48 protein-coding genes and 3 pseudogenes (2 of these 51 only partly in view) are annotated in these 57,671 nt (G+C 71.1%); 23 read left to right on the top strand and 28 right to left on the bottom strand.

Annotated elements, in window-relative coordinates; translation table 11 throughout:
• Both QSK32_RS35210 and QSK32_RS35205 read right to left on the bottom strand, forming a co-directional pair.
• Positions 1 to 308, bottom strand: the beginning of a protein-coding gene (locus tag QSK32_RS35210) for a pentapeptide repeat-containing protein (RefSeq protein WP_285474339.1). 1,549 nt of this gene lie to the left of the window's left edge; the window shows 308 of its 1,857 coding nt (coding positions 1-308); it begins with the start codon at positions 306 to 308; its stop codon lies beyond the left edge, outside the window.
• Between the two features lie 225 nt (positions 309 to 533).
• Complete coding sequence (locus QSK32_RS35205; protein WP_285474338.1) at positions 534 to 1,091, bottom strand: GNAT family N-acetyltransferase; 558 nt, start codon at positions 1,089 to 1,091, stop codon at positions 534 to 536.
• Positions 1,092 to 1,190: 99 nt separating this feature from the next.
• Here QSK32_RS35205 and QSK32_RS35200 point away from each other — a divergent pair, with 99 nt between their 5' ends.
• Entirely contained in the window at positions 1,191 to 1,949 is a 759-nt protein-coding gene (locus tag QSK32_RS35200; RefSeq protein WP_285474337.1) for an intradiol ring-cleavage dioxygenase, read from the top strand.
• A gap of 7 nt (positions 1,950 to 1,956) precedes the next feature.
• Here QSK32_RS35200 and QSK32_RS35195 read toward each other — a convergent pair whose 3' ends face one another.
• The 7 genes from QSK32_RS35195 to QSK32_RS35165 form a co-directional block, all read right to left on the bottom strand.
• The gene (locus QSK32_RS35195; protein WP_045746141.1) at positions 1,957 to 3,264 is read right to left on the bottom strand and encodes a hypothetical protein; all 1,308 of its coding nucleotides are present in this window, start codon (positions 3,262 to 3,264) and stop codon (positions 1,957 to 1,959) included.
• A 12-nt stretch (positions 3,265 to 3,276) separates the two neighbouring features.
• On the bottom strand, positions 3,277 to 3,948 hold the full coding sequence (locus QSK32_RS35190; protein WP_045746170.1) for a LutC/YkgG family protein: 672 nt from the start codon (positions 3,946 to 3,948) through the stop codon (positions 3,277 to 3,279).
• Positions 3,945 to 5,369, bottom strand: coding sequence for a lactate utilization protein B (locus tag QSK32_RS35185; protein ID WP_285474336.1), 1,425 nt, complete (start codon positions 5,367 to 5,369; stop codon positions 3,945 to 3,947). Before QSK32_RS35185 ends, QSK32_RS35190 begins: the two co-directional genes overlap by 4 nt.
• The gene (locus QSK32_RS35180) at positions 5,366 to 6,100 is read right to left on the bottom strand and encodes a (Fe-S)-binding protein (RefSeq protein ID WP_285474335.1); all 735 of its coding nucleotides are present in this window, start codon (positions 6,098 to 6,100) and stop codon (positions 5,366 to 5,368) included. The genes QSK32_RS35185 and QSK32_RS35180 overlap by 4 nt, the downstream gene beginning before the upstream one ends.
• A gap of 3 nt (positions 6,101 to 6,103) precedes the next feature.
• Entirely contained in the window at positions 6,104 to 7,483 is a 1,380-nt protein-coding gene (locus tag QSK32_RS35175) for a rhamnulokinase (RefSeq protein WP_045746144.1), read from the bottom strand.
• Positions 7,480 to 9,510, bottom strand: coding sequence for a bifunctional rhamnulose-1-phosphate aldolase/short-chain dehydrogenase (locus QSK32_RS35170; protein WP_045746145.1), 2,031 nt, complete (start codon positions 9,508 to 9,510; stop codon positions 7,480 to 7,482). Before QSK32_RS35170 ends, QSK32_RS35175 begins: the two co-directional genes overlap by 4 nt.
• Positions 9,511 to 9,616: 106 nt before the next feature.
• Positions 9,617 to 10,651: a LacI family DNA-binding transcriptional regulator gene (locus QSK32_RS35165; protein ID WP_285474334.1), complete on the bottom strand. Its 1,035-nt coding sequence runs from the start codon at positions 10,649 to 10,651 to the stop codon at positions 9,617 to 9,619.
• Between the two features lie 174 nt (positions 10,652 to 10,825).
• On the opposite strand from QSK32_RS35165, the gene QSK32_RS35160 reads away from it, so the two are divergent.
• Genes QSK32_RS35160 through QSK32_RS35145 form a run of 4 tightly spaced genes read left to right on the top strand, consistent with a single transcriptional unit; the run spans position 10,826 to position 18,517 of the window.
• Positions 10,826 to 13,180 carry a beta-glucosidase family protein gene (locus QSK32_RS35160; protein ID WP_285474333.1) on the top strand — a complete coding sequence of 785 codons (2,355 nt, stop codon included), beginning with the start codon at positions 10,826 to 10,828 and terminating at the stop codon, positions 13,178 to 13,180.
• Positions 13,149 to 14,408, top strand: a complete 1,260-nt coding sequence (locus QSK32_RS35155) for an MFS transporter (protein WP_045746171.1) — start codon at positions 13,149 to 13,151, stop codon at positions 14,406 to 14,408. The genes QSK32_RS35160 and QSK32_RS35155 overlap by 32 nt, the downstream gene beginning before the upstream one ends.
• A 23-nt stretch (positions 14,409 to 14,431) precedes the next feature.
• Complete coding sequence (locus QSK32_RS35150) at positions 14,432 to 16,513, top strand: beta-galactosidase (RefSeq protein ID WP_285474332.1); 2,082 nt, start codon at positions 14,432 to 14,434, stop codon at positions 16,511 to 16,513.
• 54 nt (positions 16,514 to 16,567) lie between these two features.
• Positions 16,568 to 18,517: a metallophosphoesterase gene (locus QSK32_RS35145; RefSeq protein ID WP_285474331.1), complete on the top strand. Its 1,950-nt coding sequence runs from the start codon at positions 16,568 to 16,570 to the stop codon at positions 18,515 to 18,517.
• A 35-nt stretch (positions 18,518 to 18,552) separates the two neighbouring features.
• Here QSK32_RS35145 and QSK32_RS35140 read toward each other — a convergent pair.
• Positions 18,553 to 19,812 (bottom strand): annotated as a pseudogene (locus QSK32_RS35140) (alpha/beta fold hydrolase); the annotation flags it as partial.
• A 290-nt stretch (positions 19,813 to 20,102) separates the two neighbouring features.
• On the opposite strand from QSK32_RS35140, the gene QSK32_RS35135 reads away from it, so the two are divergent.
• The gene (locus QSK32_RS35135) at positions 20,103 to 21,326 is read left to right on the top strand and encodes a sensor histidine kinase (protein WP_285474330.1); all 1,224 of its coding nucleotides are present in this window, start codon (positions 20,103 to 20,105) and stop codon (positions 21,324 to 21,326) included.
• A complete protein-coding gene (locus QSK32_RS35130; protein WP_285474329.1) occupies positions 21,323 to 21,991 on the top strand; it encodes a response regulator in 669 nt (222 codons plus the stop codon). The genes QSK32_RS35135 and QSK32_RS35130 overlap by 4 nt, the downstream gene beginning before the upstream one ends.
• Positions 21,992 to 22,016: 25 nt before the next feature.
• Here QSK32_RS35130 and QSK32_RS35125 read toward each other — a convergent pair whose 3' ends face one another.
• The 4 genes from QSK32_RS35125 to QSK32_RS35110 form a co-directional block, all read right to left on the bottom strand.
• Complete coding sequence (locus tag QSK32_RS35125) at positions 22,017 to 22,523, bottom strand: RICIN domain-containing protein (RefSeq protein WP_157411382.1); 507 nt, start codon at positions 22,521 to 22,523, stop codon at positions 22,017 to 22,019.
• A gap of 210 nt (positions 22,524 to 22,733) precedes the next feature.
• A complete protein-coding gene (locus tag QSK32_RS35120) occupies positions 22,734 to 24,470 on the bottom strand; it encodes an ABC transporter ATP-binding protein (RefSeq protein WP_285474328.1) in 1,737 nt (578 codons plus the stop codon).
• Positions 24,467 to 26,116 carry an ABC transporter transmembrane domain-containing protein gene (locus tag QSK32_RS35115; protein WP_052720998.1) on the bottom strand — a complete coding sequence of 550 codons (1,650 nt, stop codon included), beginning with the start codon at positions 26,114 to 26,116 and terminating at the stop codon, positions 24,467 to 24,469. The genes QSK32_RS35120 and QSK32_RS35115 overlap by 4 nt, the downstream gene beginning before the upstream one ends.
• Before the next feature lie 63 nt (positions 26,117 to 26,179).
• A complete protein-coding gene (locus QSK32_RS35110) occupies positions 26,180 to 27,604 on the bottom strand; it encodes an MFS transporter (protein WP_285474327.1) in 1,425 nt (474 codons plus the stop codon).
• 86 nt (positions 27,605 to 27,690) lie between these two features.
• Here QSK32_RS35110 and QSK32_RS35105 point away from each other — a divergent pair, with 86 nt between their 5' ends.
• Positions 27,691 to 28,653, top strand: a complete 963-nt coding sequence (locus QSK32_RS35105; RefSeq protein ID WP_045746156.1) for an Lrp/AsnC family transcriptional regulator — start codon at positions 27,691 to 27,693, stop codon at positions 28,651 to 28,653.
• A 157-nt stretch (positions 28,654 to 28,810) separates the two neighbouring features.
• Here QSK32_RS35105 and QSK32_RS35100 read toward each other — a convergent pair whose 3' ends face one another.
• From QSK32_RS35100 to QSK32_RS35080, 5 genes are all read right to left on the bottom strand, one after another.
• Entirely contained in the window at positions 28,811 to 30,607 is a 1,797-nt protein-coding gene (locus QSK32_RS35100) for a sensor histidine kinase (RefSeq protein ID WP_285474326.1), read from the bottom strand.
• Positions 30,604 to 31,272, bottom strand: a complete 669-nt coding sequence (locus QSK32_RS35095) for a response regulator transcription factor (protein WP_045746158.1) — start codon at positions 31,270 to 31,272, stop codon at positions 30,604 to 30,606. Before QSK32_RS35095 ends, QSK32_RS35100 begins: the two co-directional genes overlap by 4 nt.
• A gap of 180 nt (positions 31,273 to 31,452) precedes the next feature.
• A complete protein-coding gene (locus QSK32_RS35090; RefSeq protein WP_285474325.1) occupies positions 31,453 to 32,028 on the bottom strand; it encodes a hypothetical protein in 576 nt (191 codons plus the stop codon).
• A gap of 83 nt (positions 32,029 to 32,111) precedes the next feature.
• Positions 32,112 to 32,783, bottom strand: coding sequence for an SDR family NAD(P)-dependent oxidoreductase (locus QSK32_RS35085; RefSeq protein ID WP_045746164.1), 672 nt, complete (start codon positions 32,781 to 32,783; stop codon positions 32,112 to 32,114).
• 1,132 nt (positions 32,784 to 33,915) lie between these two features.
• Complete coding sequence (locus QSK32_RS35080; protein WP_045746165.1) at positions 33,916 to 34,995, bottom strand: RNA ligase RtcB family protein; 1,080 nt, start codon at positions 34,993 to 34,995, stop codon at positions 33,916 to 33,918.
• A 200-nt stretch (positions 34,996 to 35,195) separates the two neighbouring features.
• Between QSK32_RS35080 and QSK32_RS35075 the strand changes: the two genes are divergently transcribed.
• A complete protein-coding gene (locus QSK32_RS35075; protein WP_045746166.1) occupies positions 35,196 to 36,062 on the top strand; it encodes a poly(ethylene terephthalate) hydrolase family protein in 867 nt (288 codons plus the stop codon).
• A 1,354-nt stretch (positions 36,063 to 37,416) separates the two neighbouring features.
• Here the strand turns inward: QSK32_RS35075 and QSK32_RS35070 are convergent.
• The 4 genes from QSK32_RS35070 to QSK32_RS35055 form a co-directional block, all read right to left on the bottom strand.
• The gene (locus QSK32_RS35070; RefSeq protein ID WP_285474324.1) at positions 37,417 to 37,608 is read right to left on the bottom strand and encodes a hypothetical protein; all 192 of its coding nucleotides are present in this window, start codon (positions 37,606 to 37,608) and stop codon (positions 37,417 to 37,419) included.
• A gap of 92 nt (positions 37,609 to 37,700) precedes the next feature.
• The gene (locus QSK32_RS35065) at positions 37,701 to 38,549 is read right to left on the bottom strand and encodes a DUF72 domain-containing protein (protein WP_502872579.1); all 849 of its coding nucleotides are present in this window, start codon (positions 38,547 to 38,549) and stop codon (positions 37,701 to 37,703) included.
• Positions 38,550 to 38,563: 14 nt separating this feature from the next.
• Entirely contained in the window at positions 38,564 to 39,601 is a 1,038-nt protein-coding gene (locus QSK32_RS35060; RefSeq protein WP_157411608.1) for a LacI family DNA-binding transcriptional regulator, read from the bottom strand.
• Between the two features lie 114 nt (positions 39,602 to 39,715).
• Positions 39,716 to 40,198 (bottom strand): DUF3592 domain-containing protein, encoded by a 483-nt coding sequence (locus QSK32_RS35055; RefSeq protein WP_285474323.1) that lies wholly within the window; start codon positions 40,196 to 40,198, stop codon positions 39,716 to 39,718.
• Positions 40,199 to 40,309: 111 nt separating this feature from the next.
• On the opposite strand from QSK32_RS35055, the gene QSK32_RS35050 reads away from it, so the two are divergent.
• The gene (locus QSK32_RS35050; protein ID WP_045748277.1) at positions 40,310 to 40,696 is read left to right on the top strand and encodes a RidA family protein; all 387 of its coding nucleotides are present in this window, start codon (positions 40,310 to 40,312) and stop codon (positions 40,694 to 40,696) included.
• 313 nt (positions 40,697 to 41,009) lie between these two features.
• Here QSK32_RS35050 and QSK32_RS35045 read toward each other — a convergent pair whose 3' ends face one another.
• Positions 41,010 to 42,290, bottom strand: coding sequence for a helix-turn-helix domain-containing protein (locus QSK32_RS35045; protein ID WP_285474322.1), 1,281 nt, complete (start codon positions 42,288 to 42,290; stop codon positions 41,010 to 41,012).
• Positions 42,291 to 42,383: 93 nt separating this feature from the next.
• Here QSK32_RS35045 and QSK32_RS35040 point away from each other — a divergent pair, with 93 nt between their 5' ends.
• Positions 42,384 to 43,334 carry a DUF5956 family protein gene (locus tag QSK32_RS35040; protein ID WP_285474321.1) on the top strand — a complete coding sequence of 317 codons (951 nt, stop codon included), beginning with the start codon at positions 42,384 to 42,386 and terminating at the stop codon, positions 43,332 to 43,334.
• A 27-nt stretch (positions 43,335 to 43,361) separates the two neighbouring features.
• On the opposite strand, the gene QSK32_RS35035 is transcribed toward QSK32_RS35040, so the two are convergent.
• The 3 genes and pseudogenes from QSK32_RS35035 to QSK32_RS35025 form a co-directional block, all read right to left on the bottom strand.
• A complete protein-coding gene (locus QSK32_RS35035) occupies positions 43,362 to 43,712 on the bottom strand; it encodes a DUF952 domain-containing protein (protein ID WP_285474320.1) in 351 nt (116 codons plus the stop codon).
• 235 nt (positions 43,713 to 43,947) lie between these two features.
• Positions 43,948 to 44,727: pseudogene (locus QSK32_RS35030) on the bottom strand (SAM-dependent methyltransferase); the annotation flags it as partial.
• 19 nt (positions 44,728 to 44,746) lie between these two features.
• Positions 44,747 to 45,708: pseudogene (locus QSK32_RS35025) on the bottom strand (DUF2332 domain-containing protein).
• A gap of 62 nt (positions 45,709 to 45,770) precedes the next feature.
• On the opposite strand from QSK32_RS35025, the gene QSK32_RS35020 reads away from it, so the two are divergent.
• From QSK32_RS35020 to QSK32_RS34965, 12 genes are all read left to right on the top strand, one after another.
• Positions 45,771 to 48,137: an ATP-binding cassette domain-containing protein gene (locus QSK32_RS35020; protein WP_502872578.1), complete on the top strand. Its 2,367-nt coding sequence runs from the start codon at positions 45,771 to 45,773 to the stop codon at positions 48,135 to 48,137.
• Between the two features lie 19 nt (positions 48,138 to 48,156).
• Positions 48,157 to 48,651, top strand: coding sequence for an SHOCT domain-containing protein (locus QSK32_RS35015; protein WP_285474317.1), 495 nt, complete (start codon positions 48,157 to 48,159; stop codon positions 48,649 to 48,651).
• A gap of 387 nt (positions 48,652 to 49,038) precedes the next feature.
• Positions 49,039 to 49,437 carry a hypothetical protein gene (locus tag QSK32_RS35010; protein WP_285474316.1) on the top strand — a complete coding sequence of 133 codons (399 nt, stop codon included), beginning with the start codon at positions 49,039 to 49,041 and terminating at the stop codon, positions 49,435 to 49,437.
• Between the two features lie 76 nt (positions 49,438 to 49,513).
• Complete coding sequence (locus QSK32_RS35005; RefSeq protein ID WP_285474315.1) at positions 49,514 to 50,008, top strand: hypothetical protein; 495 nt, start codon at positions 49,514 to 49,516, stop codon at positions 50,006 to 50,008.
• Positions 49,998 to 50,897: a permuted SH3 domain-containing protein gene (locus QSK32_RS35000; protein WP_285474314.1), complete on the top strand. Its 900-nt coding sequence runs from the start codon at positions 49,998 to 50,000 to the stop codon at positions 50,895 to 50,897. Before QSK32_RS35005 ends, QSK32_RS35000 begins: the two co-directional genes overlap by 11 nt.
• Positions 50,894 to 51,631 carry an ABC transporter ATP-binding protein gene (locus QSK32_RS34995; RefSeq protein ID WP_285474313.1) on the top strand — a complete coding sequence of 246 codons (738 nt, stop codon included), beginning with the start codon at positions 50,894 to 50,896 and terminating at the stop codon, positions 51,629 to 51,631. Before QSK32_RS35000 ends, QSK32_RS34995 begins: the two co-directional genes overlap by 4 nt.
• The gene (locus QSK32_RS34990; protein WP_285474312.1) at positions 51,573 to 52,724 is read left to right on the top strand and encodes an ABC transporter permease; all 1,152 of its coding nucleotides are present in this window, start codon (positions 51,573 to 51,575) and stop codon (positions 52,722 to 52,724) included. The genes QSK32_RS34995 and QSK32_RS34990 overlap by 59 nt, the downstream gene beginning before the upstream one ends.
• A 52-nt stretch (positions 52,725 to 52,776) precedes the next feature.
• Positions 52,777 to 53,088 carry a lactococcin 972 family bacteriocin gene (locus tag QSK32_RS34985; protein ID WP_285474311.1) on the top strand — a complete coding sequence of 104 codons (312 nt, stop codon included), beginning with the start codon at positions 52,777 to 52,779 and terminating at the stop codon, positions 53,086 to 53,088.
• A gap of 68 nt (positions 53,089 to 53,156) precedes the next feature.
• Positions 53,157 to 55,349, top strand: a complete 2,193-nt coding sequence (locus QSK32_RS34980) for a bacteriocin-associated integral membrane family protein (protein WP_285474310.1) — start codon at positions 53,157 to 53,159, stop codon at positions 55,347 to 55,349.
• A complete protein-coding gene (locus QSK32_RS34975) occupies positions 55,346 to 55,987 on the top strand; it encodes an ABC transporter ATP-binding protein (RefSeq protein ID WP_285474309.1) in 642 nt (213 codons plus the stop codon). Before QSK32_RS34980 ends, QSK32_RS34975 begins: the two co-directional genes overlap by 4 nt.
• 101 nt (positions 55,988 to 56,088) lie before the next feature.
• A complete protein-coding gene (locus QSK32_RS34970) occupies positions 56,089 to 56,961 on the top strand; it encodes an ATP-binding cassette domain-containing protein (RefSeq protein ID WP_285474308.1) in 873 nt (290 codons plus the stop codon).
• A complete protein-coding gene (locus QSK32_RS34965) occupies positions 56,958 to 57,560 on the top strand; it encodes a hypothetical protein (RefSeq protein ID WP_285474307.1) in 603 nt (200 codons plus the stop codon). The genes QSK32_RS34970 and QSK32_RS34965 overlap by 4 nt, the downstream gene beginning before the upstream one ends.
• 13 nt (positions 57,561 to 57,573) lie before the next feature.
• Here QSK32_RS34965 and QSK32_RS34960 read toward each other — a convergent pair whose 3' ends face one another.
• Positions 57,574 to 57,671 carry the 3' portion of a peroxiredoxin gene (locus QSK32_RS34960; RefSeq protein ID WP_285474306.1) on the bottom strand. Its footprint extends 361 nt past the window's final position, so the window shows 98 of its 459 coding nt (coding positions 362-459); its start codon lies beyond the right edge, outside the window; it ends in the stop codon at positions 57,574 to 57,576.

Here is a 57,671-nt window from a genome sequence, read left to right as displayed (position 1 = left end):
CGGCCCTCGTCGACGAACCTGGTCTTGGTAAACATCGCCCGCCGGGTGAACCGGACTCGCTGGAAACGCGCGGGCGTCTCGAACATCGCCCCATCGAAACGGACACCGCCCCGGAATGTCGTCTCATCGAAGGTAACCTCGCCGTCGAAACGGCACCCGGAGAAGTCCACGTCATTCAGAAAGATCGCTCCGTCGGCGGCGAACCGATGGAAGACGGCAGGCTCGTCGCCTGTCAACCGGCTCAGGAGCGACCGCGTCACGCGTGTGCCCCGCAGATCGACCGCACCGTCGCGCCGCGCCTTCGCCACGAACTCCGCCACTGCGGAGGGGCCGGCATGAACTGCACACTTGTCCGAGTCCGTCAGCCGCACACCCCGGCATTGCGGGCTACTGCATCCGGGCCACGGCAGTCGCCTCTCCGTCCGCGCACGCGGCATGCCCCTGCCCCTCGCCGCCCCACGGCACCGTTGACCGGAGGCTAGGTGGCACGAGCATAGACACGCTGTTCACAACGGACAACCCAGAGCCTTTCATCAATGCAATGCGGCGGCCCACTCCGCCCGGGTGATCGCGTACTCGACCTCGCCCTCCTCGGTGCCCGGCAGTGGGTCCTCGAAGTGTTCGTGGAAGGTGCGGATGTGGCGCAGGCCGACCTTCGCCATGACGCCCCGCGAGCCCACGTTGACCGCCATCGTCTGGGCGACCACCCGCTCCTGGCCTGCTTCCTCGAACGCGTACCGCAGCAGTTCCCGCGACGCCTCGCTGGCCAGGCCCTGACGCCAGGCCCGCCGCATCAGCCGGTAACCCAGCTCGGCGGTGCGCGGGCCGTCCGCCGGTGGCAGCATCATCAGCCCGACGAACTCGCCGTCCTCGTCGTCCCGGAACGCCATCCAGAAGCCGAGCCCGTCGACCCGCCCGGCGGCCGCCACCCGCCGCGCGTGCGCCACGGTGACCTCGTCCCGCGTCCGGGCCCGCCCGAACAGGTAGCGCAGCACCTCGGCGTCACCGTCGAGTTCCACCTCCAGCTCGAAGTGCCGGTCGGCGAGCGGAACCATGAGGAGCCGCTCGGTGCGCAGTACAGGCTGAGGCATCCCGTCACCTTCACACACCGTTTTCACCGACCGCGACGCATTTCCCCCGCGGGTGCGACAGGATCTTCTGCGACACCTTATTTGACCAGGAGAAACGCCGTGGACCACGAACCGCACGGGCATGATCTGGGACTGGCGCACGACCTTCCGCTGCTGCGGCGGCGCGGGCTGCTCGGGCTCGCCGGCGGGACGATCGCCGCCCTGGGGCTGGCGGGGCCGGCCGCGGCGTCGATCAAGGCGATCCCGGAGGAGACGTCCGGCCCGTACCCGGCGGACGGCTCCAACAGCAACAGCCTCAACGTTCTCGACGACACCGGGATCGTGCGCAGCGACATCCGGACGAACTTCGGGTCGGTGACGGGGAGCGCTGCCGGCGTACCGCTGACGATCAAGCTGAAGCTGGTGACAGCCGAGACCGGGAAGGCGCGGTCCGGGCTGGCCGTCTATCTGTGGCACTGCGACCGGGACGGCAACTACTCGATGTACTCCGAGGGCATGACCGACGCGAACTACCTGCGCGGGGTCCAGGCCACCGCGAAGACCGGCTGGCTCACCTTCCGCAGCATCTTCCCGGGCTGTTACGCCGGGCGGTGGCCGCACATCCACTTCGAGGTCTACCCGAGCGTGGCGAAGGCGACCACCTACAAGAACAAGCTTCGCACCTCGCAGATCGCGATCCCGGCCGACGCGGCGTCGAAGGTCTACGCCACCGACGCGTACGCCAGCAGCAAGCGCAACCTCGCCCAGATCAGCCTGAAGACCGACAACGTCTTCAAGGACGGCTGGACCACCGAGACCCCGTCGATCACCGGCTCGGTGTCCGCCGGTTTCGTCGCCACCCTGACCGTCGGCGTCTGAGCCGGGTTCAGCGCGGCAGGGTCCGTTCGACGGTCAGGGTCCGCGCTCCGGTGGAGACCCGCCGGCGGCGGCCGCCGAGGATCTCGAACGCCGTGGTCAGCCCGTGGGTGGCGGTCGCCGTCACCAGGCCGCTGACGATGGCGTACTCCGGGGGCAGGCCCAGCGCGTTGCCGGCGATGGTGCCCACCCCACCGGCGACGTGGGCGGTGATCGGGTTGATCCGGTGCAGGAACGTCGAGAACCGGGCGGGCCGCTGCCGGCCGCGCGACCAGGTCAGCAGGTCGTCGGCGTACGCGGTGACGGCCGCCCGCAGTTGTTCCTCGGTCCGGGCGCTGGGGTAGGCGCTCCACTCGTCGCGGCGCCGGAAGTATTCGCCGCCCTTCTCCGCCGCGACGGCGAGCAGGTCGGCGCCGCCCGCGGCCAGGAGCGCCCCGGTCTCCGGCAGGCGCAGGTCCATCGAGAAGCCGGCGGCGGGCGCGGCCGTCGGCACGTCGAGGTTCCCGACCACCACCTCGGCGTTCGCCATCAGGGCCGACGGGATGTTGTGCCGGGCGCCGAAGTGATGTGCCTGGAACCTCTCGTAGGTGATGTTGACGGCGTCGACGAAGAGCTGCGCGTTCGCCCGCAGCTCTGGTCCGCCGGCCCGGTGTGCCGCGTCGACCAGGTCGGACGGCAGGGCGAACGAGTGTCCGTCGTCGAGCCAGCCCTCGCTGCGGCCGACGGCGTTCCACATCTCGTGGCGGCGTACCCCGGTGCCGCCGAGGCGGGCGGTCGCGGCCCGGGACAGGCCGGTGGACTCGTGGCGCCACCGCCGGATGTCGTGCCACCGCGCGGCCAGGGCCTCGTCGACGCGGGGTTCGTCGTCGCGCAGCACGCGCTCGATCTCCACGCCGAAGAGTGTCCCCATGTCGTCCGGCCAGACCCGGCGCGCCGGGTTCCCGTTACGCCGGTACGCCTCGTCGAGTCGCATGGCGAGCACGGGCGGGCTGGTGGTGGTGTACTTCTCCTCCTGGATGTCGCGTGCCCGGTCGGTCGACACGATCGACGCGAGTGCGTCGCGGAACGAGTGGTCGCTCGCGTACCGGAAGGCGGGCACGATCCGGCCGGCGCCGACGGCCCGGAGGAAGAGCCCGTCGTCGCCGCCCTGCTCGATGTGCCGGATGAGGTGCCGGTTGTTGAAGAAGAAGACGTCGGTGACGGTCAGCGACGGCTCGAACAGCAGGTTGAAGACCAGACTGTCGTCGAACGCCCGGTCGGTGATCTCATGCTCGATGGTGTCGTCACTGGAGCTGAAGTAGATTCCCGCCGCCCCCATCGCATGATCATATCAATCGCCGTCATCGCCTTCGAGAAGGATGACGTGCAGGTGGCGGGGGCCGTGGACGCCCTCGACGCGGTTGAGTTCGATGTCGCTGGTCGCGGAGGGGCCGCTGATCCAGGTGAGCGGGCGGCCGGGGGTGAGCCGGGCGACCGCCTCCGGGACGGACGCCACCACCTGGGAGGGTCGCAGCACGATGATGTGCACGTCGGGCAGCAGGGTGATGATGCGCCGGCCCTGGTCCGGTGAGGCGTCCAGCACGATCGTGCCGGTTTCGGCCACGGCCACGGCGGCGGCGGTGAGGACCGCGTCGGCGGCGGCTATCCGGTCGGGCGCGAGGCCGTCGTCGGGGAAGGCGCCGGCTGGTCGCCACGCTTCCGGCAGCCCCGGGGGTACGAGCACCGCGGCGTCCCGCGAGACGGCGGCATCGTTCCCGGCCGCGGAGGACGCGGGCGCAGAGGCGGCGGCGGCCCGGGACGTGATGGCGGTGACGGTCGCCGCCACCTCCGACGGGGGAACCCGGTAGACCTCGGCCTTGTAGTCGACCAACCGGTCCACCAGGATCTCCAGGTCCGCGGCCGGGAACTCCCGGCGGTAGTCGCGGGGCACCGGCGCGACGGCCGGTGGCGCGTCCCGCAGCGCCGCCCGCACCCGCCCGAGGATCAGGTCTCGCGAGCTCATCGGGCGGCCCACCAATCGCGGAAGGTCTGGTCGGGGAACTCGGGCAGGTCGCGGCCCGCCGTCCACCCCGAGAACGGCGGTGGCAGTCCCCGGCCGCGGCGGCCCACGATGCGGGCCAGTTTGGCGGCCCGTTGCGCGCGGGCGTACAAGCGGGGGTTCTGCATCACCCGGGAGGCCGTGGCCATTACCGCCCGCTCGGCCCGCGGGTGGGGTGCCTGGTTCCGCAGGTGCACCAGGATCGACGGAATGTCGATCTTCACGGGGCAGGCGTCGAAACACGCGCCGCACAGCGTGGAGGCGTAGGGCAGTGACGCGTTGTCCTCGATCCCGGTCAGCTGCGGGGAGAGGATCGCGCCGATCGGGCCGGGGTACACCGAGCCGTACGCGTGCCCGCCGGTCCGCTCGTACACCGGGCACACGTTGAGGCACGCCGAGCAGCGGATGCAGTGCAGGGCCTGGCGTCCCACCTCGTCGGCCAGGACCGCGCTGCGGCCGTTGTCCAGCAGGACCAGGTGGAAGTTCTGCGGCCCGTCGCCGGGGGTCACGCCGGTCCACATCGTCGTGTACGGGTTCATCCGTTCGCCGGTGGACGCGCGCGGCAGCAGTTGCAGGAAGACTTCCAGGTCACGCCACGTGGGCAGGATCTTCTCGATGCCCATCACGGTGATCAGGGTGTCCGGCAGGGTCAGGCACATCCGCCCGTTGCCCTCCGACTCGACGACGGCGAGGGTGCCGGTCTCGGCGATCGCGAAGTTGGCCCCGCTCACCGCGACCCGGGTGGACAGGAACGTCTCCCGCAGATAGCGACGAGCCGCGGCGGCCAGCACCGGCGGGTCGTCGGTCAGTGACGGGTCCACCCCGGGCATGGCGCGCAGGAAGATCTCCCGGATCTCCGAGCGATTGCGGTGGATGGCGGGTACCAGGATGTGGCTGGGCTTGTCCTCGCCCAGTTGCACGATGAGTTCGGCCAGGTCGGTCTCGACCGGGGTGATCCCGGCCGCCTCCAGGGCCTCGTTGAGGGCGATCTCCTGGGTGGCCATCGATTTGACCTTGATGACCCGGTCCGAGCCGGTCTCCCGGACCAGCCGGGTGACGATCTCGTTGGCCTCGTTGGCGTCGGCGGCCCAGTGCACCGTGCCGCCCGCCGCGGTCACCCGGGTCTCCAGCTCCTCCAGCAGCTCGGGGAGCCGGGACATCACGTCGGCCTTGATCGCCGAACCGGCGGAGCGCAGGTCCTGCCAATCGGGCAGCTCGGCGATGACCCGGCCGGACTTGCCGCGGATCGTGGTGGTGGCGTGCCGCAGGTTGCGCCGCATCTGCGAGTTGCCGAGAGCGGTCCGCGCGGCGGCCGGGAACGGCTCGTCGCCCCGCAGATGGCCGACCCCACGCGGAGCAAAAGCGGGCATTCCCAGAAATGTCATGAGATCTCCGTGGAAGCTAGGATCTCTGCCAGGTGTACGGTCCGCACCCCGGTCCGCAACCGGCTCAGGCCGCCGCCGATGTGCATCAGGCAGGACGCGTCGCCGGCCGTACACACGTCGGCGCCGGTGGAGACCACGTTCGACATCTTGTCGGCGAGCATCGCCGTGGACGTCGCGGCGTTCTTCAGCGAGAACGTGCCGCCGAACCCGCAGCACTGCTCGGCGCCGGGCAGCTCGACCAGGTCGATGCCGCGCACCTGCCGGAGCAGGCGCAACGGCTTGTCACCGACCCGCGCGACCCGCAGCGAGTGGCAGGTCGGGTGGTAGGTGACCCGGTGCGGATAGTACGCACCCACGTCCTCCACCTTCAGCACGTCGATCAGCAGCTCGGACAGCTCGTAGGTGCGGGCGCCCACGTCGGCGGCCCGGGACGCCAGCCCGGCCTCCCCGTGGGACCGGGCCACCATCTCGTGCTGGTGCCGGATCGAACCGACGCACGACCCGGACGGCGCGACGATCACGTCGTACGGGTCGAACGTGGACACGTACTGCCGGACCAGCGGGAGCGCGTCCTTCTGGTAGCCGGTGTTGATGTGCATCTGCCCGCAGCAGGTCTGTTCGAACGGGAACACCACCTCGTGCCCGAGCCGCTCCAGCAGCAGAACGGTCGCCTTCGCCGCCTGCGGGTAGAGCGTGTCGGCCAGACAGGTCGCGAAGAGCGCGATCCGCACGGTTCACCTTCCCACTCGGGCGGCGGCGGCCGTCCAGGCGGCCGCGTCACCACGCGGTTCGTAGCGCACGATCCGTTGAGTCTCGCGTACCAGGGCGCGCAGCGCATCCAGTCCACCGTCGACCACGCCGGCGGCACGGGCCTGGACGAGCAGGTTGCCCAGGGCGGTGGCCTCCACCGGCCCGGCGAGCACCGGCAGCCCGCACGCGTCCGCGGTGAGCTGGCACAGCAGTTCGTTGAGTGCTCCCCCGCCGACCAGGTGGATCACCGAGACGTCCCGGCCGGAGAGTTCCCGTGCCTGCACGATCGCACGCCGGTGGGCCAGCGCGAGGCTGTCCAGGATGCACCGGGTGATCACCGCGGGCGAGGCGCCGGCGGGCAGCCCGGCGGCCTTGCGGAGGCGGCCGGACATGTCGCCGGGGGGCATGAACACCGGGTCGTCGAGATCGACGAGATGGGACAGCGACGAAACCTCGGATGCCGCCGCCAGCAATGACGAGATATCCGATATCTCCCACTCGCGCAGGCACTCCTGCAACGGCCACAGGCCCATCACGTTCCGCAGATACCGGATCGTCGAGTCGACGCCACCCTCGTTGGTGAAGTTGGCCGCGCGCGACGCGGCACTCAGCACCGGCCGGTCCAGTTCCAGACCGACCAGCGACCACGTCCCGCAGGAGATGTAGGCGAAGTCCGGTCCGGACGCCGGCACCCCGACGATCGCCGACGCGGTGTCGTGCGAGCCGACCGCCACCACCGGCGTCCCCTCGTACCGGCCGATGATCTCCCCCGGCTGCCGCAGCGGTGGCAGCAGGTCGGCCCGCAACCCCAGATCGGAGATCAAGGACGAGGACCATTCCCGGGTACGCACATCGAGCAGTCCCGTGGTCGACGCGTTGGTGTACTCCGCCCCGATCTCCCCGGTCAGCCAGTAGGCGAGCAGGTCGGGCACCAGCAGCAGCCGCTGGGCCGCCCGGTACTGCGGGGTGTCCCGGGCCGCGATCAGCTGGTAGACCGTGTTGAACGGCAGCGTCTGCAGGCCGGCGATCTCGTAGAAGTCACCGAACCGCTCGGCGATCCCGTCGGTCCGGGCGTCCCGGTAGTGCACCGGGTTGCCCAGCAGCGCCCCGCTCGCGTCGATCAGTCCGTAGTCGACGGCCCACGAGTCGATACCGATGCCGTCCACCGGCCCGGCGGCCCGCAGCCCGTCGAGCACCCCGCGGAACAGCGACAGGATGTCCCAGTGCAGCGTCCCGCCGACCCGCACCGGCTCGTTCGGGAACCGGTGCACCACGTCCAGGGTGAGACCGTCGCCGAACCGGCCGACCACGACGCGCCCACTGGACGCGCCGAGATCGACAGCGGCGAACGAGGAGGCGGTCACCGCAGGAACGCGGCGGCGACACCCGCGTCGACCGGGACGTGCAGGCCGGTGGTGTGCGACAGCTCGCCGGCGGTCAGCACGAAGACCGCGTTGGCCACGTGCTCCGGCAGCACCTCGCGCTTGAGCAGGGTCCGCTGGGCGTAGAACGCGCCGAGCTCCTCCTCCGGGACGCCGTAGACCGCGGCCCGGTTGGCGCCCCAGCCGCCGGCGAAGATGCCGGAGCCGCGGACCACACCGTCCGGGTTGATGCCGTTGACCCGGACGCCGTGCGCGCCCAGCTCGGCGGCGAGCAACCGGACCTGGTGCGCCTGGTCGGCCTTGGCCGCACCGTACGCCACGTTGTTCGGCCCGGCGAACAGCGAGTTCTTGCTGGAGATGTAGACGATGTCGCCGCCCATCCCCTGGTCGACGAGCACCTTCGCGGTGGCCTTGGCGACCAGGAAGGAGCCCTTGGCCATCACGTCGTGCTGCAGGTCCCAGTCCTGTTCGGTGGTCTCCAGCAGCGGCTTGGAGATGGACAGTCCGGCGTTGTTGACGACCAGGTCGACACCGCCGAAGGCGAGGACCGCCTCGGCGACCGCGGCCCGGACGGCGGTCTCGTCAGTGACGTCGGCGGTGACCGCGACGGCCGCGTCCGGGCCGCCGATCTCGCGGGCGACCGCCTCGGCCGTGGCCGGATCCCGGTCGGCGACCACGACGACCGCGCCCTCGGCGGCGAGGCGCAGCGCGATGGCCCGGCCGATGCCGGAACCGCCGCCGGTGACGAACGCGATCCGGGTGGCCAGCGGCTTCGGCTTCGGCATCCGCTGGAGCTTGGCCTCCTCGAGGGCCCAGTACTCGATCCGGAACTTCTCGGCCTCGTCGATCGGGGCGTAGCGGGACACCGACTCGGCGCCGTGCATGACGTTGATGGCGTTGACGTAGAACTCGCCGGCCACCCGCGCGGTCTGCTTGTTGGCGCCGAACGAGAACATGCCCACGCCGGGGACCAGCACGATCGCCGGGTCGGCGCCGCGGATCGCCGGGCTGTCCGCGGTGGCGTGCCGCTCGTAGTAGCCGCGGTAGTCGTCGCGGTACGCCGCGTGCAGCTCCTGGAGGCGGGCCACCACCTCGTCGAGCGGGGCGTCCGGCGCGGTGTCCAGGACCAGCGGCTTGACCTTGGTGCGCAGGAAGTGGTCCGGGCAGGAGGTGCCGAGGGCGGCCAGTTCACCCAGTCGCTCACTGCCGACGAAGGCGAGGACCACGTCACTGTCGGTGAAGTGGCCGACCTGGGGGCGGTCGGTCGAGGCGAGACCACGGATCACCGGGAACAGAGCGGCGGCCCGCTCACGGCGTACCCCCTCGGGAAGAGCGGGATGGATCTCCGCGCCGAAGGGCGCGCTGCGGCCGTGCCGGGTCAGATAGGCCGCGGCGGTGTTGACGATCTCCAGCGCGTTGGCCTCGGACTCGTCGCTCGTCGCACCCCACGCGGTGATCCCGTGACCGCCGAGGATCACGCCGATGGCCTGCGGGTTCGCCTTCTGCACGGCGGCGATGTCCAGGCCGAGCTGGAAACCGGGCCGGCGCCAGTCCACCCAGAGGACCCGGTCGCCGAAGATCTCCTTGGTCAGGGCCGGGCCGTCGGCGGCGGTCGCGATCGCGATGCCGGCGTCCGGATGCAGGTGGTCGACGTGCGCGACGTCGACCAGGCCGTGCATCGCGGTGTCGATGCTGGGCGCGGCGCCACCCCGGCCGTGCAGGCAGTAGTCGAACGCGGCGACCATCTCGTCCTCGCGTTCCAGCCCCGGGTAGACGCCGGGGAGCGCGCGCAGCCGGTCGAGGCGCAGCACGGCCAGGCCCGCCTCGGTGAGCGTGCCGAGGTCGCCGCCGGAGCCCTTCACCCAGAGCAGCTCGACCGGTTCGCCGGTGACCGGGTCGGTGCCGGCGCCCTTGGCGGAGGTGTTGCCGCCCGCGTAGTTCGTCGTGCGCGGGTCGGCGCCCAGGCGATGCGAACGGGCGATGAGCTCGGAGACTGCGGGATTCGACATGGCGGTCCTTCGGTCGCGGCGACACGATCAAGATGGGCTTGGCGTGAAACGTTTCAGAATTACGGCAAGATTACGCACGTGCCAAAGGTGGGGTCAAGGGGCGGCGTCAGTCCGCGGGCGGCGCGGCGGTGGTCTCCCGCGCGACCAGCCCGGTGGCGAGCTTGACCTGCCGCGACACCGGCTGATCGCCGGCGACCAATCCCATCAGGGTACGCAACGCGAGTCCCCCGATCTCGCGCATCGGGGTGCGGACCGTGGACAGCTCGGTCGAGGTCGGGACGGCCGCGTAGGTGTCGTCGTAACCGATCACGCTCACGTCCCGTGGCACCCGCAGGCCGAGCGACTCCACCGCCCGGATCACGTTGAACGCGTCCGAGTCGGTGGTCGCGAAGATCGCCGTGGGGCGTGGGCCGGCACGCTCCAGCATCCGCAGGGCCACCCGGCCCGCGCTGCCCATCCCCTCGTGCGACACCAGCGCCGGGTCGAGCGCCACCCCGGCCGCATCCAGTGCCTCCCGGTATCCGGCGAAGCGTTCCCGCAGGTTGAGGTTGGTGTTGGCGCCACCGACGAAGGCGATCCGGCGGTGCCCGAGATCGAGCAGATGCGCGGTGGCCTGCCGGCCGCCGCCCCAGTGATGCGAGCCGACGCTGACCACCGGGGGCTCCGGGTCGTTCGGCGGGTCGACCGCGACCAGCGCCAGGCCGAGCCGGTCGCAGGCCCGCACCAGGTCGCCGTGGATCCGGGAGGTGACCACCAGGACGCCGGCGTGGCCCTTGGCGGCGACCGATTCGGCCCAGGCCGGGTCGAGGCGGACCGGCTCCCGGCCCTCGGTCAGCAGCGTGGTGGTCATCAGGTCGACGCCGTCGTCCTTGGCCTCGTCGATCGCGCCCTCGAGCACCCGCAGCGAGTAGAGGCTGATCAGCGTGTCGAAGACCAGGGTGACGGTGGCGGTCTCGCGGGGCTCACGGACCTGGGTGGTGGGCGCGTAGTCGAGATCGGACATCGCCCGCTCGACACGCTGGCGGGTGGCGGCCGAGACGCCGGGCCGGTGGTTGAGCACCTTGGACGCGGTCGCCTTGGAGACCCCGGCGCGCTCGGCCACCGCATCGAGGGTGGCGCGCTCGCCCTTGGACCGGCTCATGGGCGTGGACTCTACCAGTTACGAAACTGTTTCGCGCAGACTTCGAAACACAAAGCAAGACTGGGCCAAGTGCTCTTGACCACCCCGTTTACCTGGACTTAAAGTCGCCGCACCTACGAAACAAAACGAAACTGTTTCCAACGTAGGTCAACAGCGGTGCGGAGGTAAACCACCATGTCCGATCATCTCTGGCGCCGGCCCGAACTGCCCACCGGTGAGCGGGTCGAGGCGCTGCTCGCGGCCATGACCCTGGACGAGAAGCTCGCCCAGCTCGGCAGCTTCTGGCCCCGCTCGGCCGAGGAGCGGGCCGCCGCCGACCCGGACGACGACGTCGCCCCGATGGCCCACGCCTTCCAGCCCAAGGCGGACCACTTCGACGACGCCATCGCCGACGGGCTCGGGCACATCACCCGGGCGTACGGCTCCGGCGCGATCCCGCTGGCCGAGGGGATGGCCCAGGTCCGAGCCATGCAGAAGGCGCTGAGCAGCACCCGTCTGGGCATCCCGGCGATCGTGCACGAGGAGTGCCTGACCGGGTTCACCGCGCTCGGCGCCACCGTCTTCCCCACGCCGCTGGCACTGGCCGCCACGTTCGACCCGGCACTGGTCGAGGAGATGGGCGCGGCGATGGGGTCGGACATGCGCCGCGCCGGCGTGCACCAGGGGCTGTCGCCGGTGCTCGACGTGGTCCGCGACTACCGGTGGGGGCGCGTCGAGGAGACGTTCGGCGAGGACCCCTACCTGGTGGCTACGGCCGGCACCGCGTACGTGAAGGGCCTGGAGAAGGCCGGGATCGTCGCGACGCTGAAGCATTTCGCGGGGTATTCCGCCTCCCGCGCGGGCCGCAACCACGCCCCGGTGTCGATGGGCCGCCGCGAGCTGGAGGACGTGATCCTGCCGCCGTTCGAGATGGCGGTCCGCGAGGGCGGCACCCGCTCGGTGATGAACTCCTACGCCGACGTCGACGGGGTGCCGGCCGGGGCCAGCTCCTACCTGCTCACCGAGGTGCTGCGGGACCGCTGGGGCTTCACCGGGACGGTGGTGTCGGACTACTGGACTATCCCGTTCCTGGACATGATGCACCGGCTGACCCCGGACCGGGCGACGTCCGGCGCGGTCGCGCTGCGGGCCGGCATCGACGTCGAACTGCCGGACACCGACGGGTACGGCCGGCTCGCTCCGCTGATCGCCTCCGGTCAGCTGGAGGAGGCGTTCGTCGACCGCGCGGTGCGGCGGGTGCTGGCGCAGAAGATCGAGTTGGGCCTGCTGGACCCCTCCTGGGAATCGGTCCCCGGTGGGGTCGACACGCTGGACAGCCCGCACAACCGTGCGGTGGCCCGTTCTCTTGCCGACCGGTCGATCGTGCTGTTGGCCAATGACGGCATCCTGCCGCTGGCCGATCAGCCTCGGCGGGTCGCGGTGATCGGGCCGGTCGCCGCCGAGCCGCGCGCCTTCCTCGGCTGCTACTCCTTCCCGAACCACATCCTGGCTCGGGAGGAGGGGACCGACAACGGCATCCCGATCGCCTCGCTGCTCGAGGCGCTCACGGCCGCTTTCCCCACGACCGAACTTGTTCATGTGCGTGGCACCGACTTCTCAGATCCGGATATATCGGGAATATCAGCAGCGGCCGCCGCGGCTCAGGACGCTGAGATCGCCGTCGTGACCGTCGGGGACCTGGCCGGGCTGTTCGGGCGCGGTACCTCCGGCGAGGGCTGCGACGTGGAGACCCTCACCCTGCCCGGCGCCCAGGCCGACCTGGTCGAAGCCGTGCTCGCCACCGGCACCCCGACCGTTCTGGTCGTCGTCTCCGGGCGGCCCTACGCCCTGGGCGCCTTCGCGGACCGCTGCGCCGCGATCGTGCAGGCGTTCATGCCCGGAGCCGAGGGTGGCCAGGCCATCGCCGGGGTGCTGTCCGGGCGCCTCGACCCGAGCGGGCGGCTGCCGGTGGGCGTACCCCGGAATCCCGGAACCCAGCCCGCCACCTACCTCGCGCCGATCCTCGGCCGCGCCCGGTCGTTCGTGTCGAACATGGATCCGATCCAGCTGTTCCCGTTCGGCCACGGCCTGACCTACACGAGCTTCGCCTACGACGACCTCACCCTGGACACCGGCCGCATCGGCCCGGACGGCACCGTCCGGATCAGCGTCACCGTGCGCAACACCGGCGACCGGGACGGCACCGAGGTGGTCCAGCTCTACCTGACCGACGACGTCGCGCAGGTGGTCCGCCCGGTCCGCGAGCTCGCCGGATACCTGCGCACCGACATCCGGGCCGGCGAGTCCCGCCGGGTCGTGTTCGACCTGCACGCCGACCGCACCTCGTTCACCGGCATCGACGGCCACCGCCGTATCGAGGCCGGCACCTTCACCGTGCACGTGGGCCGGTCCAGCGAGGACCTGCCGCTGCGTGCCGCGTTCACGATCGACGCCGACCGCGTGATCGATTCCCCTCGCGTACTCAGCACCCCGGCTTCTCTTTCCCGTGGAGACGACGATGTCCACAACCACCCCGCACACGCCGAGTGACCTGCCCGCCGCCAAGACCCGCCTGCCGTGGCGGCTCATGGTGGCCCTGTTCCTGGCCGCCATCATGTGGATCGGCCCCTACATCGGCAGCATCGCGGTGCTGGTGCCCGCGAAGGTCGGACTGATCGCCCCGGACGACAAGGTCTCGCTGGTCGCGACGATCGCCCTGTCCGGCGCGCTGCTCTCGCTCATCTCGAACATCGTCTTCGGCGCGCTGTCCGACCTGACCCGCTCGCGGTTCGGCAGGCGCGCCCCGATGATCGTCTTCGGTGCGGTCGGCAGCGCGATCTCCCTGGTCCTGCTCAGCGGCGCGACCAGCGGCACCGGACTGATCGTCTGGTGGTGCGTCTACATCCTGTTCCTGAACGCGATCATCGCGCCGATGGTCGCGGTCATCTCGGACCGGGTGGGCGAGGCCGTCCGCGGCACCATCTCCGCGGTGTACGGCGTCGGCATGGTCCTCGGTGTGTCGCTGAGCCAGATCGCCGGCGCCCAGTTCGTCAGCGACCCGGACACCGGCCTGCTGATCTTCGCGGCCGTCTCGCTGCTCTCCGGCCTGCTCTTCGTGGTGGTCGCCCCGGACAGCGACAACCGGGACGTGCCGCGTGCCCCGTTCTCGGCGAAGATGCTGCTGGACAACTTCAGCTTCCCGCGGCACAACTCCCGCGACTACTACCTCGCGCTCTCCGGCAAGTTCCTGCTCCAGGCCGGCATGTACGCGATCACCAACTACCAGCTGTACATCCTCACCGACTACATCGGGATGACCGAGGCCGAGTCGGCCGCGACCATCACCCTGATGGCGACGATCCAGCTCGTCACGTCGCTGATCTTCGGCTTCGGCTCCGGCCCGCTGTCGGACCGGTTCCAGCGCCGCAAGCCGTTCGTGATCGCATCCGCCCTGCTGGTGGCGGCCGGCCTGTTCGTGCCGTTCATCGCGCCGTTCGCCTGGGGCATGGTGCTGTTCTCGGTGCTGGCCGGCGTCGGCAACGGCACGTACGCCTCGGTCGACCAGGCGCTGAACATCGAGGTGCTGCCGAGCAAGGAGACCGCGGCCAAGGACCTCGGCATCCTCAACATGGCCAACTCGGGCGGGCAGATGCTCGGCCCGGTGATCACCTCGCTGGTGGTCGCGGTGACCGGCGGCTACCGCTTCGTCTTCCTGGTCGCCTTCGTGATCTTGATCGCCTCCGCGTGGTTGATCAAGCCGATCCGCAGCGTCCGCTGATATCTCTGCACAAGGATGGACCCATGAGCTACACCCCTCCTCAGGTGCTGTTCGGCGCCGCTTACTACCACGAGTACCAGCCCACCCCGCGGCTGAAGGAAGACTTCGCCGCGATGAGCGAGGCCGGGTTCTCGGTGATCCGGATCGGCGAGTCGGTCTGGTCGACCTGGGAACCCGAGGACGACGTCTACGACCTGGAGTGGATCACCCCGGTCCTGGACGCGGCTCTTTCTCATGGCATCAGCGTCATTCTGGGTACGCCTACGTACGCCGTCCCGCCGTGGCTGCAGCGCCGCTACCCGGAGATCAACGGTGACGTGGCCACCGGGCAGCCGATGGGCTGGGGCCTGCGCCAGGAAGCCGACATCACGCACGCCGCGTTCCGCTTCCACGCCGAGCGGGTGGTGCGCAAGATCCTGGCCAGGCACGCGGACCACCCGGCGATCATCGGGTTCCAGGTGGACAACGAGCCCGGCGCGATGCTGCTCTTCAACCACGGCGTCTTCGAGCGGTTCCGTGACGCGCTGCGTCACAGATATTCCTCCGTCGAGGCCTTGAATGCCGCCTGGGGCCTCACCTACTGGTCGCACAAGCTCTCCGACTGGAGTGACCTGTGGAGGCCGGACACCAACTCGCTGCCGCAGTACGACCTGGCGTGGCGCTCGTTCCAGGCCGACATGATCACGGACTACATGTCGTGGCAGGCCGGAATCGTCAAGGAGTACTCCGGCGACCGGTTCGTCACCACCTGCACGAGCTACACCCGGCCGACCGTGCGGGACGACGCCCTCGGCAAGGTCTTCGAGGTCACCGCGGGCAACCCGTACTACAAGGCGCAGGACGCGATGACCCTGCCGGACACCGAGGTCAAGTACCAGACCTGGTGGTCGCAGGGCACCTGGTCGATCTACCAGACCGCGGACTGGATCTACGGCACCCGGCACGAGCCGTTCCTGGTCACCGAGACCGGCGCGCAGTCCATCGGATTCCACTCGATGAACCAGAGCGCGTACCCGGGACAGCGCCGGCAGGCCGTGTTCGCACTGATCAGCCGTGGCGCCCAGATGATCGAGTACTGGCACTGGCACACGCTGCACTTCGGTCCGGAGACGTACTGGGGTGGCGTCATCCCGCACAGCCAGGTTCCCGGGCGTACCTACAAGGAACTGGCCGCCGTCGGCGCCGAGCTGAAGGCTCTGGGCGACCGGGTCGTCGGGCTCAAGCCCGACGCGCAGGTCGGCATCCTCTACGACCACGCCAGCAAGTGGAGCCTGGAGAAGTTCGGCTTCCTGCCCCGGCCGAACGACGGCATGCCGATCGAGGACTCCTACTCCCCCGTGATCGAGGGCTTCGCGCGCGGCGCCTTCGACGCGGGCCTGCAGAGCAGGGTCTACCACGCGAGTGACCTGACCTCGCACGATCCGGCGCTCGTGGCCGCGTCGCTGCCGGTGTTCGTGGCGGCCGCCTACTACGCGGCCGACGACGCGGTGACCGCATGGCTGCTGGCCTACGCCGCCGCCGGTGGTCACCTGATCATCGGACCGCGGACCGGGTACGCGGACACCGAGGCGCGGGCGCGGGCCGAGGTGGCGCCGGGGGCCGGGCTGTCCGCGGCGGCCGGCGCGTTCTACGACGAGTACTGCAACCTGGACGCCGACCTGCCGGTCCGTTCGGTCGAGGGCTCTGACCTGGTTCTTCCGGAGGACGCCGCCGCGCAGTACTGGATCGAGAACTACCAGGCGACCGACGCGACCGTGGTGGCGCGCTACGAGCACCCGTTCCACGGTTCCTACGCGGCGGTGACCACGCGTTCTCACCAAAAGGGCAAGATCACCACGGCCGGGTTCATCCCGAACCCGCAGCTCGGCGCGGCGCTGCTGTCCTGGGCCGCCCCGGCGCCGGCCTGGCGGGCCGACGCGCCCAGCGTGCGGGTGCACTCGGCGGTCAACCAGCGCGGCGAGCACCTCTGGTTCGTGCAGAACTGGTCGTGGGAGCCGGTCACGCTCAGCGTGCCGTTCGCGGCGACCGACCTGCACAGTGGTTCCTCCGTCGATGAGCTGTCGCTGGGATCGTGGGACGTGAAGATCCTGGTCACGTCCGTCTGATCCGGTTTTGTCACAGGCGGGGCCGGAATCGGCCCCGCCTGTTTCACTGAGCGGGTGACGTTGAGTGCCGACGAATTCGCGCAGTGGAACACCCGGGAACTGAACCGGCGCCGGGTCACCCGCCGGTGGACCCTGCAAGCGGCCGCCGCCGGCGTGGTCGCCGCCCAGTTCCGGCTCGCCTCGACCGCGTTCGCGGCCGGCGGCGGCACCGCCGGACCGGGCGGGGTGGTGATCTCCGGACGGCACCTGTCGCTGGTGCCCACCGCCGACGGTCACACCGGTTTCGGCATAGCGGTCACCGCCCAGCTGGTCAGCGCCTCCGGGAACCTGCCGGCCGGGCTGCGCGCCTTCCTCGACATCGGCGACGCCCCGGGACGCTACGGCCGCAGCGCCGAAGCGGGCATCCACCACCTGGTCGGCCAGTACGCCATCCCGTCCGGGCCGGCCGGCAGCCAGTTCTACCTCAAGGTGGCCACCGGATCCCTCACCCCGGGAACCGTGCACCACTACCGGCTCCGGCTCTCCGACGGGACCGTCAGCGGCGACGCGCACTTCATCACCGCGCCGGCCGCGGCCGAAGCCCCGTTCACGTTCACCGCGTTCGCCGACGTCGGCACGAACACCGCCCCGACCGACCCGCGCTGGGCATGGCACCAGAACCCGGCCACGGTCACCGGGGCCGGCGGGACCTGGCCGGGCGGGATCTTCGACAACAACGCGTACCTGGCCGACGACCCGATCGCGGGACCGGGCGGCACCGACCCACGGCCGGCCGAGACGCTGACCCGGCTGACCGGTCAGCAGCGGCCGGTGTTCACCCTGCTCGCCGGGGACATCTGCTACGCCAACCCGTCCGGCAGCGGACTGCCCGCGGACAACGGGCGCGCACTGACCCGCGTCGCGGAACCCGGGAAGAACCTGTTCAACCCGTACGTGTGGGACGTGTTCCTGAACCAGATCGAACCGCAGGCCGCGTTCACCCCGTGGATGTTCACCACCGGCAACCACGACATCGAGCCGATCTACGACACCCACGGATACGGCGGCCTGACCCAGCGACTTGACTTCCCCGGCAACGGGCCGTCCGGCTGCCCGTCGGTGTACCGGTTCACGCACGCCAACATGGGCGTGATCTCGATCGACGCGAACGAGCTGTCCAGCGAGATCCTCACCAACAGCGGGTACGCGCGGGGCGCCCAGGTCACCTGGCTGCGGCAGACCCTGCAGGCGTGGCGGTCGCCGGGGTCACGGGTGGACTTCATCGTGGTGTTCTTCCACCAGTGCGCGTTCTCGACCTCGCACAACCACGCCTCGGACGGCGGCGTCCGGGGCGCCCTGGAACCGCTGCTGTCGGCGTTCCAGGTGGACCTGGCCGTGCAGGGGCACAACCACCTGTTCGAACGGACCGATCCGATCCGCTACGGCAAGCGGACCCGGTCCGCGCCGGACGGGTCGACCGTGCAGCCGGCGCTCGACGGGGTCACCTACGTGTGCGTCGGATCCGGTGGCCGGCCGCGGTACCCGTTCCGCGCGGCACCGAGCCCGCAGAACCCGCCGCCGCGCGGAGTGGTCCCGGCCGGCCCGCAACTGCTGCCGCTCGGCCAGCGGTACCGCGGGTACCGGCCGGCCGGTGCGGAGAACACCACCACGACCCTGGTCAACAGCTACTACTGGGCCGGAGGACCGGTCCGCGTCAACAAGGGTGGCGCCCGGACCGGCACCCGGGTCGCCGAGGTGGCCGACTGGTCCCAGGTGCGCTACGACGGGTACGCGTTCATCGCCGTCGACGTGGTGCCCGGACTGCCCGGGAGGTCGACGACGATGACCGTGCGTACCCTTGCCGACGCGTTGCCGGGAACCCGTCAGCCGTACAGCGAGATCGACCGGATCGTGTTGTCCAGGATCTCCGGGGCGGGTGCGGTGAACGTCTCCGCCGCCGGGGCGTCACCGGTGGGTACCGGCTTGCCCGGGCAGCCGCCGTCGATGGCCCCGGTCGCGAAGTAGCCGACCACGTCGGCGATGCACTCCGGAACGCTCAGCACCGAACCGTGCACGTCGTCGTCCACGGTGTAGACCTTCCCGCCGACCGCGGCCCGGGTCTGGCCGGTCCACTCGTACGGTGACGGGCTCTCCCACCGGTGGCCGGAGAGCACCACCGGCGCCTTGCTGCGGTGCAGGGTCACCGGCTGGACCGGCAGCGGCCAGCCGGCGCATCCGGCGGAGAAGCCCAGCGCCCGGCCGGTCAGCGGATTGTCCGCGAGAAGCCGCAGGTGCTCGTCCCAGGCGTCGTCGAAGCCGAGCCGGCTGGGGTCCTCGTTGCAGAACGCGGCCCGGTTCATCGTCCGGTTCCCCCGCTCGGGCAGGTCTGCCGGCGGCTCGCCGGAATCGGACGGGTCGCCGATGACCTCCTTGACGGTCGGCGGAGCGGTGGTCCCGGTGGCCTCCCGCAGCTCCTTGAGGACACGCGCGGCGAGCGGCCACACCTGCGAGTCCTGGCCCATCGCCACCGCGACGAACTCGCCGTCGAGCGGGATGGGCAGGTCGGTGAACCGGCGCGGATTCGCGTCGTAGTCGTCGCGCAGCGCCACGACCGTGGCCGTCACCTGCGCGGCGGTGCCGCCCAGGCCGTACTCGTCGTCGCGCTCCGCCATCCAGGCCGTCATCCGCCGGGCGTCCCGTTCGCCGGCCGCGGCCCGCTCATCCTGGAAGGTGACCATGTCGAAGTCCGGGATGGCGACACTGTCCAGGAACATCCGGCTGACCCGCTCCGGGAACAGGTCTCGGTAGACGACACCGAGCCAGGTGCCCCAGGAGACACCGAGGAAGCCGAGCTTGCGGTCACCGAGCCCGGCCCGGATCCGGTCCATGTCGCGGGCCACGTTCGCGGTGGTGAGCCCGCCCAGGAACGCCGGATCCGCGTTGCCGCAGTCGGCCAGGGCCTGGGACTCCGCCGCGAAACGCTGCCGAGCCGCCGCCTCGGTGATCGGGCCGGTCGTCTCCGGTTCCTCCCCCGCCGGCGGCGTGCAGTCCCGCTTGGTGCTGTAACCGACGCCCCGCGGGTCGAATCCGATCAGGTCGTACCGGTCGTTCAGGTCGGCGGCACCGCCCTCGGTCAGCAACTGCACCGGCAGGAGATAGCCGCTGCCGCCCGGGCCGCCCGGATTCAGCGCCAGGCTGCCCAGCCGGTGCTCCCGGTCGGCGGCCTTGATCCGGGTGAGCGCGATGGTGATCGTCCGGCCCTGCGGCCTGCGGTAGTCCAGGGGAACGCTGACCGTGCCGCACTCCTGCCGGGTCAGCATCTGCCTGAACAGTTCCAGCCGGTCGGGCGGGACCATCGCGGCGAGGGCCTCGTCGGAATAGGTGCGGCACGTCTGCCAGGTGATCGCTGACGAGGTCCGCTCGGCGGCCGCGACGGGTGGCGCGGCGACGAGCACCGCCGTCAGCGACGCCATTACCAGAGATACGGGTCGATTCATGTCGGTCATCGTGGTGGCGGCGCCCCGATACCCACGTCCGTCCTGAGAGGTATCCGCATCTCTGTCCGGAGAGGGATTCGCGGCACGCCCACGACTCGTAGGCTCACGGAACCATGACACGCCGCCTCATGAACCCTGCCCTGCAGGACACCGCCCTCGGCATCGGGCTGCTGCTGCTCTGCGTCGCGGTCAACAGCGGCGACGAGAACATGAGCGACGCCGCCGGCCTGTGGTGGCTGGCGTCCGGGATCGCCGCCGCCGGGATCGCGCTGCGCCGCCGGTGGCCGACGGCGATGCTCGTCGTCTGCTGCACCGCCGCCGCACTCCACCTGACCGACGCCATGCCCCTCACGCTCATCGACCTGAGTGTGCCGCTCCTGCTGTACACGGTGGCGGTGCGGCGCGGGTGGGCGTACTCGCTCGCGGTCCTGGCCGTTCTGCTGCTCCTCGCCCTGGGGTCGAGTTCGGTCACGGTCCGCGAAGGCCCGCCCCTCCCCCGGCCCGCTCCCGAGATCCGCCCGGCTCCTCCGCCCATCGAACCCGAACCGCAGGACCTGAGCATCGGCTGGAACGACCTGCCCGGCGTCTCCCTCGCCCTGATCGCGGCCTGGGCCATCGGTTCGGGTACGCGCAGCCGCCGCGCCCACCTCGCCGAACTCCGCGCCCGCGCCGTCGACCGGGAACGCGAACGCGGCCAGCAGGCGGTACTGGCCGTCGCCGCCGAACGCGGGCGCATCAGCCGCGAACTCCACGACGTCGTCGCACACGGCCTGTCGGTCATGGTGATCCAAGCGCAGGGCGGGGCGGCCGCCCTGGACAACCGGCCGGCCGACACCCGGACCGCCCTGGAGGCGATCATCAAGACGGGGCGGGACTCGCTCGCCGACATGCGGCGGGTCCTGGCCACCGTCGGCGAGGTCGACGACACGTGGCATCCGCAACCCGGCCTGGCCACACTTCCCGCGCTGGTCACGCAGGTGCGGGAGGCCGGCACCCCGGTGACGCTGGGACTCTCCGGAGCCTCCGGCGGGCTGCCGTCGGCGGTCGACCTGTCGGCGTACCGGATCGTGCAGGAAGCACTGACCAACACCATGAAATACGCGGGTCCCGGAGCGAACGCCACGGTGACCGTGACCCGGACCGCGACCACCGTCGAGATCACGGTGAGCGACGACGGTTCCGGCCCGGGACACGGCGACGGCAAGGGTACGGGGCTGCGCGGCATGGCGGAACGCGTGAGACTGCTCGGTGGCCGGTTCGAAGCCGGTCCCGGGCCGCACGGCGGTTTCGTCGTGCGGGCCGTCCTGCCCGTCACCGTCGAGGAGCAACCGTCATGATCAGTGTGCTGCTCGCCGACGACCAGGCCCTGGTCCGCACCGGATTCCGCATGATCCTGGAGAACGCGGCCGACATGCGGGTGGTCGGCGAGGCCGCCGACGGCGCGCAGGCCGCCCGCACCGCCCTCGCCGTCCACCCGGACATCGTGCTGATGGACATCCGGATGCCCGACGTCGACGGCGTCGAGGCGACCCGCCGGATCTGCGCGGGCGACCGCTCCGCGCGGACCCGGGTGCTGATCCTGACCACGTTCGACCTGGACGAGTACGTGTACGCGGCGCTACGAGCCGGCGCCAGCGGCTTCCTGCTGAAGGACACCCTCGCCGACGACCTGCTGTCCGCCATCCGGGTGGTGGTCCGCGGCGAGGCGGTGGTCGCCCCGACCGTGACCCGCCGCCTCGTCGACCGGTACGTCACCGCCGGGGACGGCCCGCCCGTCCCGTCCCCGGCCGCGGACACCCTGACCGACCGGGAACGCGAGGTGCTCGGGCTGGTCGCCCGGGGACTGTCCAACGGCGAGGTGGCCGCCCGCCTCTACGTCTCCGAGGGCACGGTCAAGACCCACGTCAGCCGGGTGCTGACCAAGCTGGCGTTGCGCGACCGGGTGCAGGCCGTCGTCTACGCGTACGAGTCCGGCCTGATCCGGGCCGGCTCCCACGACTGACCCTCAGCCGTTTCTCGGCCGCTTCTCAGCCGTGGTACCACTGCTGGTTCAGGGTGATCGGGTCGTAGCAGGGCCACGAGGTGATCGTCCCGTTGGGCACGCCGTTCACGTGCGACATGTCCAGGCACCAGAGGCTCGACTCGTTCTTGTACCGGTTGGCCGTGCCCTGCCGCGAGATCCACCAGTTCTGGTTCGGGCCGCCGTCACACCAGGCCACCCAGACGAACGTGCTGCCCGAATCGCGCTGCTCGAGACAGTAGTTCCACTGGCCGGTGGCACTGACGACCCGGTAGTCGTCGGTCCGGTTCGGGTTGGTGCCCGCCACGAGGACCCAGTTCTGGTACTCGCCGCCCCCGCACGGCGTGGTCCACACGTCGTAGGTGTTCTTCAGCCCGGTGAGGCAGTAGTTCGGACTCTGAGCACCCCAGATGCGCACTGTCGCCGCGGCGAGCGCCGGAGCCGGCTGACCCGCCACCGCCGTCACGAACACCGCGGCCGTCACCACGACACGCCGGATTGCACGCTCCATCACGATCCCCCGTTCGATGTGGCTCCCACGTCCCCCTGAGCGTGCGCACCACCTCCCCGAAACTCCAGCCATGCGGCGTGCCATCTCCACGGTCACCGCCGCGGCGGGACATCAGCAGCGGTCTGGCTTTCGCCGAGAGTTCTCCCCCGCCCCCGCCCACATCGATGAAGAAGGCCACTCCCCGCAAAACCCGATGACCGTCGGCAACACGCGTCACAGAACGGTGCCGGAGCTCTCCACCGTGTCCCCGTGCCAGGAACGCCACAGGGCGGCGTAGGGACCGTTCGCCGCAACCAGTTCGTCGTGGGAGCCCAGTTCGATGATCCGGCCGCCGTCCATCACCGCGACCCGGTCCGCGTCGTGGGCGGTCTGCAACCGGTGGGCGATCGCGATGACCGTCCGTTCGTGCAGCACCGCCGCGAGGGCCCGCTCGGCGGTGCGGGCCGCGGTCGGGTCCAGCAGCGCCGTCGCCTCGTCGAGGATGATCGTGTGCGGGTCGGCGAGCAGCACCCGGGCCAGGGCCAGCTGCTGGGCCTGCGCGCCGTCGAGGGGGTGGTCGCCTAGGTCGCGGTCCAGGTCGGTGGCCCAGTCGGCGCCGACCGTGGCCAGCGCCCGCCGCAGGTCGGCGTCGGGCGCGGACGCCATCAGGTTGGCCCGCAGCGTGTCCCGGAAGACGTGGTGCTCCTGGGTGACCAGGACGACGTGGCGGCGCAGCGTCTCGGGCGGCAGGTCGGCGATCGGCACGCCGCCGACGGTGACCGTGCCGACCGTGGGCCGGTCGACGCCGGCGATCAGGCGGCCGAGGGTGGACTTGCCGGCGCCGGAGAGACCGACCATCGCGAGGCGTTCGCCGGGGCGGATGGTCAGCTCGACGTCGTGGAGCACGTCGCGGCCCGGCTCGTACGCGTACCGGACCCCGCTGACCACGATCCGGTCGCCGTCCGGTGCCGTGGTGGCGTGCGGGGGTGGCGCCGGGACGGCGGACAGGCCTTCGATGCGGGCGAACGCGGCGGAGCTGCTCTGCAGCTGCTCCACCCAGATCATGATGCTGTCCAGCGGCCCGACGAGCTGCCGCAGGTAGAGGACGGCGGCGCCGACCGTGCCGAGGGTGGCCTGCCCGTCGAAGTAGAGCAGGCCGCCGAGGAGCAGGACGAGGAAGCCGGGCACCGCGTACGACGTCTCGACGAGGGGGAAGAACACGCTGCGCAGGGCGAGGGTGGCCAGCCGGGTGCGGCGGGTCTCGGCGAGGGCCGCGTGGCCGGCGTCGAGGCGGCGGGCGTGCAGGCCGAACGCCTCGACGGTGCGGGCACCGGCGGTGGTGGCGGCGAGTTCCTCGGCGAGGCGCGAGTTGGCGGTGCCCTCGGTGAGGTAGGCGCTGCGGGCCCGGCGCAGATACCACCGGGTGACGAAGTAGATGCCGGAGAGGCCGAGGACCCCGACCACGCCGAGGACCGGGTCGAGGACCACCACGGCGGACACGATGAAGACGATCTTCACGACGCCGATGAACAGGCCGGGCAGGATGTCGCGCAGGGTGGTGGCGACCAGGTCGACGTCGGTGGTGCCGCGGGCGGCCAGGTCACCGGCGGGCACCCGTTCGACCACCGCGGCGGGCAGGGCGAACGTGCGCCGCAGGAAGCCCTCCCGGACGCGCGCGGCGGTGCGCTCACCGAACCGGTAGCCGATCGCCAGCGCGAACCGGGCGAGCAGCGTCTGCGCCACGGCGAAGCCGAGCACGGTCAGGGCGAGCCGGTCGACGGTGCCCACCCCGCCGCCCGCGGCCACCGTGTCGATGACCCGGCCGAGCAGCCAGGGCGCGGCGAGGGAGGCCAGGGCGGCGAGGGCGCTGAGCGTGATCATCCCGGCGACGGTGCCGCGTTCGGCGGCGATGAGCCGGGCCGCCGAGCGGGCGACCTCCCGTTGACCGGCGATCGGCAGTGCGGTGCTCACTCGTCGTCCTTTCCGGGAACGCGGGTCTCCGCGAAGATGTCGTCCTCGCCGAAGGCGCGGGTCACCAGGGCTTGGTAGCCGGGTTCGGTGGCCAACAGCTCGTGGTGCCGTCCGCTGGCGGTGACCCGGCCGTCGATCAGGTAGTGGACGGTGTCGGCCTGGTCGAGCAGGACCGGTGAGGTGGTGGCGACGACCGTGCCGCGGCCGGCGCGGGCGGCGGCGAGGCGTTCGGCGACGGCGGCCTCGGTGTGCGCGTCGACGGCCGAGGTCGGTTCGACGGCGAGCAGCATCTCCGGGTCGGCGTAGACGGCGCGGGCCAGCCGGACCCGCTGGCGCTGGCCACCGGACAGGGTGCGGCCACCCCAGTCGATCGGGCGTTCCAGGTCGTCGCCGACGTCGTGGGCCACGGCGACGGCGAGCGCCGCCCGGATCCGGTCGTCGTCGGGGCCGAGACGGCCGGCGACCGCGTCGCGCAGGGTGCCGGCGAACAGGTCGGCGCCGTTGTCGGCGACCAGGATCCGGTCGCGGACGCCGTCGCGCTCCGTTGCGGACAAGGGTTGCCCGCCCCAGGTCGCGGCGGTCGGCCCGTAACGGCCGAGCCGGTCGATCACCTCGGCGGCGTCGGCGGGGCGGGCGCCGGCGAGGGCGGTGAACCGGCCCGGTTCGGCGGTCACCCCGGAGTCCGGGTCGTGCAGAACGGCCGGGCCGGTGGGCGCGGGAGCACCGGACGGGTCCTCGGCGGGCAGGTTGAGGAAGGCGGTGACGCGGCGGGCGGCGACCAGGCCGCGGACCATGTCGAAACTGCAGAAGATCAGCACGTCGCAGGGGATGACCAGCATCGCGGTGTAGCCGTACACCGCGATGAGCTGGCCGGCGGTGAGGTCGCCGGCCACCGCGAGCCGGGCGGCCAGCCAGATCACCACGGCGAGGAAGACCACCGGCAGGCCCTCGCCGAGCGCCCCGATCCAACTGGACGGGCCGCCGACGCGGTAGCCCTGGTCGCGGAGCCGGGCCGACTCGCGTTCGTAGCGTTCCTGGTGGATCTGCTTGCCGCCGAGTCCGTTGAGGACCCGCAGTCCGCCGATGATGTCGACCAGCCGGGCGTTCAGCTCGCCCTGCCTCTCGCGGTAGCGGAAGGCGGCCCGCTGGGTGCGCCCGAGCAGCGGCCCGACACACAGCGCCAGCACCGGGACACCGACCAGCACCACCACCGCCAGCAGCGGTGAGATCGAGAAGAGGAAGGACGCGATGACCGTGATGGCCAGGGTGGCCGCCACGCCGACACCGCCGACGTTCATCGCCCGGCTGATGGTCCACACGTCGGAGATGCCGATGGTGACCACCTCACCGGCGGTCATCTGCCGGGGCAGGGACGCGCCGAGCCGGGTCGCGTGGGTCATCACCAGGTCGGCGGTGCGCAGCGCGGCGGTCAGGCGCAGCTTGGTCATGCTGCGGTGGCGCATGATGCCGAGCCCGGCACTGGCCACACCGAGGACCAGCACCACCGCCGACCAGCCGATCAGCACGCCGGGCCGGTGCGGGGCCAGGCCGTGGTCGACGGCCTGGGAGATCAGCCACGGCATGGTCGCCAGGCTGATGAACCAGGCCGATCCGAACCCGGCGCCGAGCGCCACCCGACCCGGCATCTGTCGTGCCAACCACCAGAGATACCGAGCCGGGCTGCGCGTGTCCACGAAGGCGACTCTGCCCTACCCCTCCGACACTTTCACCCGATTTTCATCGGTGCTCATCGACACATTCACCGGTCCGTGTGCCGTCCGGCGCAGGAGGATCAACACCAGGATCCCGGCCACCAGCGCGTACGCTGCGGCCAGCTGCAGGGTCGAGCTCAGGCCTTCGGCGTACGCGGCCGGAGCACCGCGCCCGTCCGCGACCGCGTCCTGGAACACCTTGCCGAAGACCGCCACGCCGAACGCGAAGCCGAGCTGCCGGAAGGTGTTGAGCGCCCCGCCGGCCATCCCGCTGCGTTCCCGGGGCACCCCGGCGAGCAGCGCGGACGACTGCACCGGCAGCACCGCGCCGGCGCCGAGTCCGACCAGGATCAGGCCGGGGATCAGCACCGTGCCCCCGCTGTCCCCGCCGACCAGCGACTGGGCCAGGTCGCCGGCGGCGACCAGCAGCAGGCCGAGGCCGACCGCGAGGCGAGGTGACGCCTTCTGCAGCGCGTGCCCGGCGAAGGCGCCGACCAGCAGCGACGCGCCGGAGAGCGGGAGCGCGCCGAGCAGCCCGGCGTCGACCGGGCCGTGGCCGAGGATCTGCTGCAGCCAGACCGTGGAGTACGGCATGACCGCGAAGGCCGCCGCGTGCATCAGGAAGGCCGCGACGATCAGGACCGCGAACGACGGGTTCCGGAACAGTCCCAGGTCGAGCATCGGGTGGTCGGAGCGGAGCTCGACGAGGACGAACGCGGCCGCCGCGACCAGCCCGGCGAGCAGCGGGACCAGGGTCGCCGCGGCGGTCCAGCCCTCGGCGGAGGCCTGGATCAGGCCGTAGGTGACCGCGCCCGCGGCGATCGTGAAGGTGACCGTGCCCGGGATGTCGAAGCGGCCGGCCCGCGGCGCCCTCGACTCGGTGACGCCGCGCAGGGTGAACCAGAGGGCGGCGGCGCTGACCGGCAGGTTGACCAGGAAGATCCAGCGCCAGCTGAGGTGCTCGGTGAGCAGGCCGCCGACCAGCGGGCCGGCCGCGGTGGCGGCGCCGCTGACCGCGCCCCAGACGCCGAACGCGACGCCGCGGTCCCGTCCGTGGTAGGTGAGGTTGAGGATGGCCAGGGTGGTGGCGAACATGGCCGCGCCGCCGATGCCCTGCAGCACCCGGGCGGCGATCAGCGCCTGCTCGTTCGGGGCGATCGCACAGAGCAGCGACGAGACGGCGAAGACCACGAGGCCGGTCAGGTAGACGCCGCGCCGCCCGTACCGGTCGGCGAGCGAGCCGGCTCCGAGCAGCAGGGCGGCAAGCGCCAGCGCGTACGCGTCGAGCACCCACTGCAGGTCGGCATAGTCGGCGCCGAAGTCGCCGGCGATCGCGGGCAACGCCACGATCACGATCGTCACGTCGACCAGCAGCAGGAAGGTGCCGAGGCAGACGGCGATCAGGGGTATCCACTTACGCATGCGGCACACTCTCCGGCCCGAGCGCCGGAAAGTACCAACCAGTTGCCGGTTTCCGGCGGATCTCGACGTCGGCATAGGGTTGTGGCGTGGAAATCGACACGCTCGACGAGCAGATCGTGCACGCTCTGCGGATCAACGGCCGGGCGGGCTACCGGGAGATCGGGGCGGTCCTCGGCGTCTCCGATCAGACGGTCGCCCGGCGCTACCGCAGACTGCGGGAGAAGGCGGGGGTACGCGTGGTCGGCCTGCCCGACTCGCACAAGCTCGGGCACGAGGTGTGGACGCTGCGCCTGCACACCACCACCGACGCCGCCGTGCCGCTGTCCCGGGCGCTGGCCCGCCGGCCGGACACCGCCTGGGTCACCATCAACTCGGGTGGCACCGAGATCTCCTGCAACGTGCGGGTGCCGGAGACCGCCGACCGGGACGCCCTGCTGCTCAACCGGCTGCCCCGCACCAAGGGGCTGGTCTCGGTGGACGCCTACTGCGTGATCCACCAGTACGTGGGCGGGTCGGTCGGCGACCGCCACGACACCGCGATGACCGCCGAGCAGATCGCCGCGATGACCCCGCCGCCGCACCCCGGCGGACGGCCGGCCCGGCTGGGCGGTGCTGACGACAGCGACGCCGCCCTGTTCACCGCACTACGGTCGGACGGCCGCATGGGCCTCGCCGACCTGGCCACGGCGACCGGCTGGCCCGAGTCGACGGTCCGCCGCCGGTTGCAGGAGCTGACCGCCTCCCGGGACCTGTTCTTCGACGTGGAGGTCAGTGCCGAGTTGTTCGGGTACCGGGCCGTGGTGCAGCTCTGGCTCTCGGTCGTCCCGGCGCGGCTGGCCGCGGTCGGCGCGGCGATGGCCGAGCACGAGGAGGTGGTCTTCGCGGCGGCGTGCACCGGCCCGACGAACCTGATCGCCACGGTGGTCTGCACTGACATGTCGGCCTTCTACCGGTACGTGACCGAGAGTGTGGGGCCGCTGGCCGGGGTGGAGCGCCTCGAGAGCGCGCCGGTGGTGCGGCACGTGAAACAGCTGGGGACGGTGGGGTGAGTGTGATCTGGGCATCACCCGGCAACCTTTCAGCCCTCCGACAGCGTCCGCACGGGTAAGAGACGCCCGTGCGGCGCCGGTCCGGGATTCGGGTCCCGCCGCCCGGCGCGCCAGGCGTCTCCGGTGACGGGCGGCGGTTCCGGTTCGGAATCGCCGCTCAGTCCTTCTCCGGGACCCGCAGCGCCACCGTGAAGACGGTTCCCGCACCGGGCGCGCTGGCCACCGTGACGGTCCCGCCGTGCGCCTCGACCAGTTTGCGCACGATGGACAGGCCCAGACCGCTGCCACCGGTGCTGCGGCTGCGCGACTCGTCGGCCCGCCAGAACCGGTCGAACACCTTCGGCAGGTTCTCCTCGCTGATCCCGACACCGGTGTCGGCGACCGTGACGGTGGCACCGTGCGCGCTGACGGTCACCGTCCCGCCGGCCGGGGTGTGCCGGATCGCGTTGGACACCAGGTTGCCGACGATCTGCCGCAGCCGGACCGGGTCCGCGTCGACAACCGGCTCGCCGACCACGTCGATCACCAGGGTGACCCCGCTCGACTGCGCGGTGCCCCGGTGGCTGTCCACCACGTGCGCGAGCGTTTCGCGTACCCGCAGATGTTCTCGATGCACCCGGAGGGTGCCCGCGTCGGCCGCGGCCAGATCGCCGAGATCGTCGATCACGTGCTGGAGCAGCATGGCCTCCTCGTGGAGCAGGTTGAGGAGCTGCGCGTCGGTCGGCGCCAGATCGTCCTGGGCTGCCTCCAGCCAGCTGCGGATGTTGGTCAGCGGGGTCCGCAACTCGTGCGCGACGTCGCTGACCATCGCCCGGCGCTGCGCCTCGGCCCGGTCCCGGCGCTGCGCCGAGTCCCGCAGCGCCCGGGCCAGGTGGCCGATCTCGTCGCGGGCGGTGACCGCGACCGGCGTCTGACGGTCGGCGGCGTCGGTGAGCGCGCGCAACGGCCGGACCAGGCGGCGGCCGACCAGCACGGTGATCAGAATGGTGGCGAGCAGGACCGCGCCGGTCACCGTGACGATCCGGACGATGTTGTCGCGGGACAGGGTGAAGGTGGTGCGGTCGGCGCCGGTCCGCGGGTCGGTGACGAAGAGCAGGGCGGGCGGGGCGACGTAGGGCTGGAGCTGTGCCCGGCGTTCCCGGTCGAGACAGTTCCGGGCGGCCTTGCCCTCGCTGTCGATCGTCAGGAGCGCCTCCTCGGCGACCGCGACGGGTTCCCGGCCGTCGGTGGGCGCCACGAACATCGTGCCGGCGGCCGTCACGTGCAGTTGCTCCGGGTCGTCGAGTTTGAGGCAGGTGCCGACGGCCAGGGACAGTTCGGCCAGGGCGCGCCGACCGGACGCGCTGACATAGCCGGTCAGTTTGCTCTGGCAGCCCAGCGACACCCTGTCGACGGCCTGCTGATCCGGTCCGCTGACGACGACCCGGGGACGGCCGCCGGGCTCCTGCTCGATCCGGGCGTCCAGACCCTGCTTGAGTACGCAGTCCCGCTGCTCCCGGGCGACCACCCGTAGTTCCTTGCGTTCCGCCGTGGTGAACCCGTACGGGCCGACCACCCGCGGGTCGATGCGGTCGGTGCCGCCGGTCAGGGTCAGGTCCAGGTCGAGCGGGTCCACGGTGGCCGACGGGCGGGCCGCGTCCAGCGCCGGGCCGCCGCCGGACTCGGCGATGAGACGGCGGTCCGGGGTGGTCAGGGTGATCCGGCGGTCCAGTGCGGCGGCCCGCTCGTGGATCAGCGAGGCGGCCGCGGACCAGTCCTCGTGGGTGGCGGCGTACTCCACGAGCATGTCGTAGACGCCCTTGTCGTCGGTGAGCGAGCGTCCGCGTTCCTGGTTGATCGCCCGGGTGGCGGTGGTGGTGGCCAGCCACGCGGTGGCGGTGGTCGCGGCGATCGCGATCAGCACCGAGGTGACCAGCAGCCGGGTGACCAGGCTGTGCCGGACCGGGACCCTCACGGCACCAGCTTGTAGCCGACGCCGTAGACGGTGAGCAGCCGGACCGGGTTCCGCGGATCCGGTTCGATCTTGCGGCGCAGGTTCATCACGTGCACGTCGATGGTGCGTTCCGTGGAGCTGCGGTCGATACCCCGGGTGTGGTGCAGCAGCTGGGCGCGGGTGAAGACGCGTTCCGGCTCACGGGCCATCGCGGCCAGGATGGCGAACTCGCCGCGGGTGCACTCGATCTCGGCGTCGTCGACGGTGGCCCGCCGCCGCTGCGGGTCCACGCCGACCCCGCCGACCCGCTGCTCGCGAATGCCGGGTGCCCGGCGCAGCAGGGTGCGGACCCGGGCCATCAGTTCCCGGGGGCTGTACGGCTTGCGCAGGTAGTCGTCGGCGCCCTGCTCCAAGCCGAGCAGCAGGTCCTCCTCACCGGCCCGGGCGGTGAGCATCAGCACCAGCACGTCCGACTCCTGGCGCAACGTCCGGCAGACCCGCAGGCCGTCCAGCCCGGGCATCATCACGTCCAACACGACCAGGTCGGGGCGCAGCCGCCGGGCCTCGGTGAGGGCGGACCGCCCGTCGTGCACCACCACCGGGTGGTGACCCGCCGCGGCCAGGTAGCGGCGCACCACCTCCGCCTGCCGGGGATCGTCCTCGGCGACCAGGACCTGAGCACACATGGCCGCTGACTATAGGTGCAGCCCCTCCCGGCAGGCCGGCTCGCGGGCGAACCTGACAGGTTTCTCAAGATTGCCATCACCGAGATCACTCACGGGCACCCCGCAGGCACCCACCGTTCGGCGGTCTTCAGGTTGGGCGAACCCCCGGTCACCGCCGCCGCGAACCCGACGCCGCCGCCGTCACTTCTTCGCCGCGGCGACCTTCCGCTCACACTCCGGAATGAGGTCCATGCCGTCACGGATGGAGGCGGCGTCGTTCTGGTCACCGCCGAGAGCGATACTGATGCCGTCGTCGGAGACCTCGACGAACTCGACACCCTTGCCCTTCAGGCACTTCACGACGGCCCGGGAGAAGTCGGCGGCCTCCGGGTTCGCCGGGTCCCGCTCCCACGGCGGCAGCGGCATGTACTTCGGCTCACAGATCCGGTTGGCGGCGTCGGCCTTCTCGGACTCCTCCCTGGTGGCGGGCCTCGCCACACGGTCGCCCCCACCGCCGGACGACTTGGCGTAGGCGCCCTGCTCCGCCATACAGTCGTTGTAGGGCTTGAGCATCGCCTCGTACTCCTCCGGCGTGGTGTCCAGCCGCTCCCGGGGACGCTCCGCATCCGCCTTCGCCTCCTTCTCCGCCGACACGGCGGGCGTCGCGCTCTGGAGCGTCGCGACCTCAGCGGCCTTGGACTCCTCCTGCGCTGATCCGCAGGCGGTCAGCCCGGTGAGCACGATCGCGGCCAGCAGCAGTCCGTAGTTCCGGCGCATGACATCCTCCCCTCGACAGCCGGGCTGTCCGGCCGTCGAGGGGAAGCCTGACGGCGACTTCTTCGGAACCTGTGAGGAAATCCCTACCGGAATCGGGCCGCCATCCGCATGATCATCCCCAGCGTCCCGGCGGCCACCGCCATCCGCCGCGGACGCGACACGACCGCCGGACGCGTCTCCACACACCGCATCACCACGTCCACCGCCCGCCCCACCGAGATCTTGAACGGCGTGACCGGCGACTTGGCCATCTTGGTGTCCACGAACCCGAACCGCACCGTCGTCACCGCCACGCCCCGCGGCCGCAGCCAGGCGTCCAGCCCGAGCAGGTAGGACGTGAGCCCCGCCTTCGACGCCGCATAGCCCGGGGCCTCCGCCGACACGAGCACGTCCGCCATGCTGGACAGCCCGATGATCTGTCCCCGCCCGGCGGCGAGCATGCCCGGCACGACAGCCTCGACGACGCGCGCCGCACCCAGCAGGTTAACCTCGAACGCCCGGGTCTGCGACCGCAGATCGTCCCCCTCGATGACGTCACCGATGCCGGCCGCATAGACGCACAGATCCACGGCGCCGGCCTCGACGACCCTTGCGAGCGCCGGCCCCAGCCCCGGCGACGTCACATCGACGACGTGCTGCTCGGCCGCCGGCCCCGGACGCCGCGACATCCCGACGACGTCCCAGCCCGCGCCCGCGAGGCGGTGGCTGAGCGCCGCGCCGATGCCATCACTGTTCCCCACGATCAAGGCCCGCATGAAACCTTCCTACGGTACGCGGACCGCCCACTGATCGCCCCCGCCAGCGCCCCCGGCTCCGCCACCTATATCCGCTCGTCCGTCCGCTCGTTCGTCCGCTCGTTCGTCCGTTCGTCCGCCCGTTCGTCCGTTCGTCCGCTCGTCCGTTCGTCCGCTCGTCCGTTCGTCCGCTCGTCCGTTCGTCCGCTCGTCCGTTCGTCCGCTCGTCCGTCCGCTCGCTTGATCGCTTGATCAACGCCGTGATCAGTAACCATGCGATCCCCTTCGCCACGACGACTCGTCGGCCGTTGACCGTGGTCGTGGCGGTGACTGTGGCGGTGGCGGTGGCGGTCGCATCAGTGCAGCTCAGCCGTTTTGTTGCAGCGCAGGGTCATGTCCATGATCGACTTAAGCCGGGTGGCATGGCGCGACCGCCGGCCGTCGCTCACGGTCGTTTCGGGAGCCGAGAACCGGGAGCCGGGAGCCGCGACTCGCAGACGGACCACAACCGACGGCCAACCAGATCGAGCCGTCGACCACGGCTGTCCGGGAGGGTGGAAACCAGCCGTGAGCGACGGCTCAGGGGCGCCCAGCCGTCGACCACGGTCGCTTTCGGCTCGCGAAACAACCACAACCGACGGCCGAGCCCACCAAGCCGTCGCTCACGGCCGCCCTGGAAGGCGAAACCCAGCCCTCGACAACGGCTCAAGCCCCCAGCCGTCACCCGCGGTCGAATCCGACTCACGAAAAGACCATGGACGACGGCCGAGCCGACCGAACCGTCGTTGCGGACCGAAACAACGCCACACGGAGTCCCCCCGCCGTTGCCCCGCCCTGGACTGGACTGGGACCAGGGCGGCGCAGGGCGGACAAGGGCGGAACGGGGCAGACCAGGACGGGGCGGACCGATGCGGGGCGGACCGGACAGCCGTCATCGGCGGCGGCCCATCCGGCGGCAGCTGATCGGACGGTGGCTGACCCGACCGCAACCGCCCCAACCGCAAACTGATCGGACTGCGACTGATCCGGCCACGGTCGGGTCGACGGCGTGGGCGTGCTGCGGGCTACTGCTTCGGACGGCCAGCCGTCGTCGGAGGCGGTTCCACGGTTCCGGGCTTTACGGCGTACACCAAAAGCAGAGTGACCGAGAATGTCACCTGGAGAGGGCGGCCGTCTTGTAGGTGACGACCGGCAACGTCGTGACGATCGGCGTCGCGGCCCCGTGCGTGACCAGGTCGTCGATCACCCGCTCGATGCGCTTGTAGGCGGTCGGCGCCTCCTCGAACAACAGCTGCCGATCGCCGCACACCACGACCGAGCCGGGGCGTGGTCGCCGCAGCTCGTCGACCGTGTGTTTCGCCTTGCCGCGGCGCAGGGCGTCGGACCGGGACATCTTGCGGCCCGCCCCGTGCGCGACCGAGAAGCCCGCCTCCGGTCCGGCGTGCGCCGCCACCAGGTAGGAGCGGGTGCCGCGCGTACCGGCGATCAGCACATCGCGGCCGTCGCCCGGGGCGGCGCCCTTGCGATGCAGGTAGTGACCGTTTCGGATCTCCACCGCGTTGTGGCAGACGTCCACGATCGGCTCGGTGCGGGCCGCCCCGAGGGCGTCGGCGACCCGGTGGGCGAGCAGGCGGCGGTTGAGCGAACCCCAGCGGACGGCCTGATCGTGTTCGGACAGATAGGCCTGCGGGTCGGGGGCCGGACCGGCTCCGTGCCGCTCGGTGTGCGTGCGCAGGATGCGCTCCCCGTGGCCTCGCGACCCGGAGTGTACGAGCAGGAGCATGTCCCCGGCCTCGACGCCCAGGCGGGCGGCGTGGTCGGGTGCGGCGATCGTCTCGACCCGCGCGAGTTCGACGAAGTGGTTGCCGCGTCCGACCGTGCCGAGACTCGTGGTCCAGCCGGACGGGATCTCCTCGTCGACGTCGTCGGGGTCGAGGGGCTCGTCGAGGTCGGGGAAGCGGGCGGCGAGTTTCTCCGGGTCGACGCGTTTGAGGCGGATCGGGTAGACCGCGATCCCGCAGCCGATGTCCGATCCGACGAGGAGCGGATAGAGGATCGACGACGTCATGGCCGCGCCGATCGGGGCGCCTTTGCCGGGGTGCAGATCCGGCATCCCGGCGACATGGATCATGCCGGGGAGGGCGGCGACCTGGTCGCACTGGTCGAGTGCGGTGGACTCGATCCAGCTGCTTTCGGAGGACAGAATGGTGACGTTTTTCAGGTGCTGAGACAAGGACGTTCGCTATCTTCGCGAGGGTTTTCCATGGCGGCAGGATGGGGTTCGTCAGAACGTCATGCCGGACAGCATTGCTGGTCCCAGCGGGTGCGGCAACCGATTTAGCCCATACCACGGCGGCATGTACCAGCCGGGATTACCCGACGGTAACCACGACCTCCAAGCTATCGACATCCATCGATAACTAGGGAGTACACATGTCGCGGAAGCTCTCGCTGTTCGCGGTTCCCGGAATCGTCCTCGCCGCCCTCCTCGCGGCACCCGCCTCCCCCGCCGTCGCCGCCAACCCCTACGAGCGCGGGCCGGCACCCACCAACGCCAGCATCGAAGCCGCGCGCGGCTCGTTCGCCATCGCCACGACCACCGTCGCCCGGTCCAGCGTCAGTGGCTTCGGCGGCGGAACGATCTACTACCCCACAGACACCAGCGTGGGTACGTTCGGAGCAGTCGCCATCTCCCCCGGCTTCACCGCCAGCCAGTCCGCGGTGACCTGGCTCGGGCCGCGCCTGTCCTCCCAAGGCTTCGTAGTGATCACCATCGACACACTGAGCACGCTGGACTCGCCGGACAGCCGGGGCACCCAACTGCTGGCCGCCCTCGACTACCTGACCGGATCGAGCTCGGTCCGCACCCGCATCGACGCCACCCGCCTCGGCGTGATGGGCCACTCGATGGGCGGCGGCGGCAGCCTCTCCGCGGCCCGGACCCGCCCGGCACTGCAGGCAGCGGTACCGCTCACCCCCTGGCACACCACGAAATCCTGGCCGACGGTGACCGTGCCGACCCTGATCGTCGGCGCGGAGAACGACACGACAGCACCGGTGTCGTCGCACGCGGAACCGTTCTACACGAGCCTGACGGCCGCCCCGGAGAAGGCATACTTGGAGTTGAACAACGCCGACCACTCGGCCCCGTCCTCGGGCCAGAACGTGACGGCCGCCAAGTACAGCCTGGCCTGGCTGAAGCGGTGGATCGACGACGACACCCGGTACGACCAGTTCCTGTGCCCGGCGCCCTCCGGCTCCACAATCCAGGAGTACCGCGCCACCTGCCCGCACACCTGATCACCCTCGTAACGGCGGCCCGGAGGCTTCCCCCACCTCCGGGCCGCCGCCCCGTCCCCACCCGTCCCCGTCCCCGCCCCACCCGGCAACATCCCCACCCCGCCCCGCCCCCACCCGGCAACATCCCCACTCGGCCCTGCCCGGCCCCGTCCCCACCTGGCCCCACCCGGCCCTGCCCGGCCCTGCCCGGCCCTGCCCGGCCCTGCCCGGCCCTGCCCGGCCCTGCCCTGCCCGGCTCCACCCGGCCCTGCCCGACCACGTTCCGCCCTGCTCCGCTCCGTGTCCTCCCGTTTCAATGGCCTTCAATCGAAGCGCCCACGGCGCGACGACCCGGGTTGAACGCGCCCGGAGCTGCGATGGCAAATCAGATCGGGTGCGCCCACCACCCCGACCATGGTGGTCCAGTGACAGGCCGGTGAGATTAATGGGATTAATCCCCAGATCTAGGACTTTCGTCGCGGTGACGTCCCGATCACGGTGAGTCGGTTACGCCCGATCACGGGTCGACATGCCGGACCGCGCCCTCAACCCTCACAAGAACTGACCACATCGCACTGAACACCACAGCGCGGAAGTTGCCGACACCAAGCCGGCAAAATTCGGCCGTGCCCGCCGAGCGGGGGCACCCGATCAAGCGATCGGGTGCGGCGACCGCCCGAAAACGGCAGGCACCCGCACCCAACGACATGATCGGGTGCGCTTGCCGCCCCGGGGCACCGCCATCGGGTGCCCTCACCGCCCCGAGGCACCACCATCAGGTGCGCTTGCCGCCCCAGGGCACCGCCATCGGGTGCCCTCACCGCCTCGAGGCACCACCATCAGGTGCGCTTGCCGCCCCGGGACACCGTCATCGAGTGCGCTTGCCGCCCAGAGGCACCACCATCGGGTGCCCTCACCGCCCCAGAACCCACCCCTCAGGTGACACACCGCCCAGGCCCACCGGGATCAGAGCGGTTGGGCGGTAGCTGCACCCGATCACGAGATCGGGTGCAGACACCCGCCGGAAACGGCGGGCAAGCGCCCCCAACGAGATGATCGGGTGCTGCTACTGCCCCGACAAGCGCGATCGGGCGCTGCCACCGCCCCCGACAAACGTGATCCGGCACGCCCGACGCCACAACTACCGAGAACGGAACAATGGAGCTGTGAAGCGATGAGGCCGTGAAGCGGCGAGGCGGTGGGCGCACCCGATCATGCCACCGGGAACGGACACCCACCGAAAACGGCAGGTCTGCGCACCCGATGACATGATCGGGTGCGTTTACCACTGTGGCCACCACGATCGGGTGCGCCTACCACCGTGAGCGCCGCGATCGGGCGCATTCACCGCCTCGACCGCCGCCATCGGGCGCGCTCACCCCCTCGACCGCCCTGATCGGGTGCTCTCACCACCGTGATGACCGCGAACGGGCCGCCCCACCGCCCCACCCCCGAACACCGCGAACACCGCGAACACCGCGAACACCGCGAACACCGCGAACACCGCGAACACCGCGAACACCGCGAACACCGCGAACACCGCGAACACCGCGAACACCGCGAACACCGCGACCGGATCCTGTCACCGTCGTGAGCGGAACCATGCCGGATTGCGGGTCAAAATTCGGGACGGGGCGGGTGACCGTACCAAGGGAAAGCTTAGAAAAGGGTCAGCGGACCTATCGGCTCGGGCGTCGGCAACGGCTCCAAGGACGGCACCAAAGCACGCACCTCGTCATGAAAACGGCGGCACAACTCGGGCGCATCCGCATTGTCCGGCGTGTGTACGAAAACGGTCGGCGTGCGCCCTTCGCGGAGCCACGACGCCACCGCCCGAACCCACCGCTGCCAGCCTTCGACCGTCACGGTCGTGTCGTCGCGGCCGAGGTAGCGGACGATCGGCCGGTCCGTGAGGGCGCGGGTCCGCAACGGCATGCGCGGCTTCTTGTTCCACGCGTCGCGTTCGCCGTCGCTCGTCGGCGGGGCGGTGAAGAACGTCGTCGTGTCGAACGGCACCCATTCCGCACCGACTCCGGCCAGCACCGCTTCCAATGCCCGCGGGTCGTCGAAGAACGCCGGATGCCGTACTTCGACCGCGTACCGCCGGCCCGACGGCATCGATCGCAGGAACCGGGCCAGTACCGGCAGGTCGGCCGGGGCGAACGAGCCGGGCAGTTGGATCCACAGGGTGGACGCGCGGTCGCCGAGGGGTTCGATCGCGTCGAGGAACACCCGCAGCGGGTCGTCGAAGTCCGTGAGCCGGCGCTCGTGCGTGATCACTTTCGGAATCTTCAGGATGAAGCGGAAGTCCGGTCCGACGCTCGCGGCCCAGCCTTGCACCGTTTCCCGCGTCGGCGTCGCATAGAAGGTCGTGTTGCCTTCCACGGCATTGCACCAGCCGGAGTACGCCCGGAGCCGATCCCCGGCGGTGAACGGACCTGTTCCGGGGACGAATCGCCCCTGCCACGATTTCAGGTTCCACATCGCACATCCGACGTGCAGGCGCACCGCCACTCCCCGTGTCAACTCCGCCGGACGGTCGAGGCCCGGGCCACCAATGCAGGCACAAAAGTAGCCTGCTCGTGGATGTGCTCCGGGTTGGTGGCCTCGTCGAGGACCAGGCGCGCCGCGGTCCGGCCCAGTTCCTGCCGGGGCTGGCGGACCGACGTCAGCGGCACCGCCGCCGCGGCCGCGAAGTCGATGTCGTCGAAACCGACGATGGCCAGGTCGTCGGGGACGCGCAGGCCGGCCGTGACCGCGTGCTGCAGGAGTCCCAGCGCGAGCAGGTCGTTGGCGCAGAACGCCGCGGTCGGCCGGCGCCGACTGGGCAGGCCGGCCAGCCGTTCACCCGCGGAGCGGCCCTCGTTGACGGTCAGCGCCTCGGTCGGTACGTGGATCAGGTCCTCTTCGGGCAGGCCGAACTCGGCCCATACCGCCCGCGCGCCCTGCAACCGTTCCCGTACCTGGCCGATGCTCGCCGGGCCACCGACGAAAGCCACCCGCTGATGGCCGCGATCGATCAGGTGCTCGACGGCGATCCGGCCGCCGAGGACGTCGTCGACGGCAACGGAGCAGTGGCCGCCGGAGCTGCTGAACCGGTCGACCATCACGAACGGGATGCCCCGCCGGGCGATCTCCTCGAGGTGCGCGGCGTCCGGGTCGGCCGGGGTGATCAGGATGCCTTGGACGCGCTGCTGGATCAGGCGGTCGATGTGTTTGGCCTCGCGTTCGGGCCGGCCGTTGCTGTTGCAGACGAACAGCGACAGGTCGGCTGCTTCGGCGGCGGTCTCGATGCCTTCGGCGACGTCGTGGAAGAACGGGTTGCCGCCGTCGAGCATCACGTAGGCGAGCGCCCGGCTCGTCCCGGCCCGCAGCTGGCGGGCGCTCTCGTTGCGCACGAATCCCAGGTCGGCCATGGCGCGCTCGACGCGTTCCCGGGTGATCGTGCTGACCACCGCCGGGCGGTTGAGCACGTTCGACACCGTGCCGAGTGACACGCCTGCGGCTTTCGCGACGTCTTTGACCGAGGGCGCGCGGCCGTTGCGCGACGGCTGACTCACCGGGACTCCCCTTCGCGACCGAATAGCGGACCGTGGCATTGAAACGTCATATCAAATGATAGGTGCGTGACGCTGTGACAACGCGCCCATAGCGTCCCACGTCACTGAAACATTTCACACCGCGGTGCCCCGGCGTTTGTGGAACCAGATGAACCCGGCCAGTCCGCCGACAGCGATCAGCAGCACGGCCGGCGTCAGCCAGTTCCAGTGATTCAGCCAGCGTAGCGAGTCGTCGGTGTCGCCCAGCACGGTGACCACCTCCCGCGGCGAGGCCCGGTCGACGAAGATCGGCAGGTCCGCGGTTGTCCGCTCCGGATCGCACTGGGCGCGGACGTCGCAGGCCACTTCGGTGCTCAGGATCTGCCCGCCGTACTCGTACTGCACCCGCACCGTGGAGCTCTGCCCGCGCGAGCTCCGGTGGTAGTGCCCGAGCGTCGCCGCCACCGGCGCCCCCTCCCGGCGCAGGCGTTCGGCCTTCGCCGCGTCGTCGACCTTGAAGTCGATCACCGCGGCCGCCAGGGCGATCCCGCCGGCGATCAGCAGGACGGCGACCAGCGCGGTGATCGGTTGGGCCCAGTTCGGGCCTTCCGGTTGCACGAACCGGACTGGAGGATCATGTCTCACCGTCACATGATGACGATCAAAGTCAATGTCTTTGGGGGTACGCGACGCGAGTACCGCCGTCGCCGCCCGGTAGCGTTGCCGTTCATGACACGACGACGGGTGATCAGCAGCGGTTCCGACTACGAGGAGACCTATGCGTACGCCCGTGCCGTGGTCGTCGGCGATCGTGTGTACGTCTCCGGTACGACCGGTTTCGACTACGCCACGATGACCATCTCCGACGACGTCGCCGAGCAGGCCGACCAGTGCCTGACCACGATCGACGCGGCGCTGCGGGAGGCCGGCGGTTCGATCGCCGACGTGGTGCGGGTGCGGTACCTGCTTCCGGACGGCACCGACTTCGCGGCGTGCGGGCCGGTGCTGCGCCGCTGGTTCGGCGAGGTCCGGCCGGCCGCCACGATGATGGTCGCCGGTCTGCTGGACCCCCGGATGAAGATCGAGATCGAGGCGGAGGCCGTGCTCGACCTCTGATCCGCTGCCGCACAGTTCGCCCACCAGTCGGACACCCGCCACCACGACCGGTAGACATGTTTCGTGGTCAGGGTGCGAAGCCCGTCCGCGTGGTGATTTCGGGCGCGCTGGACGCCCGAATTCACCACACCCGTGGCGGCGTGTTGAATACGGGCGCACTGCACGCCCCAAATCACCACACCCGTGGCGGCGTGTTGAATACGGGCGCACTGCACGCCCCAAATCACCACACCCGTGGGGGCGTGGTGAATACGGGTGGTCAGCGTGCCCGAAGTCACCACGCAGGCAGACCCTGACTGTGAAAGGTGTCTACTCAGGCGCTGATGCGGAGGCGCTCCGCCAAGCCGCGCAACTCCGAACCGCCGGCCCGCCGGACCGAGCGCTCCAGCAGCGCCCGCGCCGTCTCACGGGCCGTCACCGACGTGTGCACGTGCTGGGGCGCCAGCCGTTCGGCCGTCAGCAGGTACCGGATCGCCGCCCGGTCCTGGCCACGAACCCGCGCCAGCGCCCGCGCGGTGTCCGCGAAGTAGAACACCTGCCGGAAGCTCACCGGCAGCACCGACGGATCCACGGTGCGGGCGATCTCCACGGCCCGGCCCGGGTCCCCGCCGTCCACCTCGATCGCGACCCGCCAGATCGCCACGTTCGTGGGTCCGAAGTACAGCCCCTTCACGGTCGTCTCCCCGGTCCGCCCAGCGAGCGCGGCCGCCTCGTCCGCCCCGGCCCGGCTCTCCTGCGTCCGGTGCAGTCCGCGACTGGCCGTCGCGCACACCAGCTGCAGCGATCCCAGCACCTCCGCCGCACCGGGCGCACCCACCCCGCGAAGCTCGTCCACCGCGCGTCCGGCCAGCTTCAAACTTCGATGGTACGAGCCGCAGGCAGCCGCCGCCGTCGCGCGCGCATAGGCCGCGTACCCCATCATGACCTGGTCCTCGGCGGCCTCGGCCGCATCCCGGCATCGCTCCGCACCCAGCCACGCGTCCGCCGGACGGCCGAGGTTACGCAGCACCGAGGAGGCGATGAAGGCTGCGTCGCAGAGCAGCCGCAGCGCGTCGGCACGGGACGGCCCGGCCGTAGCCGCGTGCAGTCCCCGCAGCAACGACGGCAGCAGGCGGGCCGCCCCCGCGTAGTCACACGCCTGCCGCAAGGTGTCCAACAGCTCGGCCGTTCGTACGAGTTCCGCAAACAGCACCGGCTCGCGGCTGATGTCCCGCTCCCCCGGCCCGTCACCGACCGCACTCGGGTCACCGTCATACCCAAGCCGGCCTATCGGCTCACCGTGCGGATCGCGCAGGTCGATGTCGACGAGCGCCTGCCGCACCGCGTGCACCCCCAGGTTCGCGGCCGTCGCCTCCCGGTCGCCCGCCGCCACCGGCACCCCGGTCAGCTCGTCCGGCGGGCAGTCCAGCGCCGCGGCGACGTCCGCCAGCATGAACCGGTTGTCGGCCGCCTGCCGTCCCCGCTCGATCCGGCTCCAGGTGGCGTGCGATATCCCGGCGCGGCTGGCCGCGTACCTGATGCTCCATCCCCGCAGCTGACGGCGGACCTTGATGCGCTCGCCGATCCGGGGGTCACCGCTGACTCGTGGCGTCATGCCCGGACGCTAACCCGACCGCCCACCCGCGGTGGTACATCCCTGTACCGTCGGTTGCATGCCCATGGTCGGCGCTGTGAAGCCGCTGCTCCGATGACCGCCTCCCGGGACGCTGTCGGTCCGATGATCGCCTCCTGGGACGACGCCGGGACCTTGCCGGTACGCCCGCCCGGCACCCTGGACGACCACGACGTGGTGGTGACCGGGCAGGGCCGGTACTGGGAGTGCGGCGACAGCGACACGCATCTGATGCTCGGCTGGTTCGCCGGGCCGGAGACGCTGCTGCGCTACCCCGACGACCGGGAGCAGTGGGCCACCGTCATCCGGGAGCCCGGCACCGGCGCCCGCGAGGTCACCCAGGAGCCGCTCTCCGAGGACGATCTGCGGCAGCTCCGCGACGACACCGACGAATACCTGGCCGAGTACGGCATCCCGCCGGTGCCGCCCGGTTTCCGGTGGTTCCAGCGGGTGCCGCCGGACGGGACCGGCCGGGACGTGCTGGCGGCGTTCGTCCGGGCGCAGGGGGAGTTGCCGCCTCGGCTCGACCCGGCGGTGGCGGCCGCGCACATCCGCGCCGCCGTCCAGGCGTTGTACGGTCTCCCGGTCACCCCGCCGCCCCCGATCCAGCCCTCCGCGGAGAACCCGCGCCGACCCGCCAGACGCTTCGCCGTCGAGACCCGGGCTGTGGAGCTGCTGACCGGCCCGGCCGGAGCGATACCGATCCTCAGCACCCGTGACCTGGATCGGTCACTGGCGTTCTACGGCCGTCTGGGCTTCCGCGGCGAGCAACTGCCCGGCTATGCGGTGCTGACTCAGGAAGACACCGAACTGCACATCTCCGGTACGAGCAGGCACTCCCCCACCGGATGTCTGCTGCGGGTCGACGACGCCGCCGCCCGATGGGAGCAGCTCCGGGACGAACCGACCCTGGGCACGCTGGAGGACGACGTTCCCGGCATGCTCACGTTCGTCCTGCTCGACCCGGACGGCAATCACCTGCGGTTCGTCAGCGGCCCGCACCCGGCCGGCAGCACCCGTCCCTGAGTATCCCGGCGCCCGGGACGGCCTCGATCACTCGGGCAGCAGCATGCGCCCCTGAGCATCGCGGACGACCGGAACGACCTCGGTCACCGCGGCGGTCGGCACCGGACCGTAGATGTGCGGGAACTCGGCGGCGCCCGGCTCCGGGGCCTCGTACTTCACCGGCGACTCGAGGAGCTCGCTGTCGATGACCAGCACCACCAGGTCGTCGGCGGCGTCGCCGTAGACGTACTCGGCGACCGTCCGCAGCTGGTGCGGCAGGGAACAGTGGATGAAGCCCTGCTCGTCGAGCGACACGCCCCGGGTCGACATCCGGTAGAGGCCCGAGTCGGCGGCGGCCTCCCAGCTCGACCGCTCGGTGATGTGGAGAAGCTGCGTCATACCGCCACGATATCGAACCCGATCATGATCCTGGAGCGCAATGGGCTGGTCACGGGCGGCCGGGCGGATCGGCGTCTGTTACGTGAGGGGACAGCAACGAGGCGAGGTCCAGCCATCCCTGACGAAAAGGCGCTGGACACGTTTCGTAGTCAGGGTGCGAAGCCCGTCCGCGTGGTGACTTCAGGCAACGCTGGGCACCCGTAGTCACCACACGGATGCTGACCGCGGAACGTGTCTAGGTCACCCGGGCCAGCAGGGCGTTGAAGGCGACCTGGTCGACCGGTGGCCGGGGCTGCGGTGCCTGCTCCGGCCACCACGAGGCCACCGACTGGACGCCCGGCGCGAGCAGCTCCAGACGCGGGTGCTGGAAAATCTCGGCGAACTCGGTGCCGGTGCGGATCTGGGACTGGGCGTCGGCCACCGCCCGCAGCGCCGCCGACTGTTCCGCCGGCATGTACTCGTCGGTGCCGTGGCTGGCCACCACATAGCTGCCCGGTGGCAGGGCGTCCACCAGCGCGGCCACGATCGCACGCGGGTCGTCGGCGTCGCGCAGGAAGTGGACGACGGCGATCAGCAGCAGGGCGACCGGCTGGTTCAGGTCCAGGGTGGCGCGCAGTTCCGGGTCGGCCAGGATGCTCGCCGGGTCCCGCAGGTCGGCCTGCAGGTACGCGGTGCGGCCGCGCGGGTCGCTCGCCAGCAGGGCACGGGCGTGGGTGAGCACCATCGGGTCGTTGTCCACGTAGACGACGTGCGACGACGGTGCGCCCTGCTGGGCCACCTCGTGGGTGTTGGGTGAGGTGGGGATGCCGCTGCCGATGTCCAGGAACTGGCGGATGCCCAGGCCGGCGAGGTGGCGGACGGCCCGGTGCAGGAACCAGCGGTTCTCGTGGACGGCGACCCGGATCGTCGGCATCCGTTTCTCGATCTCGCGGGCGGAGGCGCGGTCGGCCTCGAAGTTGTCCTTCCCGCCCAGCCAGTAGTCGTAGCGGCGGGCGGGATGGGCCACCATGCTGTCGATCGAGGAGTCCACCCGATCAGGATAGGGGTCCGTTGTGGACCGGTCCGAACCAGTGAAGGGCGTCTCCGTGTGGGCGGGCCCAGGCGAGCGGCTCCCCGTTGAGCGACAGGACGTTGTGCAGGGTCGGCGCCGGCGGTGGCGGGAGTTCCCACTGGTCCAGGACTTCCGGAACCTCGATCGAGAGCCACTGGCAGGGCGTTTCGCGTACCAGAGAAAGGAAGATCTCCGGCGCTCGGCCGGAACCTGGTAGAGCACCGAGGTGTGGAAGACCACCAGGGTGGCGTCGGTGGGCGCCTGCGCCGCCAGAGCCGGGAGGGCATCGGCGAGGTCGCCGCGGATCAGCCTGGCTGGGTCGGCGGCGGCGGTCCGGGCGGCGGCACTCTGCCGGGTACGCCGTGCGTCGTGCTCCGGCCAGACCAGCGCCTGGAGCCAGGCCGCGTCGGCGGGGTCGGTCACGTCGAGCGGGTTCAGATCGATGCCGGCCCGCCACACGATCTCGGGGAGGCGGGTCGGTGCGTCCCGCCCGGTGAGGGTGCAGTCGAGCACCGGTTCGCCGTCGCCGAGCCGGTCGGCGCCGTTGTATCGGTAGGAGTACTTGTCGGGGAAGAGGTTGAGCCCGGCGGAGGTACCGACTTCGAGCAGCGCCAGTGGCTGCGGGAGGTCGGCGAGCACCGGCAGCAGCAGCGCGCACCGGCCGGGTTCGTTGGTCTGGGTGGCTCGTTTCCGGATCTCGCCGGCGATCAGCGGCCAGTTGCCGGTGATGAAGGAAGAGAACCGGGTGACGTCGTCGACCGGCCCGTCCAGGTAGCGGACCACGGCGAACAGCAGGTTCGGCTGCCGCTTGGCGGCCGGCAGCGTGTCCAGGAGCGCGAGGAGACGGTCGTCGGCCGCGACCGCCGTGGCGAGGGCCTGATAGGCGGGCGACGATCCGGCGGCCTCGCGGGCGGCGAACTCGGTGTAGACATCCGCGGTGATCACAGCCGTCATAGTCGCAAAGCCGATCACGAATCGAGAAGTCCCGGGCGCCGCGCGCACCTAGCATGGCGGGCATGAGCAGCCATGTCGCCGACAGTCACGATCTCATCCGGGTGCACGGCGCGCGGGTGAACAACCTGAAGGACGTCAGCGTCGAGATCCCGAAACGCCGTCTGACGGTGTTCACCGGGGTGTCCGGGTCGGGCAAGAGTTCGCTGGTGTTCGGGACCATCGCCGCCGAGTCACAGCGGATGATCAACGAGACGTACAGCGCGTTCGTGCAGGGGTTCATGCCGTCGCTGGCCCGGCCGGACGTGGACGTCCTCGAGGGCCTGACCACGGCGATCATCGTGGATCAGGAGCGGATGGGCTCGGATCCGCGCTCGACGGTCGGCACGGCCACCGACGCGAACGCGATGCTGCGGATCCTGTTCTCCCGGCTGGGCAAGCCGTACATCGGGTCGTCGCAGGCGTTCAGTTTCAACGTCGCCTCGGTCTCCGGTTCGGGGGCGGTGACCACCGAGAAGGCCGGGGTGACGGTCAAGGAGCGGCGCACCTTCAACCTGGTCGGCGGGATGTGCCCGCGGTGCGAGGGCCGCGGCTCGGTGACCGATTTCGACCTGACGCAGCTCTACGACGAGACGAAGTCGCTGAACGAGGGCGCGCTGACGGTTCCGGGTTTCAGCATGGACGGCTGGTCCGGCCGGATCTTCCGGGGCTGCGGCTGGTTCGACCCGGACAAGCCGATCGGCAAGTTCACCAAGAAGGAACTGAACGACCTGCTCTACAAGGAAGCTACCAAGATCAAAGTGGAGGGGATCAACCTGACCTACCTGGGTCTGATCCCGCAGATCCAGAAGTCGTTCCTGGCCAAGGACGTCGACGCGATGCAGCCGCACATCCGCGCCTTCGTCGAACGGGTGATCACCTTCAGCGCCTGCCCGGACTGCGGAGGCACCCGGCTCAGCGAACTGGCCCGCTCCTCGAAGATCAAGGGTAGGAACATCGCCGACCTGTGCGCGATGCAGATCAACGACCTGGCCGCGTGGGTGCGCGCCTACCAGGAACCGTCGGTGGCGCCGCTGCTGGAGAAGCTGCGGCACACCCTGGACTCGTTCGTCGAGATCGGCCTCGGCTACCTGTCGCTGGACCGGCCGGCGGGCACGCTGTCCGGCGGCGAGGCGCAACGCACCAAGATGATCCGGCACCTGGGGTCGGCGCTGACCGACGTCACGTACGTCTTCGACGAGCCCACCATCGGCCTGCACCCGCACGACATCCAGCGGATGAACGAACTGCTCCTGCAGCTGCGGGACAAGGGCAACACGGTCCTGGTGGTGGAGCACAAACCGGAGGCGATCGTGATCGCCGACCACGTCGTCGACCTCGGTCCGCGGGCCGGTTCCGCCGGTGGCGAGGTGGTCTTCGAGGGTACGGTCGACGCCCTGCGCGCCAGCGGCACCCTGACCGGCCGGCACCTCGACGACCGGTCCACGGTCAAGGCCACCGTCCGCAAGCCGTCCGGCACGCTGCCGATCCGCAAGGCCGCCACGCACAACCTGCGCAACGTGAACGTGGACGTCCCGCTGGGGGTGCTGGTGGTGGTCACCGGGGTCGCCGGCTCGGGCAAGAGCTCGCTGATCCACGGCTCGGTGGCGGGACGCGACGGCGTCATCGCGATCGACCAGGGCGCCATCCGGGGGTCGCGGCGCAGCAATCCGGCCACGTACACCGGACTGCTGGAACCGATCCGCAAAGCCTTCGCCAAGGTCAACGCGGTCAAGCCGGCGCTGTTCAGCCCGAACTCGGAGGGCGCCTGCCCGAGCTGCAACGGCGCCGGGGTGATCTACACCGACCTGGGGATGATGGCCGGCGTGGCCACCCCCTGCGAGCTGTGCGAGGGCCGCCGGTTCGACGCGGCGGTGCTGGGCTACAAGTTCGGCGGCAAGGACATCAGCGAGGTCCTGACCATGCCGGTGGCCGAGGCCGAGGGATTCTTCGCCACCGGCGACGGCAAGCTCCCCGCCGCCCACAAGATCCTGGAGCGGCTCACCCAGGTCGGCCTGGGCTACCTGACCATCGGCCAGCCGCTGACCACGCTCTCCGGCGGTGAGCGGCAGCGCCTCAAGCTGGCCACCCACATGGGCGGGGCGGGCAGCGTGTACATCCTCGACGAGCCGACCACCGGCCTGCACCTGGCCGACGTCGAACAGCTGCTGGGCCTGCTGGACCGGCTGGTCGACGCCGGCAAGTCGGTGATCGTCATCGAGCACCACCAGGCGGTGATGGCCCACGCCGACTGGATCATCGACCTGGGCCCGGGCGCGGGACACGACGGCGGCAAGGTCGTCTTCCAGGGAACCCCCGCCGACCTGATCGCCGACGGTTCCACCCTGACCGGGCAACACCTCGCCGAGTACGTGACCGGCTGACCGCTGCTACCGTGCCCACGTGGGATGGTTCTCCAGGACAGCGCCGACCGCCGCCGAGGTCGAGGCCAAGGCGGCGCAGATCCGGGCGAAAGCCGACCGGGCCGGCGTCGACGTGCTCGGCGCGCTGGCGGTCGGCCACAGCCTGGTCGCCGGCACCAACCTCTACCTGGTCGTCCACCCGGACCGCCTGGACCTGGTCAGCACCGGCCAGGTCGGCGGTCTGATCGGCGCCGAGGCCGGCCGGGAGAGCATCCCGCTGACCGACGTGAGCCGGGTCGGGTTCCGGCCCGGCCTGCTCCGCTGCACCGTCGAGATCACCTGGTCCGGCGGCACGTTCGACTTCAGCGCCGACCGGGCGATCGGCGCGCTGCTGGCCGAGACGATCCAGTCCCGCCTCGAGGCCGGCCCGGTCAGTGACAGCGACGCCACCCTGTTGCGGCACCTCGCCGATCTGCACGCGGCGGGCGTACTGACCGATGAGGAATACGCCGCGAAGAAGGCCGGCCTGCTGTAGCGGGCGGCTAATCGTCGGACTTATCTTCTGATAAACGTTCGTCGATCAGTGACGACATGCTGACCGAATCAGCAGAGTCGAACCTTTGACATCGCAATCTTCCCGATCGGGAAAGCACCGCGATGATGGTGTCCCAATTCGCATTCCCAGGACTCGACGCGACGCCGCAGATCCCGTAAGTTGCCCGAGCGCAACCAGGTTGACCTGCTCGGAAGCCGATTTTAAGGAAGCCTTCCTATTCATGGAAAGACTCCGGAGCGGCCGCTGAAACAGAAGTTGATCTTGGTGAGAACAGCTTGTAGGTTGAGCGCCGCCCGGCGACGGAATCCCTCGGATGCCCCGCGGCCGGCGCTTTCCTATCCCCCTTTTTTCCCATCAGGAGCAACAATGTCTCGCCTCTCGGCGTCGGCCAAGGGCGCCGCTCTCGGCCTCCTCGCCATTCCGATCATCGCCACCAGCGCGTTCGCCGCGACCGCCTCCCTGCAGGGCGACTGCGACACCGACCTCGTGGTCGGCACGAACGTCCGGACCGCCTCCGGCACCGGGACGATCAAGCTGAAGTACACCAACGGCATGGGCCTGACCAACAGCGTCGCGCTACGGATCAGCCCGATCGACGACCGGACCGGCTCCGCCTGGGCCGGCACCACCGTCGTCGGCCCCAAGACGGGTGGCACCTACACCCTGGCCTCCAGCGTCACCAAGGGACGCAAGTTCACCCTCAACTTCCGGGCCGCCGAGAACAACAACTTCGACTGGCACTGGGAAGGCACCCTCACCTACTGATCCGCCGGCCGGGCCGGCCCGCCACGGCCGGCCCGGCCTCCCTCCCCCACCCCGTGACGTCCTTGAAGGGTTCGACATGTTGCGATCCATCGCCCTCGTGGTCCTCTGCGCCACCTCGTTCAGCCTGGCCGCCTGCTCCTCCGACTCCGGTGGCGAGTCCGGTGGCGAGTCCGGTGGCGGAACCAAGACCTACGAGGCGGCGATCGCGGAGTACAACGAGGCCAAGAAGTCGCTGACCCTGCCGGACGGGGTCGGCGACGAGGGCTGGGGCCGCACGCTGGCGGCCGAGTCCGACGGCGGCAGCGTCAGCTACCAGGACGGCGCGGCCACCCGGATCCTGCAGGAGGGGTGGGCCTGCAGCTGGAAGAAGGAGTGGCTGGCCGCCCGGGGCGTGGACGCCGATCGGGAGAAGGCGGCGCTGGAGCAGCTCGCCAAGTTCCCGGCCATGTTCGCGTACACCGATGCGTACGACGACGAGTCCCGCAAGGTCTTCGACGAGGAGGTCGCCGCCGCGAAGCTCGGCGACCCGGCCGCGATGCAGAGCGACGTGGACCTGAACTGTGCCGGGTAAGCCGGACGGCGCCCGGCGGACCCTGGCCGTCGCGGTGTCCGTGCTGGCCGCCGCGGCCCTCGGGTTCGCCGCCGCATGGCAGCTCCAGGACGACGGAACCGACCGGAACACCACCGGCGGGTACTCCCCGGCGTCCGCCGAGACCGGCACCGCGACAGTGGTCCAGCGGCCGATCACCAGTGTGATGTCCCTGGCCGGGACGGTCGTCGCGAATCCGGAGTTCGACGCGGTCGCCCCGGTCGCCGGAAAGTTCACCGCGGTCCGGGGGCTCACCGGCATCGTCAAGGCCGGCACGGTGCTCGGCTGGGTCAAGCCGGACGGCAAGGCCGTCCCGGTGACGACGCCGGTGGCCGCCACCGTCGGTGACACCCTCGTCGTCGACGGCGCTTCGGTCCCGGCCGGGCTGCCGCTGACGCACCTCAAGACCACCGGCTTCGGCATCCGGGGCACCGTCTCCGGTGTGCTGAAGTACCGGCTGTACACCCTGGCCACCGACGCCACGGCGCAGATCGAGAAGGGTCCCGGGCCGTTCTCCTGCCCGGTGCTCGGCGGCCCGGTCAGCGGCACCGGTGACGACGGCGAAGCCGCCGGCGCGGCCGATCTGACGGTGACGTGCGCGGCGCCCAAGAAGCTCCGCCTCTTCCCCGGCCTGACCGCGCAGGTCGCGATCAAGACCGGACAGGTCAAGAACGCCCTGGCCGTGCCGGTGGGGGCGGTGGCCGGTTCGGCCGAGACCGGCCGGGTCGCGGTCCGTCTCGCCGGCGGCAACCTCGAGGTACGCGACGTCACGCTCGGCATCAACGACGGGTCGTTCGTCCAGATCACCAAGGGTCTGGTCGCGGGGGACGTGGTCTCCCTGCAGCCACCGGCCCTCACCGACGCCGGATGAGCCGGGTGATGCTGGACCTGGCCGGCGTGGTCAAGTCCTACCCGGGACCGCAGGGCGCCCGGGTCCCGGTGCTCAAGGGCCTCTCGATGTCCCTGACGGCCGGGACCACGTCGGCGATCCTGGGCCGCTCCGGTTCCGGCAAGAGCACCCTGCTCACCATCCTCGGGCTGCTCGACACCCCGGACTCGGGCCGCTACGTCATCGACGGCACCGACACCACCGGATTGTCCGACCGGCGGCTGGCCCACCTGCGCAGCGAGCGGATCGGCTTCGTCTACCAGCGGTTCTTCCTGCTGGGGCACCTGACCGCGTTCGACAACGTGATGGCCGCCCTGCAGCACGGCACACCGGTCCCCCGGCGGCGGCGCCGGGAGCAGGTGATGGAGAGCCTGGACCAGGTCGGGCTCGCCGACCGCGGGCACCACCGGCCGCGGGAGCTGTCCGGCGGTGAGCAGCAGCGGGTCGCCATCGCCCGCGCCCTGGTGCGCAGCCCCGCGGTGGTGCTCGCCGACGAACCGACCGGCGCGCTCGACGAGCGCACCACCGAAGGCGTCCTCGCCCTCCTGCTCGGCGCGGCCCGGGACCGGGGCGCCGCAACCGCGCTGGTCACGCACGACCTCCAGGTCGCCGCCATGGCGGACCGCACCCTGCACCTAGCGAACGGATCGTGGCTCGATGATCAGAAGGCTGCCGACGCTGATTCTCATCAGCGTCCGGGAGATCAGTACGCGTAAGGGCCGCGCCCTCCTCGCGTGCCTCAGCCTGGTCGTCGGCATCCTCGCCGTGATCTTCGTCCAGGCGACCGCGGGGGTGGCCCGGGCCGAGCTCATCCATCTCGGCGAGCTGCGCCAGGGCCGCAGCGGCACCGCCGTCGCCACGGTGCCGGTGGACTACGCCACCGCCAACCGGGCCCGGCAGTTGGCGACCGGCACGGCCGGCGACCACGTCGACGTCGCCGCGGTGCTGACCGACTCGGGCGCGACCGTGGCCGGCACGAACACGCCGGTGCCGCTGACCGTCTACGCCGGCGACCTGCGGTCGATCCGGCCGTTCGACGTCCGCGAGGGACGGTTCCCGACCGCCGCGGACACCGCCCGCGACGCCGTGGTGGTCAACAACGCGGCGCGGGCCGTCCTGGGCGACACCCCCCGCCTCACCTGGACCGCGGCGCCGGGCGACATCGCCCACGGCGCCGAGATCACCGGTGTGATCGACGACGGCGAACTGGACCCGCACGTCTACGTCGGGTGGGACGCGTACGAACAGCACGCCGAGGTGAGCGTCCAGGGCGCCCTGAAGATCTTCGCCCGGATGGCCGGCGGGGACGGCACGGCGAGCAAGGAGTGGCTGACCAGCCAGGCCTTCTTCCAGCAGGTCCCGCTCGGCGACGTCAACCGGCTCGACGTCGCCGGCGACATCGACTCCACGCTCGCGGTGGTCCAGGCCACCTTCCTCGCGGTCGGCGTGACCATGCTGCTGGTCGGCGTGATGGGCGTGGTCAACATCGGCCTGGCGACGCTCAAGGAACGCGCCGAGGAGCTGGCGCTGCGCCGGTCCCTCGGCGCGACCAAGCTCGACATCGGCGTCCTGGTCCTGGCGGAGTCGACCATCATCGGCATGGCGGGCTCCCTGATCGCCGTCGCGATCAGCCTGGCGGCCTTCCCGATCGCCATGGCGACGCTGGTCGGCGACTCCCTGGACGCTCCGTTCCCCGCGCTCGCGGCGCTCGCCGGCATGGCCGCCGGCGCGCTCGCCGGCGCCGTGGGCGGGCTGATCCCCGCGATCCGGTCGGCGAACATGCCCATCGCCACCGTCATGCGGGCCTGAACCGCGGCCTGCGCCGCTGACGAAGAACACCCCCGAAGAAGGAAGAGCAATCATGATCATCAACCGCACGGTCAAGACGGTCCTGGGCACACTGGCAGTGAGCGCCGGTCTCGCCCTCGCCGCCTCGCCGGCCCTCGCCTCGGTGAGCTACCCGGGCGGCGGCAAGTGGGACCACGGCTCCGAGCGGGACTTCCCGTCCCACCGGGCGTGGTCCTACTACCTGCACACCTCCAAGACCCACACGGCCACCTCGGTCTGCGGAAGCTCGCAGCAGAAGCGCCAGGCCAGTGCCGGGGCGTGGGCCCGCGCCCTCACCTCCTGCGGTTACACGCAGAGCAGCGAGGCGTACTGGAACACCCTCTGACGGTCCGGGGAGCGGTGGCCCCGCCGCTCCCCGCTGTCCCCTCCCCCGGACGAAGGACGACGCCCGCCATGAAGAAGACCCTGACCACTCTGCTGTTGCTGCTGATCTCCGGGCTCGCCTTCGCCATCGCCTACGTCGCTACGGACGAGGATCAGCGGACCCGGGTACGCCAGGCGGCGGGGTCCATCGGCGAAACCGTCACGATCCGGCCGGATCCGCGGCTGGCCGACCCCGCTCTGCTCTACCCCGCCCTGGAGGAGGCGGCCACCGATGCCGGGGTCAACCTGTTCCGGACCGTCCGGGGCGCCACCGCGTCCGGGACGCCGCAGGCCACCACCTACCTACTGATCACCACCGGGCAGACAGCGCTCTACGACTCCTTCGACCTGACCGCGGGCCGGTGGCCGACCGCGCAGGAGACCCACTCCGACGGGTGGGCGGTCTCCACCGAGCCGGGACAGACCGGCACGCTGCGCGACTTCGGCGGCAACGACGTCGTCACCGTCCAGTCGCTGCGGAGCGCCTTCGACCAGTTGCCCACCGCCGGCGAGTACACCGTGGAGGGCTCGGCCGACCGATTCGCCGCGGCCCTGGTCAGCCGGCTCGCCGCGGCCGGGACCACGGTGACCGCGGCCGACCTCACCGCCGAGCCGGCCGGTCAGGGCAGCGCCGACAGCCCGCTGACCGCCCTGCTCACCACCGTGCTGGCCGGCCTCATCCTGCTGACCACACTGATGCTGACGTACTGGCTGCTCCACGAGTCCAAGCGCGTCGCGGTGATGAAGCTGACCGGTCTCGGCACCACACGCATCTGGTACGAGACCTCCGGCCGCCTCATCCTGATCACCCTCACGGCCAGTGTCGTCGCCGCCCTGGCCGCCGCCACCGCGGTCCCGGGCACGACACCCGCCTTCGGGTACGCCGTCCTGGTCCTGCTGGCCCGGGCCTACCTGGTCATGCTCGCCGCCTCCCTGCTGACCTGTGTCCTCATCGGCCGGATCCGGCTCAGCGACTCGATCAAGAACCGGCGGCGGACCGGGGGCGTCTTCGCCGTCAACGCCGTCCTCAAGGTGGCCTGCACCGTCGCGCTCGTCGCCACCTGCGGCGTGCTGTGGGCGAGACACACCGGTATCGCCGCCGAACAGGAACGTCTCGACGGCTGGGCCGCCTCGACCGAGTACGGCACGTTCAGCCCGGTGTCGGTGGGCGACGACCAGAACGAGATCGCGACCGGGCAGCCGGCGATGACCGCCGCCGAGGTGTACGACCTCTACCCGGCCCTGAACGAGGCGGGCGCCCTCTACGTCGACGCCACGGACTTCGCGGACGCGAGCGCGCAGAGCGCCGTCCCCTCCCTGCGGGTCAACCCCAACTACCTGCGCGCGTACCCGGTGAAGGACACCACCGGCCGGCCCGTCGTGATCGACGAGTCGACGAGCGACTGGATCGTCCTGGTGCCGGAACGCCACCGGGACCGGGAGGCCGAGATCACCGCCGCGCTGGAGCAGAGCCGGGGCACCGGGCCGGACAGCATCGTGCGCGGCGACGCCCGGTTCTTCGGCCGGACCGCGCCGGACGCCGTGCTGCGGCAGCACATCCGCATCGTCCGGGTGGCCGACGGGCAGCGCGCGTTCAGTTTCGACCCGGCGGTGAACCAGCAGGACGGCAACACCGTCCTCGACCCGGTCATCCAGGTGATGACCAGCGCGAACAGCGTCGGCCTGGACCGGGTGAACATGATCACCGGGGATGCGGGCGGCGCCCTGAAGGTCCGGTTGTCCGGCGGCGACGGCCGGGCGACGCTGGCGTCCCTGCGTCCCACGCTGGAGCGGCTGCGGCTGGACGACAATCTGCGCCACCTGGTCACCATGAGCGAGGACAGCGCGCGGCGGCTCGCCGAGCTCCGCGCCGAGGCGCGGACGGTCCTTCTCGCCGCCGCCGGTGTCACGGTGGCGTTTCTGGCACTGACCGCGGAGAGCATCGTCCTGATCTTCATGATGGTCGCCCGGCGGGTGGCGGTCCGGCGGCTGTTCGGCACCGGCTTCCTCCGGCGGTACCGGGAGCTCCTCGCCGTCCTCGCCGCGATGTGGCTGCTCCAGCTCGGCTTGGTGGTCGCCGTCGGGCCCGCGGTCGCCGGGACCCCGGTCCTGCTCGTCGCCGGCCTAGCGGTGATCGCGGTCGAGGCCTTCTTCTCGTACCTGGTGCTGACAGCCGTCGAGCGCCGCAACCTCGTGCAGGTCCTGAAAGGAGAAGTCGCATGACCACAGCGATGTGCCGGCTCGCCGGAGTGAGCAAGAGGTTCGGCGACCGGGTGGTGCTGGACGGCCTGGATCTGACCGTGGCGGCCGGCGAGATGGTGGCCCTCACCGGCCGGAGCGGCACCGGCAAGACCACCGCACTCAACGTCCTCGGGCTGCTCGAGCCGGCGGACAGCGGCACGGTCACCCTGTTCGGCGAGCAGGCCCCGCGGGTCAACTCGCGCCGGGCGGTGCACCTGCTGCGCAGCCGGCTGGCGTATTTGTTCCAGAACTTCGCCCTGATCGACAACGCGACCGTCGACGACAACCTGCGGGTCGCCCAGACGTACGCCGAGGGCGGCCGCACCGCCAAACGGCACCGCCGGGCCGAGGCCCTGGAACGGGTCGGGCTGGCCGGGATCGGCGCCAAGAAGCCGTACCAGCTCTCCGGCGGGGAACAGCAACGCGTCGCGCTGGCGCGGCTGTTCCTGCGGCCGGCCGACCTGGTGCTCGCGGACGAGCCCACCGGGTCGCTGGACACCGGCAGCCGCGACGCGGTCATGGACATCCTCGGTGAGTTGCACCGCGAGGGCCGGACGATCGTGGTCGTGACGCACGACCCGGTGGTGGCACGGGCCTGCGGCCGGATCGTCGACCTCTGACACCCGAATCCCGGCGATGTGCGGGAAGCCGGTGAAGAATGACCCGGTGGGGGCCTGTCCCGCAGCGGCGTGACGGGGAGAGAGCGAGAGATGTCCCGGGGATGATCGAGACTCGGGGTCTGACGAAGACCTACGGCCGGGTGAACGCCGTCCACGATGTGACCTTCACCGCCGCCGCGGGCCGGGTCACCGGTCTGCTCGGGCTCAACGGCTCGGGCAAGACGACCACGCTGCGGATGCTGCTCGGGCTCAGCCGGCCGACCAGCGGCGACGCGCTCATCGGCGGGCAGTGGTACCGGGACCTGAAGCAACCGTTGCGGCAGGTGGGCGCGGTGGTCGAGCAGGGCCTGAGCCACCCCGGCCAAACCGGGCGTGCCCACCTGGTCACGCAGGCGCTGCGCTGCGGCGCGTCCCGCAAGCGGGTGGCACGCCTGCTCGAGTACGTGGATCTGGTAGCCGCCGCGGACCGCAGGACCGGCGCGTACTCGCTGGGCATGCGCCAGCGCCTGGCGGTGGCGACCGCCCTGCTCGGGGAGCCGCCGGTGCTGGTCCTCGACGAGCCGGCGAACGGCCTCGACCCGTCCGGGATGGCCTGGCTGCGTGGCCTGCTGCGCGATCACGCGGCGGGCGGCGGCACCGTGCTGATCTCCAGTCACCTGCTGGGCGAGCTGGAGCAGCTGGTCGACGACGTGGTGATGATCGGTCAGGGCCGGGTCCGGCTGGCGGCGCCGCTCGCCGAGCTGTCCGGCGCCGCCCGGCTGCGGGTACGCAGCGGCGATCAGAACCGGTTGTGGGAGGCGTACGAACGGTACGGCGCGACGGTCACCACCGACGGCCGGGTGCTGTTCGTCTCCGGGCTCGGCGCGGAGGCCGCCGGGGTGATCGCCCTGAACGTCCGGGTCCCGATCTTCGAGCTGGTGCCGGAGACGCCCGCGCTGGAGGAGATCTTCCTGAACATCGCGGGTGACCGGTGACCGCGGACGTCCTCAGCGAGCTGTACCGCATCCTGACCGTACGGTCGTCCTGGATATCGATCCTCGGGTTTGCCTTCCTCGGCGTGGCGACCGCCTGGTTCAGCCCGGAGTTCTGGTCGATGTTCGCCGGGATGGGCGGGTTCGGGGTGGCCGCGCTCACCACCGCTCAGCACTACCAGCACCGGACCGTCGTGCTGCTCCTCCTCGGCAGGCCACGCCGGGTCCGGGCCCTGATCGTGCAGAGCGTGACGGCGGCCCTGCTCACCATCCCCCCGGCCGCGGTCAGCGGTCTCGCGGTGCTGCGGGACGGCACGCCGGGGTCCTACCTGTGGACGCTGGCCGCGGTGCCGGTGATGGCGGTGTTCGGGGTCGCCGGTGCGACCGTCGTGCGCCGACCGGTGTGGCTGCTGGCCGGGTGGGGGTTGTGGTTGCTGGTCGTCGAGGGGCTGCTCGGCCAGCTGGACGCGCCGTTGCCGTTCTCCGCGTACCTGAGCGCGGCCGCCGGCGACCGGCACGGTTTCGGGGTGCTGCTCCTCTGGGCCGGCGCCGGGTTCCTGGCCGGCGCCGTCTCCATCCGCCGCGATCTGAGCGGCGACTGACCGCTGCCGATCCTTACGCCTGCGCTGCGGCCAGGGCCTCGGCGGCGTGCTGGTTCATGTCCAGCTCGCTGTGCACCACCTCGATGATCTTCTGGTCGGTGCCGATCACGA

Origin of the sequence: Actinoplanes sp. NBRC 101535 (assembly GCF_030269225.1) — a bacterium.
In the GTDB taxonomy this organism is placed as follows: Bacteria; Actinomycetota; Actinomycetes; order Mycobacteriales; family Micromonosporaceae; genus Actinoplanes; species Actinoplanes rectilineatus.
The sequence above is the reverse complement of the archived record's forward strand: the minus strand, read 5'-3'. Positions and strand labels throughout refer to the sequence as shown.

Excerpts from the sequence above, each read along its gene's own strand:
- QSK32_RS34975 (WP_285474309.1), top strand. The coding sequence starts at position 55,346 with ATGACCACAGCGATGTGCCGGCTCGCCGGAGTGAGCAAGAGGTTCGGC.
- QSK32_RS35035 (WP_285474320.1), bottom strand. The coding sequence starts at position 43,712 with ATGACGCAGCTTCTCCACATCACCGAGCGGTCGAGCTGGGAGGCCGCC.
- QSK32_RS34970 (WP_285474308.1), top strand. The coding sequence starts at position 56,089 with ATGATCGAGACTCGGGGTCTGACGAAGACCTACGGCCGGGTGAACGCC.
- QSK32_RS35050 (WP_045748277.1), top strand. The coding sequence starts at position 40,310 with ATGACACGACGACGGGTGATCAGCAGCGGTTCCGACTACGAGGAGACC.
- QSK32_RS35090 (WP_285474325.1), bottom strand. The coding sequence starts at position 32,028 with ATGCGCCGGAACTACGGACTGCTGCTGGCCGCGATCGTGCTCACCGGG.
- QSK32_RS35040 (WP_285474321.1), top strand. The coding sequence starts at position 42,384 with ATGACCGCCTCCCGGGACGCTGTCGGTCCGATGATCGCCTCCTGGGAC.
- QSK32_RS35170 (WP_045746145.1), bottom strand. The coding sequence starts at position 9,510 with ATGTCGAATCCCGCAGTCTCCGAGCTCATCGCCCGTTCGCATCGCCTG.
- QSK32_RS35195 (WP_045746141.1), bottom strand. The coding sequence starts at position 3,264 with ATGGGGGCGGCGGGAATCTACTTCAGCTCCAGTGACGACACCATCGAG.
- QSK32_RS35075 (WP_045746166.1), top strand. The coding sequence starts at position 35,196 with ATGTCGCGGAAGCTCTCGCTGTTCGCGGTTCCCGGAATCGTCCTCGCC.
- QSK32_RS34990 (WP_285474312.1), top strand. The coding sequence starts at position 51,573 with ATGATCAGAAGGCTGCCGACGCTGATTCTCATCAGCGTCCGGGAGATC.
- QSK32_RS35190 (WP_045746170.1), bottom strand. The coding sequence starts at position 3,948 with ATGAGCTCGCGAGACCTGATCCTCGGGCGGGTGCGGGCGGCGCTGCGG.
- QSK32_RS35130 (WP_285474329.1), top strand. The coding sequence starts at position 21,323 with ATGATCAGTGTGCTGCTCGCCGACGACCAGGCCCTGGTCCGCACCGGA.
- QSK32_RS35205 (WP_285474338.1), bottom strand. The coding sequence starts at position 1,091 with ATGCCTCAGCCTGTACTGCGCACCGAGCGGCTCCTCATGGTTCCGCTC.
- QSK32_RS35115 (WP_052720998.1), bottom strand. The coding sequence starts at position 26,116 with ATGCCGGGTCGGGTGGCGCTCGGCGCCGGGTTCGGATCGGCCTGGTTC.
- QSK32_RS35165 (WP_285474334.1), bottom strand. The coding sequence starts at position 10,651 with ATGAGCCGGTCCAAGGGCGAGCGCGCCACCCTCGATGCGGTGGCCGAG.
- QSK32_RS34980 (WP_285474310.1), top strand. The coding sequence starts at position 53,157 with ATGAAGAAGACCCTGACCACTCTGCTGTTGCTGCTGATCTCCGGGCTC.
- QSK32_RS34985 (WP_285474311.1), top strand. The coding sequence starts at position 52,777 with ATGATCATCAACCGCACGGTCAAGACGGTCCTGGGCACACTGGCAGTG.
- QSK32_RS35095 (WP_045746158.1), bottom strand. The coding sequence starts at position 31,272 with ATGTGTGCTCAGGTCCTGGTCGCCGAGGACGATCCCCGGCAGGCGGAG.
- QSK32_RS34995 (WP_285474313.1), top strand. The coding sequence starts at position 50,894 with ATGAGCCGGGTGATGCTGGACCTGGCCGGCGTGGTCAAGTCCTACCCG.
- QSK32_RS35085 (WP_045746164.1), bottom strand. The coding sequence starts at position 32,783 with ATGCGGGCCTTGATCGTGGGGAACAGTGATGGCATCGGCGCGGCGCTC.
- QSK32_RS35110 (WP_285474327.1), bottom strand. The coding sequence starts at position 27,604 with ATGCGTAAGTGGATACCCCTGATCGCCGTCTGCCTCGGCACCTTCCTG.
- QSK32_RS35005 (WP_285474315.1), top strand. The coding sequence starts at position 49,514 with ATGTTGCGATCCATCGCCCTCGTGGTCCTCTGCGCCACCTCGTTCAGC.
- QSK32_RS35155 (WP_045746171.1), top strand. The coding sequence starts at position 13,149 with ATGTCCACAACCACCCCGCACACGCCGAGTGACCTGCCCGCCGCCAAG.
- QSK32_RS35135 (WP_285474330.1), top strand. The coding sequence starts at position 20,103 with ATGACACGCCGCCTCATGAACCCTGCCCTGCAGGACACCGCCCTCGGC.
- QSK32_RS35150 (WP_285474332.1), top strand. The coding sequence starts at position 14,432 with ATGAGCTACACCCCTCCTCAGGTGCTGTTCGGCGCCGCTTACTACCAC.
- QSK32_RS35020 (WP_502872578.1), top strand. The coding sequence starts at position 45,771 with ATGGCGGGCATGAGCAGCCATGTCGCCGACAGTCACGATCTCATCCGG.
- QSK32_RS35185 (WP_285474336.1), bottom strand. The coding sequence starts at position 5,369 with ATGACATTTCTGGGAATGCCCGCTTTTGCTCCGCGTGGGGTCGGCCAT.
- QSK32_RS35160 (WP_285474333.1), top strand. The coding sequence starts at position 10,826 with ATGTCCGATCATCTCTGGCGCCGGCCCGAACTGCCCACCGGTGAGCGG.
- QSK32_RS35045 (WP_285474322.1), bottom strand. The coding sequence starts at position 42,290 with ATGACGCCACGAGTCAGCGGTGACCCCCGGATCGGCGAGCGCATCAAG.
- QSK32_RS35010 (WP_285474316.1), top strand. The coding sequence starts at position 49,039 with ATGTCTCGCCTCTCGGCGTCGGCCAAGGGCGCCGCTCTCGGCCTCCTC.